The 55,558-nt window shown below is 67.8% G+C and carries 54 protein-coding genes (2 of these 54 running past the window's edge); 20 read left to right on the top strand and 34 right to left on the bottom strand.

The features are described from left to right. Positions 1-490, top strand: the 3' portion of a protein-coding gene (locus MHA02_RS01025) for a flavin reductase family protein (protein WP_147076108.1). Its footprint begins 35 nt before the window's first position; only the last 490 of its 525 coding nucleotides appear in the window; its start codon lies off the left edge, out of view; the stop codon is at positions 488-490. On the opposite strand, the gene MHA02_RS01020 is transcribed toward MHA02_RS01025, so the two are convergent. Beyond that, complete coding sequence (locus MHA02_RS01020) at positions 451-1,518, bottom strand: glycosyltransferase family 4 protein (protein ID WP_238180171.1); 1,068 nt, start codon at positions 1,516-1,518, stop codon at positions 451-453. The genes MHA02_RS01025 and MHA02_RS01020 overlap by 40 nt on opposite strands. A 299-nt stretch (positions 1,519-1,817) precedes the next feature. Here MHA02_RS01020 and MHA02_RS01015 point away from each other — a divergent pair, with 299 nt between their 5' ends. Beyond that, entirely contained in the window at positions 1,818-3,020 is a 1,203-nt protein-coding gene (locus MHA02_RS01015; protein WP_147076106.1) for a DUF1972 domain-containing protein, read from the top strand. Beyond that, entirely contained in the window at positions 3,020-4,294 is a 1,275-nt protein-coding gene (locus MHA02_RS01010; protein ID WP_147076105.1) for a glycoside hydrolase family 5 protein, read from the top strand. The genes MHA02_RS01015 and MHA02_RS01010 overlap by 1 nt, the downstream gene beginning before the upstream one ends. On the opposite strand, the gene MHA02_RS01005 is transcribed toward MHA02_RS01010, so the two are convergent. After that, the gene (locus MHA02_RS01005) at positions 4,295-5,578 is read right to left on the bottom strand and encodes a VpsF family polysaccharide biosynthesis protein (protein WP_210245043.1); all 1,284 of its coding nucleotides are present in this window, start codon (positions 5,576-5,578) and stop codon (positions 4,295-4,297) included. After that, complete coding sequence (locus MHA02_RS01000) at positions 5,575-7,689, bottom strand: GumC family protein (RefSeq protein ID WP_238180170.1); 2,115 nt, start codon at positions 7,687-7,689, stop codon at positions 5,575-5,577. Before MHA02_RS01000 ends, MHA02_RS01005 begins: the two co-directional genes overlap by 4 nt. 409 nt (positions 7,690-8,098) lie before the next feature. Between MHA02_RS01000 and MHA02_RS00995 the strand changes: the two genes are divergently transcribed. Continuing rightward, positions 8,099-9,625 carry a glucosamine inositolphosphorylceramide transferase family protein gene (locus tag MHA02_RS00995; RefSeq protein ID WP_147076104.1) on the top strand — a complete coding sequence of 509 codons (1,527 nt, stop codon included), beginning with the start codon at positions 8,099-8,101 and terminating at the stop codon, positions 9,623-9,625. Between the two features lie 3 nt (positions 9,626-9,628). Here MHA02_RS00995 and MHA02_RS00990 read toward each other — a convergent pair whose 3' ends face one another. The 6 genes from MHA02_RS00990 to MHA02_RS00965 are packed head-to-tail and all read right to left on the bottom strand — an operon-like array spanning position 9,629 to position 15,161. After that, positions 9,629-10,363, bottom strand: a complete 735-nt coding sequence (locus tag MHA02_RS00990) for an SDR family NAD(P)-dependent oxidoreductase (RefSeq protein WP_147076103.1) — start codon at positions 10,361-10,363, stop codon at positions 9,629-9,631. Further along, positions 10,360-11,730, bottom strand: a complete 1,371-nt coding sequence (locus MHA02_RS00985; protein WP_147076102.1) for an ANL family adenylate-forming protein — start codon at positions 11,728-11,730, stop codon at positions 10,360-10,362. The genes MHA02_RS00990 and MHA02_RS00985 overlap by 4 nt, the downstream gene beginning before the upstream one ends. A 4-nt stretch (positions 11,731-11,734) precedes the next feature. Next, entirely contained in the window at positions 11,735-11,992 is a 258-nt protein-coding gene (locus tag MHA02_RS00980; RefSeq protein WP_147076101.1) for an acyl carrier protein, read from the bottom strand. Beyond that, positions 11,989-12,963 carry an alpha/beta hydrolase gene (locus tag MHA02_RS00975; protein WP_147076100.1) on the bottom strand — a complete coding sequence of 325 codons (975 nt, stop codon included), beginning with the start codon at positions 12,961-12,963 and terminating at the stop codon, positions 11,989-11,991. The genes MHA02_RS00980 and MHA02_RS00975 overlap by 4 nt, the downstream gene beginning before the upstream one ends. A gap of 37 nt (positions 12,964-13,000) precedes the next feature. Beyond that, positions 13,001-13,933: an amino acid--[acyl-carrier-protein] ligase gene (locus tag MHA02_RS00970; protein WP_147076099.1), complete on the bottom strand. Its 933-nt coding sequence runs from the start codon at positions 13,931-13,933 to the stop codon at positions 13,001-13,003. A 25-nt stretch (positions 13,934-13,958) separates the two neighbouring features. Then, positions 13,959-15,161 carry an acyl-CoA dehydrogenase family protein gene (locus tag MHA02_RS00965; RefSeq protein WP_147076098.1) on the bottom strand — a complete coding sequence of 401 codons (1,203 nt, stop codon included), beginning with the start codon at positions 15,159-15,161 and terminating at the stop codon, positions 13,959-13,961. 280 nt (positions 15,162-15,441) lie between these two features. On the opposite strand from MHA02_RS00965, the gene MHA02_RS00960 reads away from it, so the two are divergent. Beyond that, on the top strand, positions 15,442-15,765 hold the full coding sequence (locus MHA02_RS00960) for a phosphopantetheine-binding protein (RefSeq protein ID WP_147076097.1): 324 nt from the start codon (positions 15,442-15,444) through the stop codon (positions 15,763-15,765). Between the two features lie 72 nt (positions 15,766-15,837). Here MHA02_RS00960 and MHA02_RS00955 read toward each other — a convergent pair whose 3' ends face one another. The 5 genes from MHA02_RS00955 to MHA02_RS00935 all read right to left on the bottom strand — a co-directional run bounded on the left by MHA02_RS00955 (position 15,838) and on the right by MHA02_RS00935 (position 20,821). Next, positions 15,838-16,566 (bottom strand): amino acid ABC transporter ATP-binding protein, encoded by a 729-nt coding sequence (locus tag MHA02_RS00955; RefSeq protein WP_147076149.1) that lies wholly within the window; start codon positions 16,564-16,566, stop codon positions 15,838-15,840. A gap of 139 nt (positions 16,567-16,705) precedes the next feature. After that, positions 16,706-17,398, bottom strand: coding sequence for an amino acid ABC transporter permease (locus MHA02_RS00950; RefSeq protein WP_147076096.1), 693 nt, complete (start codon positions 17,396-17,398; stop codon positions 16,706-16,708). Continuing rightward, on the bottom strand, positions 17,398-18,120 hold the full coding sequence (locus tag MHA02_RS00945; RefSeq protein ID WP_147076095.1) for an amino acid ABC transporter permease: 723 nt from the start codon (positions 18,118-18,120) through the stop codon (positions 17,398-17,400). Before MHA02_RS00945 ends, MHA02_RS00950 begins: the two co-directional genes overlap by 1 nt. Before the next feature lie 10 nt (positions 18,121-18,130). Beyond that, positions 18,131-19,042 (bottom strand): amino acid ABC transporter substrate-binding protein, encoded by a 912-nt coding sequence (locus MHA02_RS00940; RefSeq protein WP_147076094.1) that lies wholly within the window; start codon positions 19,040-19,042, stop codon positions 18,131-18,133. A gap of 132 nt (positions 19,043-19,174) precedes the next feature. Beyond that, the gene (locus MHA02_RS00935; protein ID WP_147076093.1) at positions 19,175-20,821 is read right to left on the bottom strand and encodes a porin; all 1,647 of its coding nucleotides are present in this window, start codon (positions 20,819-20,821) and stop codon (positions 19,175-19,177) included. A 528-nt stretch (positions 20,822-21,349) separates the two neighbouring features. Here MHA02_RS00935 and MHA02_RS00930 point away from each other — a divergent pair. Continuing rightward, positions 21,350-22,630 (top strand): dicarboxylate/amino acid:cation symporter, encoded by a 1,281-nt coding sequence (locus MHA02_RS00930; protein ID WP_147076092.1) that lies wholly within the window; start codon positions 21,350-21,352, stop codon positions 22,628-22,630. 5 nt (positions 22,631-22,635) lie between these two features. Beyond that, entirely contained in the window at positions 22,636-23,568 is a 933-nt protein-coding gene (locus tag MHA02_RS00925) for an amino acid ABC transporter substrate-binding protein (protein ID WP_373318335.1), read from the top strand. A 22-nt stretch (positions 23,569-23,590) separates the two neighbouring features. Here MHA02_RS00925 and MHA02_RS00920 read toward each other — a convergent pair whose 3' ends face one another. The 4 genes from MHA02_RS00920 to MHA02_RS00905 form a co-directional block, all read right to left on the bottom strand. Then, positions 23,591-24,322, bottom strand: a complete 732-nt coding sequence (locus MHA02_RS00920; RefSeq protein WP_147076091.1) for an MIP/aquaporin family protein — start codon at positions 24,320-24,322, stop codon at positions 23,591-23,593. 187 nt (positions 24,323-24,509) lie between these two features. Further along, positions 24,510-26,015 carry a glycerol kinase GlpK gene (gene glpK / locus MHA02_RS00915; RefSeq protein WP_147076090.1) on the bottom strand — a complete coding sequence of 502 codons (1,506 nt, stop codon included), beginning with the start codon at positions 26,013-26,015 and terminating at the stop codon, positions 24,510-24,512. Between the two features lie 77 nt (positions 26,016-26,092). Then, positions 26,093-27,601 carry a glycerol-3-phosphate dehydrogenase gene (gene glpD, locus MHA02_RS00910; protein WP_147076089.1) on the bottom strand — a complete coding sequence of 503 codons (1,509 nt, stop codon included), beginning with the start codon at positions 27,599-27,601 and terminating at the stop codon, positions 26,093-26,095. A 93-nt stretch (positions 27,602-27,694) separates the two neighbouring features. Next, positions 27,695-28,504: a DeoR/GlpR family DNA-binding transcription regulator gene (locus MHA02_RS00905; protein ID WP_147076088.1), complete on the bottom strand. Its 810-nt coding sequence runs from the start codon at positions 28,502-28,504 to the stop codon at positions 27,695-27,697. A gap of 380 nt (positions 28,505-28,884) precedes the next feature. Here MHA02_RS00905 and MHA02_RS00900 point away from each other — a divergent pair, with 380 nt between their 5' ends. Continuing rightward, positions 28,885-29,139 (top strand): hypothetical protein, encoded by a 255-nt coding sequence (locus tag MHA02_RS00900; protein WP_147076087.1) that lies wholly within the window; start codon positions 28,885-28,887, stop codon positions 29,137-29,139. 42 nt (positions 29,140-29,181) lie between these two features. Here MHA02_RS00900 and MHA02_RS00895 read toward each other — a convergent pair whose 3' ends face one another. Then, positions 29,182-30,048: a S49 family peptidase gene (locus MHA02_RS00895; RefSeq protein WP_147076086.1), complete on the bottom strand. Its 867-nt coding sequence runs from the start codon at positions 30,046-30,048 to the stop codon at positions 29,182-29,184. Between the two features lie 246 nt (positions 30,049-30,294). Between MHA02_RS00895 and MHA02_RS00890 the strand changes: the two genes are divergently transcribed. Both MHA02_RS00890 and MHA02_RS00885 read left to right on the top strand, forming a co-directional pair. After that, complete coding sequence (locus MHA02_RS00890) at positions 30,295-30,531, top strand: hypothetical protein (RefSeq protein ID WP_176599791.1); 237 nt, start codon at positions 30,295-30,297, stop codon at positions 30,529-30,531. A 394-nt stretch (positions 30,532-30,925) separates the two neighbouring features. Then, positions 30,926-31,195: a hypothetical protein gene (locus MHA02_RS00885; RefSeq protein ID WP_147076147.1), complete on the top strand. Its 270-nt coding sequence runs from the start codon at positions 30,926-30,928 to the stop codon at positions 31,193-31,195. 42 nt (positions 31,196-31,237) lie between these two features. Here the strand turns inward: MHA02_RS00885 and MHA02_RS00880 are convergent, their stop codons facing one another. Together MHA02_RS00880 and MHA02_RS00875 are read right to left on the bottom strand one after the other, a co-directional pair. Beyond that, on the bottom strand, positions 31,238-31,993 hold the full coding sequence (locus tag MHA02_RS00880; protein WP_147076084.1) for a tRNA1(Val) (adenine(37)-N6)-methyltransferase: 756 nt from the start codon (positions 31,991-31,993) through the stop codon (positions 31,238-31,240). Further along, complete coding sequence (locus tag MHA02_RS00875; RefSeq protein WP_147076146.1) at positions 31,977-32,210, bottom strand: putative signal transducing protein; 234 nt, start codon at positions 32,208-32,210, stop codon at positions 31,977-31,979. The genes MHA02_RS00880 and MHA02_RS00875 overlap by 17 nt, the downstream gene beginning before the upstream one ends. A 181-nt stretch (positions 32,211-32,391) precedes the next feature. On the opposite strand from MHA02_RS00875, the gene MHA02_RS00870 reads away from it, so the two are divergent. Beyond that, positions 32,392-33,414: a polyprenyl synthetase family protein gene (locus MHA02_RS00870; protein ID WP_170248952.1), complete on the top strand. Its 1,023-nt coding sequence runs from the start codon at positions 32,392-32,394 to the stop codon at positions 33,412-33,414. A 9-nt stretch (positions 33,415-33,423) separates the two neighbouring features. Here MHA02_RS00870 and MHA02_RS00865 read toward each other — a convergent pair whose 3' ends face one another. The 3 genes from MHA02_RS00865 to MHA02_RS00855 form a co-directional block, all read right to left on the bottom strand. After that, positions 33,424-34,299, bottom strand: coding sequence for a 4-(cytidine 5'-diphospho)-2-C-methyl-D-erythritol kinase (locus tag MHA02_RS00865; protein WP_147076082.1), 876 nt, complete (start codon positions 34,297-34,299; stop codon positions 33,424-33,426). Positions 34,300-34,380: 81 nt separating this feature from the next. Continuing rightward, entirely contained in the window at positions 34,381-36,273 is a 1,893-nt protein-coding gene (locus MHA02_RS00860; protein WP_147076145.1) for a tetratricopeptide repeat protein, read from the bottom strand. Between the two features lie 151 nt (positions 36,274-36,424). Beyond that, positions 36,425-38,098: an electron transfer flavoprotein-ubiquinone oxidoreductase gene (locus MHA02_RS00855; RefSeq protein WP_147076081.1), complete on the bottom strand. Its 1,674-nt coding sequence runs from the start codon at positions 38,096-38,098 to the stop codon at positions 36,425-36,427. Positions 38,099-38,323: 225 nt separating this feature from the next. On the opposite strand from MHA02_RS00855, the gene MHA02_RS00850 reads away from it, so the two are divergent. After that, positions 38,324-39,211, top strand: a complete 888-nt coding sequence (locus MHA02_RS00850; RefSeq protein WP_147076080.1) for a uracil-DNA glycosylase — start codon at positions 38,324-38,326, stop codon at positions 39,209-39,211. A 100-nt stretch (positions 39,212-39,311) separates the two neighbouring features. Beyond that, on the top strand, positions 39,312-40,223 hold the full coding sequence (ypfJ, locus tag MHA02_RS00845) for a KPN_02809 family neutral zinc metallopeptidase (RefSeq protein WP_147076079.1): 912 nt from the start codon (positions 39,312-39,314) through the stop codon (positions 40,221-40,223). Positions 40,224-40,459: 236 nt separating this feature from the next. On the opposite strand, the gene MHA02_RS00840 is transcribed toward ypfJ, so the two are convergent. The 4 genes from MHA02_RS00840 to hemB form a co-directional block, all read right to left on the bottom strand. Further along, positions 40,460-41,206 (bottom strand): arginyltransferase, encoded by a 747-nt coding sequence (locus MHA02_RS00840; RefSeq protein WP_147076078.1) that lies wholly within the window; start codon positions 41,204-41,206, stop codon positions 40,460-40,462. Between the two features lie 133 nt (positions 41,207-41,339). Next, a complete protein-coding gene (locus MHA02_RS00835; RefSeq protein ID WP_147076077.1) occupies positions 41,340-41,828 on the bottom strand; it encodes an RDD family protein in 489 nt (162 codons plus the stop codon). Positions 41,829-41,901: 73 nt separating this feature from the next. Further along, positions 41,902-42,264, bottom strand: coding sequence for a hypothetical protein (locus MHA02_RS00830; RefSeq protein ID WP_147076076.1), 363 nt, complete (start codon positions 42,262-42,264; stop codon positions 41,902-41,904). 19 nt (positions 42,265-42,283) lie between these two features. Then, a complete protein-coding gene (gene hemB / locus MHA02_RS00825) occupies positions 42,284-43,336 on the bottom strand; it encodes a porphobilinogen synthase (protein WP_147076075.1) in 1,053 nt (350 codons plus the stop codon). Between the two features lie 170 nt (positions 43,337-43,506). Here hemB and MHA02_RS00820 point away from each other — a divergent pair, with 170 nt between their 5' ends. The 3 genes from MHA02_RS00820 (at position 43,507) to MHA02_RS00810 (ending at position 45,752) form a co-directional block, all read left to right on the top strand. Further along, complete coding sequence (locus MHA02_RS00820) at positions 43,507-44,166, top strand: glutathione S-transferase family protein (protein ID WP_147076074.1); 660 nt, start codon at positions 43,507-43,509, stop codon at positions 44,164-44,166. Positions 44,167-44,354: 188 nt separating this feature from the next. After that, the gene (gene rpmB, locus MHA02_RS00815) at positions 44,355-44,666 is read left to right on the top strand and encodes a 50S ribosomal protein L28 (protein WP_147076073.1); all 312 of its coding nucleotides are present in this window, start codon (positions 44,355-44,357) and stop codon (positions 44,664-44,666) included. A 156-nt stretch (positions 44,667-44,822) separates the two neighbouring features. Then, the gene (locus tag MHA02_RS00810; protein WP_147076072.1) at positions 44,823-45,752 is read left to right on the top strand and encodes an AEC family transporter; all 930 of its coding nucleotides are present in this window, start codon (positions 44,823-44,825) and stop codon (positions 45,750-45,752) included. A 3-nt stretch (positions 45,753-45,755) separates the two neighbouring features. On the opposite strand, the gene cobT is transcribed toward MHA02_RS00810, so the two are convergent. The 4 genes from cobT to MHA02_RS00790 all read right to left on the bottom strand — a co-directional run bounded on the left by cobT (position 45,756) and on the right by MHA02_RS00790 (position 50,094). Continuing rightward, on the bottom strand, positions 45,756-47,669 hold the full coding sequence (gene cobT / locus MHA02_RS00805; protein WP_147076071.1) for a cobaltochelatase subunit CobT: 1,914 nt from the start codon (positions 47,667-47,669) through the stop codon (positions 45,756-45,758). 6 nt (positions 47,670-47,675) lie between these two features. Then, positions 47,676-48,173, bottom strand: coding sequence for a DUF29 domain-containing protein (locus MHA02_RS00800; RefSeq protein WP_147076070.1), 498 nt, complete (start codon positions 48,171-48,173; stop codon positions 47,676-47,678). A gap of 18 nt (positions 48,174-48,191) precedes the next feature. Continuing rightward, entirely contained in the window at positions 48,192-49,175 is a 984-nt protein-coding gene (cobS, locus tag MHA02_RS00795; protein WP_147076069.1) for a cobaltochelatase subunit CobS, read from the bottom strand. A gap of 241 nt (positions 49,176-49,416) precedes the next feature. Beyond that, on the bottom strand, positions 49,417-50,094 hold the full coding sequence (locus tag MHA02_RS00790) for a J domain-containing protein (protein WP_147076144.1): 678 nt from the start codon (positions 50,092-50,094) through the stop codon (positions 49,417-49,419). Between the two features lie 123 nt (positions 50,095-50,217). Here MHA02_RS00790 and MHA02_RS00785 point away from each other — a divergent pair, with 123 nt between their 5' ends. Both MHA02_RS00785 and arfB read left to right on the top strand, forming a co-directional pair. Next, the gene (locus MHA02_RS00785; protein ID WP_147076068.1) at positions 50,218-50,502 is read left to right on the top strand and encodes a BolA family protein; all 285 of its coding nucleotides are present in this window, start codon (positions 50,218-50,220) and stop codon (positions 50,500-50,502) included. Between the two features lie 9 nt (positions 50,503-50,511). Continuing rightward, positions 50,512-50,934 (top strand): alternative ribosome rescue aminoacyl-tRNA hydrolase ArfB, encoded by a 423-nt coding sequence (arfB, locus tag MHA02_RS00780; RefSeq protein ID WP_147076067.1) that lies wholly within the window; start codon positions 50,512-50,514, stop codon positions 50,932-50,934. Between the two features lie 4 nt (positions 50,935-50,938). Here arfB and MHA02_RS00775 read toward each other — a convergent pair whose 3' ends face one another. Beyond that, positions 50,939-51,679, bottom strand: coding sequence for a YoaK family protein (locus MHA02_RS00775; RefSeq protein WP_147076066.1), 741 nt, complete (start codon positions 51,677-51,679; stop codon positions 50,939-50,941). 136 nt (positions 51,680-51,815) lie between these two features. Further along, a complete protein-coding gene (locus MHA02_RS00770) occupies positions 51,816-52,754 on the bottom strand; it encodes a class I SAM-dependent DNA methyltransferase (protein WP_147076065.1) in 939 nt (312 codons plus the stop codon). Between the two features lie 50 nt (positions 52,755-52,804). Here MHA02_RS00770 and MHA02_RS00765 point away from each other — a divergent pair, with 50 nt between their 5' ends. Further along, positions 52,805-53,863, top strand: a complete 1,059-nt coding sequence (locus tag MHA02_RS00765; protein WP_147076064.1) for a ligase-associated DNA damage response exonuclease — start codon at positions 52,805-52,807, stop codon at positions 53,861-53,863. Next, positions 53,860-55,558 carry the 5' portion of a cisplatin damage response ATP-dependent DNA ligase gene (locus tag MHA02_RS00760; RefSeq protein ID WP_147076063.1) on the top strand. It continues 146 nt past the right edge of the window, so only the first 1,699 of its 1,845 coding nucleotides appear in the window; the start codon lies at positions 53,860-53,862; the stop codon falls past the right edge of the window. Before MHA02_RS00765 ends, MHA02_RS00760 begins: the two co-directional genes overlap by 4 nt.

Here is a 55,558-nt window from a genome sequence, read left to right as displayed (position 1 = left end):
TACGAGCGCCGCCCTGCTGAAGATGGCCATGCGCCGGCTCACCGGGGGAGTCGTCGTCGTCACAGCCGGCTCGGGAGACGAACGCGTCGGCCTCACGGCGACCTCGGCGGTCTCGCTCTCCGTCGATCCGCCGACCATGCTCGTCTGCGTGAACCGCGCCTCGTCGACCTGGCCGGTGATCGCCCGGCGGCGGCACTTCTGCGTGAGCATCCTCGGCGCGGAGCATCAGGCCGTGGCCGAGCGCTTCGCCGGCATCGGATCTCTGCGTGGGGCCGAGCGCTACCAGGGCGCAGACTGGATCGTCATGAGATCCGGCGCCTCCGGGCTCGCCGGGGCGCAGGCCATCGTCGATTGCGAGATCGACGAGGTCATCGAGCGCCACAGCCACGCGATCCTGCTCGGCGCGGTCCGCGAGGTCCGGGTAGCTCACCAGGAATCGGGCTCCCTCGTCTACCGGCTCGGCTGCTTCGGAAGCGTGCCGCTGGCCTGATCCTTCGGAGCGCCAACTCGCCGTCCGTCCAGGACCTCGCGGAAGCAGGCCACCATGCCGGCGGCCGAGGCCTCCTCGGCGAAGATCGCGCAATAGCGTTGCCGGGCCGCAGCGGGAAATCCGGCCCAACGCGCCGGGTCCGTCACCAGCGCCGTCAGCCGCTGTGCCAGCGCCGCGGAATCGCCGGGCGGGACCAGCCAGCCGGTGACGCCATCTTCCACCACCTCTGGCAGGCCGCCAATCTCCGAGACGACGGGCGGAATGCCGTAGGCCATCGCCTCGATCGCGACGCGACCGAGGGATTCGGGTAGCCGGGAGGGCACCACCGCGATGTCCGCCCAGCGGAAATGCTCGGACGGGTCCGGCGTAAACGGCAGCCGTTCGATCGACCGGTCCAGTTCGGCCTCGGTGATGGCGTCTGCCAACGCCCGCTCGCGCTCCGCATCCTCGAAGGCGCTGCCGACGATCCGCAGGGCGATCCGGTCACGGATCGCGGCGGGCAGGCTGCCCATCGCCTCGACCATTGCGTCCTGGCCCTTGATGCGGCTGATCCGGCCCAGCATCAGCAGTCGCAGAGGCCGGTCGCCGCGATACGCCATCCCCTTCGGCCGGCCCGGATCGGCGATGCCGTTATAGACGACCCGTCCGGCCCTTGCGGGGTTCGGCGCGAAGGCCCGCTGCGTCGCCCGCGAGTTGAAGATGATGCCGCAGCCGCTCCAGCGCGTCAGCGCCCGCAGCACGGTCCTGACGAAGCCTTCGGGGATCTCGTGGATATGCACCACGCAGCGGCGGCGGAAGAATCGCGCGGCCACGAGATAGTCGGCCACCACCGAAGTGTTCACGTAGACGAGATCGCTGCGCGCCATCCGCACGACCGCCCGTCCGACGGCGACCGGCAGGGTCAGCAGCCCCAAGGTCGCAAGCCGCGGCAGGTCGCGGCGGCGCAGGATCCACAGCGGCTCGACGAGGATGCGGGTGGCCAGCAGCTCCAGTGGCGCGACGATCGGGCCATGGCGCGGGAGAATCACATCGATCGACGCTTCAGGCCACGTCTCGCGGATCACGCGAACGGTTTCGATGAAGCTTCTATCGGACCCGTACAGTTCGTAGCCCTGATGAACGCATGTGATACGCATATTCTACCTACATCTTGCGGGTGAATTAACTTTAATAGCAAATTCACCGCTTGGCATTGTCTGTAGAGACTGTCGAACAGAGGTCACGGTCTATAGGTCGATCCTTAAATATTGGCGCAGCACGATCGCGTCGCGGGTGATTGGCCGGGTCAGCGATCTCGCCGCCAACATCCCAGGAATCGATGGCCAGAATGACGACCCAGCCGACACCTTCACTCCTGATTCTCGGAACGCGCGGATTGCCCGCCGATCACGGAGGCTTCGAGACCTTCGCGGAGCGGCTCGCCCTTTTCCTGGTGGAGCGCGGCTGGTCCGTCGGCGTCTATTGCCAGGACGAGGTCGGGCGGGTCGACACCCGGTTCCGCTCCGAGACGTGGCGCGGGATCGAGCTCATCCACGTGCAGGTGTCGTCCCGCGGCCCGCGGGCGACCCTTGAATTCGACTATCACTGCGTGCGGCACGCCGCACAACGCGAGGCGGTGAGCCTCGTCCTCGGCTATAACGGCGCGGTATTCCTGCCGCTGCTGCGCCTCGCCGGCCGCAAGATCGTGACGAACATGGACGGCATCGAGTGGCGCCGGCCGAAATGGTCGATGCCCGTGCGGGCGTGGTTCTGGGTCAACGAATGGATCGCGGCGTGGTCGTCGCACCACCTCGTCGCCGATCATCCGGCCATCGCCGATCACGTCGCCACGCGCCGGCCGCGCCGGGCCATCAGCATGATCCCCTATGGCGGAGACCCGGTTCTGACGGCGCCGAGCGAGCCGCTCGTGCCCCTCGGCCTGGAGCCCGGACGCTACATGGTCTCGATCTGCCGGATCGAGCCGGACAACAATATCCTCACCATCGTCGAGGCTTTTTCGCGGATGAAGCGCGGAGCGAAGCTGGTGGTGCTCGGCGAGCTGCGCGAGGGGAACGACTACCATCGGCGTGTCCGCGCGGCGGCGAGCGACGAGGTGATCTTTCCCGGCGCCATCTACGATGCGGCGACCGTCGGTGCGCTGCGTTTCCACGCCAGGGCCTACCTGCACGGCCACACCGTGGGCGGGACCAACCCGTCGCTGGTCGAAGCCCTCTGGGCCGGGAGTGCCGTCATCGCCCACGACAATCCCTACAACCGGCTGACGGCCGGCGAGGACCAGAACTACTTTACCGATATTGGCAGCTGCGAGACGCTGATCGCCCGCCTGCTCACCGACGATGCGGCGCTTGGAAAGGCGCGCGAGAGCGCCCGGCTCGAGTCGCTGCGATTCGACTGGACGGACATCCTGCAGGCCTACGAGATGATGATCGTCACGGTGGCGGACAGCCGCGCCAAGGCAAGCCAGGGCTACGTGCCGGCGCCGGACACCGCGAACGGCCTGACCATCGACGGACCCACCGCGACCCGGTGATGGCGTACGACGGCGCCACGCGGCGCGGTGTGATCGGGGGCGGGCTCGCCAGCGTGCTCGCCCCGCGTACCGCCGCGGCGGCGCGCACCGGGCCGGAGCCGATCGCGATCCGCCGCGGGATCAACCTCTGGCCGTGGTTCTCGCTCACCCGCGAGTTTCCGGCGCCGCGCACGGATTACGGCTGGCCGGCCTTTCAGGAGCGGCGCCCTGTCCCGACCCGCTCCGACCTGTCGCGCCTCGCCCGGGTGGGCTTCGACTTCGTCCGTCTTCCCGTCGATCCCGGCCCCTTCCTGGCCTTCGACGGCGCGCAGCGCGCGGCGCTTTTCGCCGACCTGCATTCCGCGATCGCCGCGATCCTGGCCGAGGGCCTCACCCTCGTCCTCAACCTCCACGCCAATGCGGCGACGCACCACTACAATCCGGGCAACCTCTACGGCGAACCCCGCGCCCCGCTGCTGCCGGCCTATCGTGCGCTGGTGGCGGAGCTGGCCCGGGACCTGACACGGTACTCGCCCGAGCGGGTCGCGTTCGAGCCGGTGAACGAGCCGACGCAGGATTGCGCGTCCGCCTCCTGGACGCTGGTGCAAACCGATCTGCTCGCGGCGGCACGGGTCGCCGCGCCCCGACTGACGCTTGTTGCGACGGGGGCCTGCGGCAGCATGATCCGCGGCCTGACGGCGCTCGATCCGGCCCCGCTGCGGCTCTACGGGCCGCTGCTCTACACCTTCCACTTCTACGAGCCGTACCTGTTCACCCATCAGGGCGCGCCCTGGATGCGGGAGCCCGTCTATCGCTCGCTGAACGCGGTGCCGTGGCCGGCCTCCACCGGGCGCCTCGACGCGACGCTCGCAGCCGTCCGTGCCCGGATGGCGCAGGACGATGAGAGGCCGGAGGCGGACAAGGCGGACGCCTACCGGCTGACCGAAGCGAAGCTCGCGGAGTACTTCGCCGCGCGTCCGGACCGCGGCTTCGTCGACCGCTATCTCGGGCAGGTCCGCGACTGGTCGGTGCGCAACGCGATCCCGACCGGGCAGATCCTGATGGGCGAGTTCGGCGCCTTGCGCAGCGACCATCGCTACGTCGCCTCGGGTGCAGCCGACCGCGCCCGCTACGTCGCCGACGTGCGCCGCAGCGCGGAGACCTACGGCTTCCCCTGGGCGTTCTGGAACCTGTTCGACGGCATGGGAATCATGGACGACACTGCCCGCGAGCTCGATACGGACATGCTCGGCGCCCTCGGCCTGCGCCTGCCCACCCTCGGTCTACGGCCCTGATCAGGCCATGTCCGTCTCTTCCTCCGGTGCGGGAGCCCGGTACAGCGCCAGAAGCAGGATCACGAACTTCGCCACCAGCGTCGTTTTGCTGCCGACGCTCTCGTAGGTGTTGGCGAGGACGGCGAAGGTGATCATCGGCATGGCGATGCCGGGGCGGCAGCGCTGTCCGATCTCGTACAGGAACAACGCCAGGGCGACGGTGAGCAGGGCCGTCATCGCGGCGCCCTGGTAGAGCAGGAGCCGGACGATCGGGTTCTCCAGACCCATCGCCAAACCGTTGATGCGGCGCATGCTGTCGATGACGGTCGGGTCCGGGCCGATGACGAGTTCGCGCAGCGACAGCCGGCCGAACAGGTCCAGCACCACGACTCGCGCATTGGCGCTGCCGCCATCGTCGACGAAGCGGCCGAGCAGGGCGTCGAAGAAGCCGAAGCCGGCGAGCCCGGCAAGCGTCAGCCCGAGCAGGGGCAGGGCGAAGGCGGCGCCCGCCACCGCGAGCAGCGGGATCTGCCCCCGCATGACGGCCCGGACCATTCCGATGAGTCCGAGGCCGCCGCCGAGGACGAGGGTGACGACGATTCCCGAACGGCCGCCGAAGGCGACGAGGGCGGCGATCTGCAATCCGATGACGACGAGCCGCCGCATTGCGCCGAGCGATCCGCCGCCCGCCGCGAGGGCGACGACGTAACAGGCCGTCAGGGTCGCATTCGTGAGCGGATGACCCTGCAGGGCGACCGAGCGCGTGTCGTATTCGAGCAGCGCGCCGTCGAGCCGGTAGGGGAAGAAGCGCTGGCCCGAGACGAATTCGAGGAGGCCCAGGGCCGCGTTCACGGCCATGACGACATGGATCGTGGTCTCGATCCGCTTCATCGTTCGCCCGTCGCAGCCGATGAAGAGGATGGCGACGATGGCGGGCAGCAGGAACGTATCGATCGCGCCCGCGATGCCTGCGCCGCCGCGCACGACGATCTGGACGGCGAGGCCGATCCCCATCACACCGAGCAGGAGGCCGGCGGGCCGGCGTTCGAGCGCCGTGACCGCGTTGGCCACGGGATTGCCGACGCGGGCCATCGTCCAGGCAAGGAGCACGATGGACAGGTAGGTGGCGGGGTGGATCTTCTGGGCCGCCGAACCGGTCAGCCCGTCGTAGTTGATGCCGACGAGCCAGAGCATGCCGCCCGACACGCCGAAGACGAGGACCGTCAGCACGATGAGCGCGAGATCCGGTGGTGGCGTCAGGCTCGCCCGCTCCGGCGCCCAGAGACGCGCCTCGGCCTGGATCATCGCGTCCTGACCCGATCGTCCACGAGCACGGCGCCGAACGCCGCCCGTCCCATCGCCGAGGCGACGCGGTCGAGATCGGTGAGATCGGCCTGCAGGGTCCGGCCGGCCCGCGCCACGACGAGCAGGCGGTCGGCTGAACCGACCACGGAGGCGATCCGTGTGTTCGCCGGCAGGATCCCGCCATTGACCAGGACAAGATCGAACCGGCCGCCGACATGGTCGAAAAACTGTTCGACATTGGCCCGGTCGAAGGCGCCGCTTACCGGCTTGTCGCCGTTGCCGATCCCGAGCCAGCGGGCGCCAGTGGCCGGGTTCGTCGTGATGGCCGCGTAGAGGCTCATCTCGCCGCGCAGGACTTCGAGCAGCCCACCCTTTCCGAGATCGTCGGCGTTGAGGTCGGCTTCGACGACGAGGACCCTGTCGCCCCGCGCCGCAGCGGTGCCGGACAGGACGTCGATGACCGATCGCTGCTCGCCGGCATCGCCGATCGAGGCCACGACCACGACGACGAGGGCTCGCTCGACCCCGTTCGGCGGCCTGAACTGGCTGCGCAGGGTGTCGAGGGCGACGATCGCCTCCTTCTGACAGGCGGGATCATGAGGGTTCAAGGAGCGAGGCAAGGTCGCCAGGACCGGCGCCCCGAGCAGCCGCTCGCATTGCCGGCGGGAGAGCAAAGCTGGCCGCGCGTATTCGCGCACCATCGCGAGCCCGACGCCGATGCCGAGGCCCGCCATGAGGCCGGCGGACAGGATCAGCCCGCGCAGCGGCCAGCTGCGTTCCTCGGGCGGCTGCGCCCAGGTGATCACCCGGGTGTTGGCCGTGTCGATATTGGCCTGCTCGGCGATTTCCCGCGAGCGCACGAGATAGGTGTCGTAGATGGAACGGCTCGCCTGGACGCTGCTCTCGAGCTCGCGCAGCTGGACGGTGGCCTTGCTCGTCTGCACCGACTCGGTGCGCAGTTCGGTGAGGTTCGCCTTGAGCAGCTTCTCGGCGGCCTGCGCGCGCTGAAGCTCGATCTCTGCCGCCTTGGTGATGCGCACGAGCTCGGTGTCGATCAGGCGCTTCACGTCCGACATCTGCGTGCGGATGGCGGCCATGTAGGGATGGCGGGCGCCCATCTGGGTGCGCAGGTCGCCTTCCTTGCTGGCAAGCTCCGAATATTGCGAGCGCAGACGCTCGATCGTCGGCGATTGGATCGCCTCCGGCAGCGCGCTCGTGTCGAAGGCGGCGCCGCGGACGCCCTGGAGATCCTGGAGCTTGCTCTTCGTCTCGGCGATGCGGTTGCGGGCCGCGATCAGGCGGGCGTTGCTGTCGGTCAGTTGCTGCTCGCTGACGAGGCGGCCGCTCGACGCGATCAACCCGTTCGCCGCCTTGAAGGCTTCGAGCCGCGTCTCCGCCGCATTGACGTCCGTGCGCAGGCTGTCGAGACGACCGCGCAGCTCCCCGGAGGCGCGGTTCGCGGCGTTCGACCGAGCCTCGGCCTGATCGGCGAGATAGGCCTTGGCGATGGCGTTGACGATGCGGGCGGCCTTGTCGGGATCGGACACCGTCACGATCACGTCCACCACGAAGACCTTGTCGGCCCGCTTGACGGCGAGCTTCCGCCGCAGCTTCAGCAGCGCCAGCGTCCTTCGGTTCCGCTCGACCTCGCGGCTGCCGAACAGCGCCGTTTGGAGACCCTGCACGGTCTCCTGGACGAGGCCCCGGGTCGGAGCACCGAATTCGGGATCGTCTTCCAGTCCGGTCTCGGCAATGGCCCGCAGGAGGACCGAGTCCGACTCGATGACCTTGACCTGGCTCTCGACGACGGTGACCCCGCCATCCGGCGCGACGGCGCTATCGTTGAGGTCGCGGCTCACGACCTGGCGGTTGCGCGGGTCGATCAGGAGCTGCGACGTAGCGGAAAACAGGGGAGCGGCGAGGAGGCTGTAGAGCAGCGCGCCGAGGAGAAAGATCGCAGTCGTGAACAGCACGGTCCCGCGGCGGCGCACGATGATGCGCCACAGGTCGCCGACATCGGCCGCCGTGTCCTTTGCCGCATGGTTCGGCCGGATCGGGACATAGGGCAGCAGCATGTTCGGCTGCGCCGAAACACGTTCGCCCTGTCTCACGCTTGGCCATTGTTGGTTCAAGGCGGAGCTCCGTCCTCTCGTCCGCGGTCCGGTCTGCAAAATCTGCGCGACGGCTCGGCCGCGTCCGAAGGCTCGGCCCGGGGCCGGTCCGGTCGAAACGTTAAGTGATCAATACCTAATCGACCGTAGCGCCCATCTGCTCATTCTCGTGTTTTTCCGAGGCTGTGCCTCCAGGTCTGTGGCATCAAGAAATATTTTACTGAAAAAACTTAGTATACGATCACGCAGATGGAGATGCGCGGGTCGCCCGATCCGGGAAATCTTCCGGCGTGGTTAAGCCTTCCTTGCAGGATCAACTTGTCAGACCTGTCGAGGCGTAGGGACAAGTGCCCTGCAGATGTGGGGCACGACCGATGACGCGGAACCCGACAGCCATGCAGGAAGCCCGGTGCTCGTAAGACTTCGCCTCGACGGTCGCCGCCCCAGGCGCTGGCACGCGGCGCTGATCGAGCGCCTCGGTGAACGCCGGGACTGTCGGGTCGAGGTCGACGATCGTGCGGGCTCCGCCGTATGGCCGCGCAACGCGGACATGCTGCTTCGGATCGAAGCCCTGTTCCATGGCTTGCCGCATAACGGGCCGGCCGCGTCGCCGGCCGCCGCCGTGGTCGCGGGCTGGACGCGGCCGAGGGGCGAGACCCCCGATCTCGTGATCGACCTGTACGGCGATGCGGACCCGGCCGACGGCGTTCGGGTCTGGCGGCTCGGTTATGACGGACGCCCCGGCGAAGCGGCCCTGCTCGCGACCCTGCTCGCCGGCCGGCTGCCGGTTGCGAGCCTCGTCGAGGACGGTCGGGTGGTCAGCGAAGGCCGCCTCGGAACCGAGGTGCGCGGTGTCGTGCAGACCATGTTCGAGGACGGTCTCGCTCGCACGGCGATGCTGATCGCAGCCGCCTTCGACGGCGGAGCTCCCGCTTTTGTCCCTCCGCCGAAGGAGCCTGCCCCCGCTGCGGAAATGACGATGTCCGATTTCGCCCGGCGCGCCGTCCGGATCGCGGCCCGCACCACGCTGCAGCACATCTACCGCATCGGCTACCGCTCACCGCACTGGCGCACGGGGTGGCGCCGGCTCGACGGGCCGGATCTCGTGGCGCTGGGGCGGCACCCCGAGTCCGGATGGCACGAACTGCCCGACGATGGGCGGCGGTTCTACGCCGACCCGTTTCCGATCGTGCACGAGGGACGCTGCTGGCTCTTCGTCGAGGAGTTTCCACACGCGACGGCCAAGGGGGTGATCTCGGCGGTCGCGTTCGATGACACCGGGCCGGTCGGCATCCCGGTGCCGGTGCTGGAGACGCCCCATCACCTGTCCTACCCGTTCGTGTTCGCGCGGGACGGCGCGGTCTGGATGGTACCCGAGTCCTGCGCCGCCGGAACGATCGACCTCTACCGAGCCACGGACTTCCCCGGCGGCTGGGTCAAGCACGCGACCCTCGTCTTCGGGATCGCGGCAAGCGATCCGACGCTGTTCGAGCACGAGGGCCGCTGGTGGCTCTTCGCCACCGTGCGCGGAGCCCCGACGACGGCTCCGCTCGGCCATGGCTCCTACTCTGACGCACTCTACCTGTGGAGCGCACCGGATTTTCGCGGGCCCTGGACGCCGCACAGGGCCAATCCGGTCCTGATCGACATCGCCACGGCCCGGCCGGCCGGCCGCGTGATGGTTCGCGACGGCAGGATCATCCGTCCGGTCCAGGATTGCAGCCGTGGCTACGGTGCGGCGCTCGGGTTGATGATCGTCGACCGTCTCGATGATGCCGGCTTTACGCAGAGCCTCCTTGCGCGGATCGAGGCCGGCCCGCTCTGGCCCGGCTCCCGGCTTCACTCGCTGAACACGGCCGGTGGGTTCGAATTCATCGACGGGTCCGCCCGCGTGCCGCGGTTCCCGGCCCTGGGGTTTCCGCCGCGCAGGACCTAACGGTCAGGCCGTGCTGCCGGCATCCACGGTCAGGACGGTACCTGTGACGTTGCGGGCCTTGTCCGAGAACAGATAGGCGACGGCGTTGGCCACGTCGTCCGGATCCGCGAGGCGGCGGAGCGCGCTGCGCTTCGCGATACGCTCGCGTTCGGCCTCGTCCATGCCCTCGGTCAGCGCGGTCTCGATGAAGCCCGGCGCCACCGCGTTGACCGTCACCCCGAGACGGCCGACCTCACGCGAGAGCGAACGCGTGAAGCCGATCATCGAGGCCTTCGTCGCAGCATAGACCGAGAGCGCGTTGTAGCCGGTGAAGGCGATGATCGAGCTCACGCTCACGATGCGCCCGCTGCCCGAGGCCATCATGCCGCGCACGACGTATTTGGTCAGCAGCATCGGCGCGAGGGTGTTGAGGTGCACGAGGTCCGCCACCGCGTGGTCGGGCATCGTCGCGAGGAGTCCCGGCGTGCCGATCGCTGCATTGTTCACCAGACCGTAGATCGGGCCGTGCTCGGCCCGGATGCCCCGCACCAGCGGCTGCAGCGCCTCGGTCTTTCCAAGGTCGCAGGCCGTGAAATGCATCGATCCGTCGGGAGCCGCCGCCGCCGCCGCCTCGAACGCCTCCGAGGAACGCCGCGCTACGGCAACCACGCGAAAGCCTTCGGCCGCGAGCGTGCTCGCTATGGCGAGCCCGATGCCGCGGCTCGCCCCTGTCACGATGACGGTGCGTAGTGCGGTCATGGCGCCCTCCGCAGAAGCTTGCCGCCGGCGGTGAGCGGCAGGTCGGGAACGAACTTCACGCTCACGGGGACCTTGTGCTTGGCGAGGTGCGGGCGGCAGTGGGCGATGATCGCCGTCTTGAGCGCAGCCGGGTCGGCCTCCTCGGCGGCATCGCTCCGCAGGACGATCTCCGCCTCGACGACGGCACCGAGAATCGGGTTCGGCCGGGCGCGGACGCGGGACATCGACACGCGCGGATGGCCGTTGATGACGGTCTCGACCTCTTCGGGCTGCACCTTGGCGCCGCCGACATTGATCATGCCGCTGCGGCGTCCGAGGAAGAAGAAGCGGTCGCTGCGCCGCTCGACGAGATCGCCGGTATCGACGAACGCCTCCTCATCGGCCAGCGCCGCGGCGCCCTCGCCGAGATACCGCCGCCCGGTGCGGTTCGAGCGGATGTGGAGCGTGTCGTCGCGCACCACGATCTCGATGCCGGTGCGCGCGCCGACGAGACCCGCGGGAAAGCCCTCACGTCCGTCCTCGACGGTGAAGCCGACGCCGCCCTCGGTGGAGGCATAGGCATGGGCGATCCGCGCTTCGGGGAAGGCGCCGCGGAGCAGGTCGAGAATCGCCTGGTCGGCGATTTCTCCCGAAAGCCGCAGGTAGCGGGCTTTCAAGTGCGGAAGCGCGGTGCTCATCAGCGCCAGCCGCCAATGCGAGGGCGTTCCGAGGATATGGGTGACGCCGGCCTCCGCCGCCCGCAGGATGTACTCGCGCACTGGTTCGTCGGGATCGGACAGCACCAGCGGCGACGGGCCGAGGATCGCCCTCAGGAAAACCTGCAGGCCGCCATAGCGGCGGATGTCGTAGAACGTGCTCCAGACCGTGCCGGGATCGGGCGCCGCCGCCGTGTTGATCCCACCCGCGAGGCCTTCGAGGGTATGCGCGACGAGTTTCGGCGCGCCGGTGGTGCCCGAGGTGGTCAGCACCCACTCTGTCGGCTGCTGCACATCCGGCGCGGCGGCCAGGGCAGCGTCGGCGGCCTCGATGCAGGGCAGGCCGTCGAGCGCGGCCCGGAACGGGCAACCGGCATCGGTCACGCAGAGGTCGATCTCGGCATCAGCCAGGACGCCCGGCACCTGCTCGGCGGTCATGCCGGGTGGCGCGAGCACCATCCGGCGGACCAGCCCGTCGAGGGCGATCATTGCGAGCGCGGCGGCCATCTGGCCGCCCGTGGCGACCAGAACCGAACGCCCGGCGAGCCGCTCGGCGACATCGACGCGGGCCGCCGCATCGAGGCTGTCGCGTAGAGCCCGGCGGCTGGACCTGTCCGCGAGGAACAGATTTTGGGGCGTGCCCGCGCGGCTCAGGCGGTCGCGGAGGTTCATCGGCTCAGGCCGCTTCCGTCACGGCGGCGCGGTCGTAGAGCGCGACGAGGTCACCGAGCGTCACCGGCAGGTCGGCGACCTCCATGGTGCCGAACGGATCCACGCCGAGGTGATCCTCCATGCGGGCGACGAACAGGGCGAAGCACAGCGAATCGAACTCGGTGTCCATCAGCACCATGTCGTCGGTGAGCGGCGGCATGGTCTTGTCGTGATCGCGGGTAATGGCCTTGATCTCGGCGATGACGGTCGAACGCAGGGTCATGATGCTCTCCGCAACGGTTCGGGGTGGACGATGTCGGGCTGCTCGGCAGGTGCGCCGCGCAGGAGGGCGCCGAACGCGGCGCCGATCTCGGTGAGGATCGGCTGCGCTGCCGGGATCAGGCGGCCGAGCCCGTAAAAAAAGTGGATCATGCCGGCATGGCACGTGTACGCGACCGGTATGCCGGCTTGCCGGAGGCGTTCGGCATAGGCCGCGCCGTCATCCCGGACGATGTCGAAGGCGGCGGTGTGGATCTGGGCTGGGGGCAAGCCGGCAAGATCCGGTTCGAGGAGTGGGGAGACCCTCGGCTCGTCGACCATGTGCGCTACGCCGTTCGCGGCGATGTCGTGGCGCATGGTCTGCCCGTCGAGGAAGTAACCCGTCGCGAACGCGTCCTGCGCGGCGCTCCCGCAGCGGAGGTCGAGCACCGGGCAGAGCAGCAGCTGCGCCGCGATGGCCAGGCCGTTTCCGCGCAACTCCTGGCAGACTCGGGCCGCAAGGCCAGCGCCGGCCGAATCGCCGCCGATGGCGAGACGGCTGGGATCGATGCCGAACGCGGCGGCGTCGCCCGCGACGTGGACGAAGGCCGCGACCGCATCCTCGATCGCCGCCGGGTAAGGGTGCTCGGGCGCGAGCCGGTAGGCGACGGATACGAGCCGGCACCCCACCGCGACCGCCAGGCGGCGGCAGAGGGTGTCGTGCGTATCAAGGTCGCCGGCGATGAGCCCGCCGCCGTGGAAGAAGACGAGTCCGGGACCCGGCTCAGCCGCATCCGGCGGCGTGTAGAGCCGTGCCGCGCACGGGCCGGACCAGAGCGGCAGCGTCAGCTCCCGCACGGAGATCGGGGCCGACTCGACGCCGGCGAGCCGGGCCAGCACCCGCTGGCCCTGGCGGCGTCCGGCGACGCTCGGCGCGCCGGCTCCGCCCATGGCGAGCGTGTCCAGAAACCGCCTGACATACGGGTCGAGGGACATCACGGATCCTGCGATCGAGCGGCCTTGTCGCGTCGTGTTAGAGCGACAGCGCGGTGCGGACGCCCTGCGGCCAGTCGGCGACGCTGGCGCCGTGGGTAGCGAACATCGCCACCGCGAGGCGGTCCATGCCGAAGGCGACACAGCCGGTATGGGCCGGCTCGCCGTCGGCGTGGCGCAGATCCCAGGTCGTGCCGAAATGCTCGCGGTGGTAGTTGAAGCTCATGCAGGCCGTGCCGGCCGCCTCGCCCCGCAGGGGGATCAGCAGCTCGAACTTCAGCGCGGCCTCGAGCTGGCTGAAGGCCTTGATCTGGCCGAGCCGGCCGAAGAATGGGTCGCTGGCCTGCTCGACGGTGTAGGGGAGGCCGAGTTCGTCGGCGAGCGCCGTGGCACGAACGATCCAGCGCTCGCGGAACTCGGCGACCTGCTCGGGCGTGCCGATCGTGACGTATTCGCGCATCCGGAAGGATTGCAGGCGATCGAGATGCGGCGACGGCTCGCGGCGGAAACAGTCGCAGGCGACGTCGAAGCGATAGCCGGCCGCGGGGACGGGGCCGCGCGCGGCTGCGATCGGATAGACCGGGTAGCAGGCGGCGGGCGTCAGCACGAGGTCGGCGGTCTCCAGGCCGCTCGTCCAGTCGCCGCCCTTCTCGTGGAGACCGGCCTGGGCCAGGATCTCCTGTTCGCTGCCTTCGAGGCAGGAGACGCAGCCGAGCAGGTTCGGGAAGCTCTTGAGATAGCCGTGCCGTTCGAGATGCGCCCGGCTCATCACCGGCGGGAAGCGGAACACCTCGGTATCCGCCTCGCGCTTCGAGGTGATCAGCGCGACAAGTGCCTCCACCACCGACTCGTAGGCGCCGGTCCGCGCGTAGACGCCCTGCGCATCCATCGGGCGGAACATCGTGTCGAAGAGCGCGTCGAGCGGGTCCGTCGCGGTGGGGGCCGCCGGAGCGATTTTGACGTTCATGTTCATCGTCGTCGATCCTTGCGTGAGGGGGTTAGTCGCGCAGCGATGCGGCGACGGGGGCCATGAGGGTTGCGGTGACGAGGTTGGCGACGATCCGGTCGTTGTGGATCATGATCGGCGCGGAGAGGACGTCGCGCAGGTGGCGGCCGACGGTGAAGGCGCCGTCCTGCCGGTAGCCGGCGAGGCCGTTGGCGCGCATCGCGCTCATCACCGTGGTGACGGCGAGTTCCGAAACCTCGACCTTGAGCATCGTGATGGCCGTCTGAAAATCCATCGCCGACAGGGCGGCGGGATCGCCGGAGGCGGCCTCGTACCGGTCGAGGCTCTGGCCGATCAGCGCGCGTGCCTGCTTCAGGCCGGAAACGGCCCGGCCGTAATGAACGGCGCCGGGTGGGGCGACGCCGCCTGCCCCGCGCATGGCGGTGCGGGTGAAGGCCTGGGCCTTTTCCACCGCCGCCGCGGCGATACCGGTCCAGGCGCTCGACCACAGGATGTGCGAGACCGGCGTCATGGTCTGGCCGTGGATCTCGGCGTAGCGGGCCTTCAACACCTGCTCGCCGCCGCCATGGGCGAGGAGGCGGAAGCCGCTGCTGCAGGTGCCGCGCATGCCGAGCGTCTCCCAGCCGCTCAGACGCTCCAGGGTGTAGTCTTCCTTGAGGAACACGCAGAGCACCTGGTCGGACGAAGCCGCGTCGACGGCCCGGCGTGCGACCGTGACGACGCCGTCGGCTTCGGCGCCGTAGGAGATCACCGTGGCGGCGCGGTCGAGCCGCACGCCCGCGTCATCCACCTCGACGGCCGCTACCGACGCGCGAACGTTACCGCCGTTGTTGCCCTCCGTCGTGGAGGAGGCCATCAGCAGTTGGTCGTGGGCGATGCGGCGCATGACGCCATCCTGCCAGGGCTCGCCGCGGCCGTGGCGCACGAGGCAGGCGACCTTGGTCTGGTGCATCGCGAAGATCATCGCGGTCGAGGCGCAGGCCCGGCCCAGCGTGTAGCAGACGTCGGCGAGCGCCCGGATCGAGGCGCCTTCACCGCCGAGTTCGATCGGGATGGCCGCGCCGAGGAGACGGTGCGTGCGCATCGCCTCGCGCGCCTCGGACGGGAAGCGCCCTTCGCTGTCGACCGAATCGGCATGGGCAGCGGCGATGGCGGCCACGGCCTGCGCCCGCATCTGCAGGTCGGCGGCCGTGGTCACCGGCCCGATCGTCGTCGCCCCTTGCTGGATCGTCATGGTCATCCTCGAAAGCGCCTCGGCACGGTCAAGACCCGGCCATCGAGCCTGGACGTTCAGATCGGCTCTGATTTAGACCTATAGGCTATAGGGCTTAAAACTGGATTTCGCTCATTCGCGAAAAATACGCACAGTCAGTATGCTTAAAATTAACGATGTATACAGGCATAGCCGTCGACTTCATTGACCATCGACGGTGCGGCATCGCAATGAAAACCGAACAATTTTCCGCAAAATGGTGCCCGCGTTCATAGCGGCGTGCCGAGCTGGATGACGTGACATGAGCACCGAGACGGCCCTCGCCAACTACACCGACCGGACCATGAGTCTCGCCAAGGCAATCCTTGCGCAGGAGGGGCAGGTTCGGGACTTCGCGGCGGAGGACGCCCTGGTCGATGTCGGCCTGTCGTCCCTCGATCTCGTGAATCTTATGGTGGCTGTGGAAGCCGAGTTCGACATCATGATCCCGGCCGCGCAGCTGAACCCGAAGAACTTTTACTCGATCGGCTCGATCGCCCGGATGGTTCGCGCAGTCAGCTCGCCGGCGGATCATCTCGCGGGATCGCTGCAGGGACATGCTGCGGTAGGCCCGGTCGCCGCCTGATCGAGGCGGCATCGGCGCCAAATCGCTGCTCTCGCAACGATGCAAGCGTGCCCGCGCTTCGGCCGAAACGCTTCAGTGCTGCAGGATCTTCGAGAGGAAGTGCTGGGCGCGCTCGCTTCGCGGCTTGCCGAAGAAGTCGTCCTTCTTCGCGTCCTCGACGATCTCGCCCTTGTCCATGAAGATCACCCGGTCGGCGACCTTGCGGGCGAACCCCATCTCGTGGGTGACGACCATCATGGTCATGCCGTCGCGGGCGAGTTCGACCATCACGTCGAGCACCTCGCCGACCATCTCCGGGTCGAGGGCCGAGGTTGGCTCGTCGAACAGCATCACCACCGGGTTCATGGCGAGCGCCCGGGCGATCGCCACGCGCTGTTGCTGGCCGCCCGAGAGCTGCCCCGGATACTTTTCGGAATGGGCGGAGAGGCCAACCCGCGCGAGGAGGTCGCGGCCGCGCGTCTTGGCGTCGTCCGACGAGCGGCCGAGCACCTTGCGCTGGGCGAGCGTCAGATTCTCGATGATCGACAGGTGCGGAAACAGCTCGAAGTGCTGAAACACCATGCCGACGCGCGAGCGGAGCTTCGGCAGGTTCGTGGCCTTGTCCTTCACCCGGGTGCCGTCGACCGTGATCTGGCCGGATTGAAACGGCTCGAGCGCATTCACACATTTGATCAGCGTTGACTTGCCCGAGCCCGAGGGGCCGCAGACCACCACGACCTCGCCCTTGGCGATTTGCGTCGTGCAATCGGTCAGGACCTGGAAGCTGCCGTACCATTTGCTGATCGCATCAATCGCGATCATCGGAACGCCCGCTGCCGTCGCCGGCGGCGGCGTGACCAGCGGCCCCGTCTGCAAGCCCTCATCCTCGGGAGCCTGGACGGCCGTAGCGACAGGCTTTGCGGCTCCTGGAGCCGGCATCGGCGTGGAGGTCATGTCGCCCTCATCGGATGATCGCCACGCGGCTGTGCAGGCGCCGCACCAGGAACGAGGCCGCGAAGCACACCGCGAAGTAGACGACGGCTGCGAAGAGATACATCTCGACGAGCCGCCCGTCGCGTTGCGCCACCTTCGACGCGGCGCCGAGGAAGTCGGTGAGCGAGAGCACGTAGACCAGAGATGTGTCCTGGAAGAGAACGATCGTCTGGGTCAGCAGCAGCGGCAGCATGTTGCGGAACGCCTGGGGCAGGACGATGCTGCCCATGGTCTGCCAGTAGGTCAGCCCGAGCGCCTGCGCCGCCGCCGTCTGTCCCTTCGCGATGGACTGGATGCCGGCCCGCATGATCTCGGCGAAGAAGGCCGCCTCGAACAGCGTGAAGGTGATCAGTGCCGACGGAAACGCGCCGACCTGCATCGGCGTCGAGGAGCGCGTGGCCCAGGCGCCGATATACGGCACCAGGAAGTAGAACCAGAAGATCACCAGCACGAGCGGCAGCGAGCGCATCAGCTCGACATAGCCCTTGGCGAGATGCGTCACGCCGGGGATCCCGGAGAGTCGCATGAGCGCGATCAGGGTCCCGAGCACCACGCCCATGCCGGCGGCGAGTGCGGTCAAGGTCACGGTGAAGACCATGCCCTGCCCGAAAAGGTAGGGCAGGGACGAGGCGATGACCCCGAAATCGAAGTTCGCAAACATCAGCGTGTCCCCGGCACGGCGACGGTGCGTTCGAGCCACGTCGCCAGCACGATCACGACGACATTGATCAGCACGTAGAGGATCGTGGCGGCGGTGAACGCCTCGAAGACCTGGAACGAGAATTCCTGCATGGCGCGGGCGCGGGCCGTGAGCTCGAGCAGGCCGATGGTGAGCGCGACCGACGTGTTCTTGAGGTTGTTCAGGAACTCCGATGTCAGCGGTGGCAGGATGATGCGATAGGCGTTCGGCAGCAGCACGTGGCGGTAGGTCTGGGCGACGGTCAGCCCGAGGGCGGTGCCGGCCATGCCCTGGCCGCGCGGCAGGGCCTGGATGCCGGCGCGGACCTGCTCTGCGACGCGGGAGGCGGTGAACAGGCCGAGGCACACCACCGCCGTCACGAAAGGCGCATTCGGCAGTTGCTTGAGCCGCGTGCCGAGCGATTCCGGCAACAATTCCGGCACTACGAAGTACCAGAGGAACATCTGCACCAGGAGCGGGATGTTGCGGAACAGCTCGACATAGGCCGTACCGAATGCCTGCGCGGCCTTCGAGGGCAGGGTCCGCATCACGCCGATCAGCGAGCCGAGAAAGAAAGCGATCACCCAGGAGGAGAGGGCGGTCGCTACGGTCCATTGCAGCCCGGAGAGCAGCATGTCCGCGTAGGTGCCGACGCCCTCGGGCGACGGCTCGAAGTAGATGCCCCAGTTCCAGTTGTAGTTCATTGCCGCGCGGTCAGTACGCGGCCGGATCGGCGCTGTCGCTCGGCGAGGCGAACGCCTTCTGCATCGACTCGCTCATCGGCAGCTTCAAGTTGATGCCGCGCGGCGGAATCGCCTGCGTGAACCACTTCTCATAGAGCGCCTTGCCTTCGGGGCTCTTGTAGAGGGCGCTGGTGGCGGCATCGACAACCGCCTTGAACGGGGCGTCGTCCTTGCGCAGCATGATGCCGTAGGGCTCGGGTTTCGACAACGCCTCGCCCGAGATCACGTAGGCGTCGGGCGTCTTCGAGCCGGCCACCAGGGAGGCGAGCAGCACGTCGTCCATCACGAAAGCGTCGGCCCGGCCGGTCTCGACCATCAGGAAGGCCTCGGCATGGTCCTTGGCCGGAAGGATTGTCAGGCCCATCGATCGGGCGGTGTTGGCCTCGTTGATCTGGCGGATGTTGGTGGTGCCGGAGGTCGAGACGACCGTGCGGCCCTTCAGGTCGTCGATTCTGTCGAGCTTCTTGTCCTTCTTCGCGACGTAGCGCGTCGCGGTGAGAAAGTGGGTGTTGGTGAAGCTCGCCTGCTTCTGGCGGTCGGCGTTGTTGGTGGTCGAGCCGCATTCGAGGTCGATCGTGCCGTTGGCGATGAGCGGGATGCGGGTCGCCGAGGTGACCGGGTTGAGCTTCACCTCCAGCTTGTCGAGCTTGAGATGCGCCTTCACCGCGGCGGCGACCTTGCGGCAGATCTCGTAGGCGTAGCCGACCGGCTTCTGGTCGCCGTCGAGATAGGAGAACGGCACCGACGAATCGCGGTAGCCGATGGTGATGGCGCCGGACTCCTTCACCTTCTTAAGCGTGCCGGTCAGATCGTCCGCCTGAGCGGCAACACTCCCCGTCGTCGCCGTGAGGCCGGCCAGGAGAAGCGCGTGTGAGAGGCGCATGCGGCGTCTTTCCTGCGTGAGTGCCGGCGTCGAGGTTCGGCCAGGCAAAAAATGAGATCGCCGGATTCGGCACCATAGTGCGGCCGGCGCACGAACTTGTCATCCGGCCGAGGGGGCAAGTGGCATGCCGCGTCAGAAGTCGCGTTGGACGCGCATCCGGATCTGCGTCGCGTCGTAGCGTTTCGTCGTGTAGAGCGGCAGGCCGCCGACCGTGACCGGCCGGGTGATGTCGGCGACGCGGCCGTCGAGCACGCTCGTGCCGATATACGTGCCCTCGATTCCGATATCGAGATCCTTGACCGGCGACCAGATCAGGCTGGCGCCGGCGATGATCTGGCCGTTGTCGCGCAGCACCGGGCTCACGGCGAAGCCGGCTGGGTTGGTGTAGGCGTTCGGCGGCACCGCGCCGCCGACGAGATTGTTCAGGAGGCTGAACGCCTCGCGCGTGCCCCGCTTGAAGGCGACCTCGCCGTAGCTGCCGAAGAAGGCCGAGCGCCATTCGGGCGCCCAGTAATGCAGGAACGAGCCGACGATCGTGAAGCTCGTGGACAGGTCGAGTTTGCCGGTGAGCGGGTTGATGACCCCGTCGGAGAGGAACTGCTGGAAGGCGCCGCCCTGAACGGGGGTGATGTTGCTGGCGTAGCTGCCGGTCAGATAGGTGTAGCCGGTATAGAGCATCGCGCCTTCGGCGTAGGAGCCCTGCAGGTAGAAGCCGTCGCCGGGCGCGATCATCGGCAGGTTGATCTTCACGCCGCCCTGGACGGCCCAGCCATAGGCACTCTGCGAGCCGGATTCGATGCCGCGGGCTGCGAGCAGGGCCGCGGCGGTGTTGGCGGAGGGCAGCGGCGTCCCGGCCGAACTGACGGTCGAGCCGGCGATGAAGCCGCCGACATTGGTCTCATGGAAAGCGCCGGAGAGCTGCGCCGAGCCCCATGGCTGGTCGTAGCGCAGCGCGCCCACGAAATCGGGCGTACGCTGGCGCTGCACGGCGTCGAGGAAGGCGGCACTGGTGGCGTTGAAGCCGCCATCGGTGGTCAGGATCAGGGCTGTGGGCGCCGTCGTCGGCACGCCGAACAGCGAAGGCACGCCGCCGGGATTCGTCGTGCTCGCGAAGGCTGCGGAATAGACGGGCTGGCGGCGATAAGCCGGGTCTTCCATCGACAGGGTCGCCGACAGGCCGCCGTCGAAGACCTTGGTGTAGGCCATCAGGTTGGTGGCCGAGATGTCGGAGCCGCCGGTCGAGCCGATCAGCTCGTAATCATGCGCGTAGAAGTCGAAGAACGACGAGGCGCGGCCGGCGGTGAGCCCCGCGAACTGAACGAAGGCCTTCTCGACGATCGCGAAGTTCTGGACGCGCGAGAAGGTGTCCTGGCCCGTCGCCGGGAAGGCGTTGGCGATGCGCAGCTGCGTGGCGGAGGAGAGCAGCGTGCCGGTGCGGCTGGCATATTCGCCGCGCACGAAGGCGCGGAGGGTGCCGTAATCCGTCTGCGTGCGTGCATCGACGCTGAGGCGCATCAGGCCGCGCATCTGCAGCGCGTCACCCTGGCTCTGGTTGCGATTCGGATCGGGGATGGTGCCGGCCTCGAAGCGGGCGCGGCCCGAGATGCGCAGACAGGTGTCGGTGCCGGGGATGTAGAAGAAGCCGGCGCCGTAGGCGCCGCAGACGCGGACATACTCGATCGGCGCGGCCTTCTGGAGCGGCAGGTCCGCGGCCTCGGCCGTCGACATTCCAGCGAGCGCTGCCGTACTGCAAAGTAGTACCGACCTCATTCCATTCATCTTGCCAGCCCCCGGCCCGATTCCCGGCGCCCATCGATTGTTCGACATCGCGCAGGATCTCTTGTTCTTCGTCTTGGATGTGCGGGAGTTCGAACCCGATCGGGCGCGTCATCCGCGTGTCTGGTGTTCCCGATGCGGCATACGGTCTCCCGGCCGACGCACTTTCGAAGTCAATGCACAGTTCTTGCGCTGCGATGTTCTTTTCCCGAGCAGCGGCTGTTCGCCCGACCTGTGATGAATTCCATAGATGTATTCACTCCGGCACAAGGCCATTTCGGCCTCACGGGAGGGATTAAGGGCGGGGGCTCGGCGTGTGTGTCCTTTTGTACACAGATGGGCTTCGGGACGCCGACGTTGCCGGGGAGATCGTGCCGAGCACGCCCACCGTTGATCCGGCCTGTCGGCACGCTCGGAAAGTTGGACTTCGGCGATTTCCGGGCACGGCGCGACTTGCCACTTGCGCATGGCGTGCTTCGTGCTTCAAATCTCGGGGCAATCAAGAACAACGCCACGGGTCGAGGATCCATCATGAGCGGCAATCGGCTGACGACGATGATCTTCATCGGCATGGTGCTCGGTATCCTCGTTGGGTACCTGTGCAGCATCACTTGGCCGGATCCGCAGACCGCCAAGGAAATCTCGGGCTACATCGCTCTGATCAGCGATGTCTTCCTGCGATTGATCAAGATGATCATCGCGCCGCTGGTGTTCTCGACCCTCGTCGTCGGCATCGCGCATATGGGCGACACGGCTTCCGTCGGCCGGGTCGGCGGCAAGGCTCTGCTCTGGTTCGTCGGCGCTTCGTTCTGCTCGCTGATGCTGGGGCTGATCCTCGTCAACCTGCTCCAGCCCGGCCACAACCTGAACCTGCCGCTGCCCGATGTCGGTGCTGGCACGGGCCTCAAGGCGGCCTCGCTCTCCCTGAAAGAGTTCGTCACACACCTCGTACCGAAGAGCGCGGTCGAGGCGATGGCGAACAACGAGATCCTGCAGATTGTCGTGTTCTCGATCTTCTTCGGCGTTGGCCTCGCCGCGATCGGCGAGAAGGGTCACGCCCTGGCGCAGGGCATCGAGCAACTCGCCGAGGTGATGCTGAAGGTCACCGGCTACGTGATGATGTTCGCCCCCGTCGCCGTCTTCGCGGCGATCGCGGCGACGATCACCACGCAGGGCATCGGCGTCCTCGCGACCTACGGCAAATTCCTGGTCGAGTTCTACCTCAGCCTCGGCGTCCTGTGGTGCGCGCTGGCCCTCGCAGGCTTCCTGCTGCTCGGCGGCCCCAGCCTCATGCGCCTCCTGAACCTGATCAAGGAGCCGTTCGTGCTCGCCTTCTCGACCGCGTCGAGCGAGGCGGCCTATCCGAAGACCCTGTCGAACCTCGAGAAGTTCGGCGTGCCGAACCGGATCACGTCCTTCGTGCTGCCGATGGGCTACTCGTTCAACCTCGACGGTTCGATGATGTATTGCACCTTCGCGGTGATGTTCATCGCTCAGGCCTACAACATCCCCCTGACCTGGGGTCAGCAGCTCACCATGCTGTTCCTGTTGATGGTGACCTCGAAGGGCATGGCGGGCGTGCCGCGCGCATCGCTGGTGGTGATCTCGGCGACGCTGTCGCAGTTCAACATCCCCGAGGCCGGCCTGCTGCTGATCATCGGCATCGACCAGTTCCTCGACATGGGCCGCTCGGCCACCAACGTGCTCGGCAACAGCATCGCCACCGTCGCCGTCGCCAAGTGGGAGGGACAGCTCTCGACGACCGAGCAGGGGCTCGAAGGCGCCGCCCCCCTGCCGTCGCCGGCCGAGTAGCCGGAATGTCCGAGAGCCACGTCATGTCGATCGCAGGCCTGCGAGCCTTCGCCCTGTCCGTCGCAGCCCTGCTTGCGGGCGCGGCGACGCCGGCGGCGGCGATCGAGCTCCTCACCGGTACGATCAAGAAGGCGGCGGAATCGGGCGAAGTCGTCGTCGGCTTTCGCCAGAGCTCGGTGCCGTTCTCCTTCATCGAGAAGGTCGGCCAGACAGAGCGCCCCGTCGGCTACGCCATCGACATCTGCCAGGAGATCGTCGACGACATCGGCAGGGCGAGCGGCCGCGAGGGCCTCAAGATCCGCTACGAGCCGGTCACCTCCGAGTCCCGTTTTCCTGCCGTAGCCTCCGGCAAGGTCGACCTCGAATGCGGTTCGACCACCACCAATGCCGAGCGCCGCAAGATCGTCGGCTTCTCGCCCGTCACCTTCATCAGCGCGACGAAGCTGCTGGTGAAGCGCGATGCCGGCATCGCCTCCTATCGCGACCTCGGCGGCAAGAAGGTCGTGGTGACGGCCGGCACGACCAACGAGGGCGCCGTCCGCGAGATGCTCGCACGCTCGAAGATCCAGGCGGAGATCCTGACGGCCAGGGATCACGCGGAATCTTTCGCCATGGTCAAGGACGGCCGCGCCGACGCCTTCGCCACCGACGATGTGCTGCTCTACGGCCTCAAGGCCGCCGACGGATCCGACGGCGCGAAATATACGGTCCTGCCCGAAAAGCTGTCCTTCGAGCCCTACGCGATCGGCTTCCGCAAGGACGACCCGGCCTTGGCCGCGCTCGTGACCGGCACCTTCCAGCGGCTCGCGGAATCGCGGGAGTTGCGCTGGACCTACGAGAAGTGGTTCCTCAAGCGGTTGCCGAACGGCGAACGCCTCGACATCCCGATGTCCGAGGAGCTGAAGACCGGATTTTCGGTGATGGGACTGCGCGACTGATGACCCGGCACCGAAACCGTCGTCAGATCCCCACCATGCCGACGAACACGGCGGCGATGGCCGCACCGATCACCGGCCCGACCACCGGAATCCAGGCATAATCCCAATCCGAGCCGCCCTTGCCGGCGATCGGCAACACCGCATGGGCGATACGCGGGCCGAGATCGCGGGCCGGGTTGATGGCGTAGCCGGTCGGGCCGCCGAGGGAGAGGCCGATGCCCCAGACGATCACGCCGATGATGTAGGGGGCGATGCCGGTCGGGAACGGACCTGCCGCACCGACGGCCTTCGAGACGATCGCGTCGATCACCAGGATGAGCACGAAGGTCGCGATGATCTCCGAGAGCAGGTTCGCCTTGTTGTCCCGGATCGCCGGGCCGGTGCAGAAGCAGGCGAGCTTTAGGCTCTTATCCTCCGTCGCTGCCCAGTGCGGCAGGTAATGCAGCCAGACGATCGCCGCCCCGATGAAGGCACCGATCATCTGTGCGGGGATGTAGACGCCGAGCTTGCTGAGATCGCCTGTCGCGATCGCGGCGGCCACCGTCACCGACGGGTTGATGTGTCCGTCCGGACTGCCGGTCGCCGTGGCGACGAAGATCCCGGCGATGGTGCCGAAGCACCAACTCGCGGTGATCCCGACCCACCCCATGGCCTCGCCCTTCGACTTCGCCAGCAACGCGCCGGCCACGACGCCATTGCCGAAGATGATCAGGGTCATCGTGCCCAAGAGTTCGCCCAGGAACGGCGAGGTCATCGTGTGTCCTCCTGCTTTTCGAGAGCTTGGACCAGCCCATCAGCGTTAGCCTGGGGCGCCGAAGGCGACCCCGGGATCGGGAGCCGCCGACGGTGCAGACTGGAGCGAGAGCTGTTTTTCCGGATCCCGGGTTCCGCTTCGCGGCCCCGGGATGACGGGGTCTGGACGGAGGCGCCGGTCGCGCCCGTCAATCCGCGTCGGTCTTCCAGTCGAACGAGCGCTTCACCGCCCGCCCCCAGGCCGCGTAGATCTTCTTGCGCTGAGCCGCATCCATCTTCGGCTCCCAACGGTGGTCGACGCTCCAGTTCTGCTTGAGATCGTCGAGGTCCCGCCAGTACCCGGTGGCCAGTCCGGCCGCGTAGGCGGCGCCGAGCGCCGTCGTCTCGGCCACCTTCGGGCGAACAACCGGCACGTCCAGAATGTCGGCCTGGAATTGCATCAGCGTGTCGTTGGCGACCATGCCGCCGTCCGAGCGCAGCTCCTTCACGGCAATCCCGGAATCCTTCTCCATCGCCTCCAGCACCTCCTTGGTCTGGAAGGCCGTGGCTTCGAGCACCGAGCGAGCGATGTGGCCCTTGTTGATGTAGCGGGTCAGCCCGATGATCAGGCCGCGCGCGGCGTCGTTCCAGTGCGGCGCGTAGAGGCCCGAGAACGCCGGCACGAAGTAGACGCCGCCATTGTCCTCGACGGTGCCCGCCAATGTCTCGACCTCGGCGCTCTCCTTGATCATCCCGAGATTGTCGCGCAGCCACTGCACCAGCGATCCGGTGACCGCGATCGACCCTTCGAGCGCATAGACCGGCTTGCCGCCGTCGAGCCGGTAGGCGAGCGTGGTGACGAGGCCGGCTTTCGAGGCGACCGGCTTCTCGCCGGTGTTCATCAGCGCGAAGCAGCCGGTGCCGTAGGTGTTCTTGGCCTCACCCGGCGTGAAGCAGGTCTGCCCGAAGAGCGCGGCTTGCTGGTCGCCCAAAATGCCGGCGATCGGTACGCCCTCGAACGGCGCCTTGGTCTCCCCATAGACCTCGCTCGACGAGACGATCTTCGGGAGCATAGCCCGCGGGATCTCGAAGGCTTTCAGCATGCCCTCGTCCCAGTCGAGGGTCTCCAGAGACATCAGCTGCGTGCGGCTGGCATTGGTGACGTCGGTGATATGAAGGCCGCCGTCGACGCCGCCGGTGAGGTTCCAGACGAGCCAGGTGTCGATGTTGCCGAACAGCACCTCGCCGGCGTCGGCCTTCTTGCGAGCGCCCTTCACGTTGTCGAGCAGCCAGCGCAGCTTCAGACCCGAGAAGTAGCTCGCCAGCGGCAGGCCGGTGACGTCGCGGAACCGGTTGGTGCCGCCGTCCTTGGCGTACTCGGCGACGAGCCGGTCGTTGCGGGTGTCCTGCCAGACGAGCGCGTTGTGCAGCGGCTCGCCGGTGGTCCTGTCCCAGATCAGCGTCGTCTCGCGCTGGTTGGTGATGCCGATCGCGACGAGGTCCTTGGGCTTGAGATCGGCTTTCTCGAGCGCTTTCTTCATGACCTTGCGGGTCTTCTTCCAGATCTCCTTCGGGTCGTGCTCGACCTGGCCCGGGCGCGGAAAGATCTGCTCGTGCTCCTCCTGCGCCACCGACACGACATGGCCCTTGCGGTCGAACACGATGAAGCGGCTCGAAGTGGTGCCCTGGTCGATGGCACCGACGTAACGGCTCATGGCTCATCCCTCCCTGGGATTCTTTTGCGAGTTTTGGCGTTGCCGATCTTGTGCCGGCCGGCGCCCCGGGAATCAGATCATGCGGCTTGTTCTCTCTTGCCGTCGAGGTAGGCCTGCAGGCGGGCTTCGCTCTTGGCGCTGGTGCGCAGTCCCAGCTTCGAGCGCCGCCAGAGGATGTCGTGGGCGGTGACGACCCATTCCCGGTCGCGCAGGTAATCGACCTCCCGAGCCGTCAGGCCGCCGTCGAAGCCCTCACCGAGATCGGCGAGTGAACGGGCATCCTTCAGGATGTCGCGCGCCCGGGTGCCGTAGGCCCGCGCAAGACGCCGCGCAGTCTCCGCCGACAGGAACGGCTTCTCGGCTCGGAGGGCGGCCAGGAAGGAATCGAAATCAGCGTCGGCCATGTCGCCGCCCGGCAGGATCGCATCGGCGGTCCAGGCCGGCTTCAGCTCCGGAAAGAACGGCTCGAGCTTTTCGATCGCGTGCTCGGCCAGCCGCCGATAGGTCGTGATCTTGCCGCCGAACACCGAGAGCACCGGCAGCGTGCCGCCCTGGTCGGAGACGTCGAGCACGTAGTCGCGGGTGACGGCGGAGGCGTTGGCGGCGGCATCGTCGTAGAGCGGGCGCACGCCCGAATAGCTCCAGACCACGTCCGTCGGGCCGATGTTCTTCGCGAACGAACGGTTGATGCAGTCGCAGAGGTAGCGCGTCTCTTCAGGCGAGATCGTCACCGCGCCGGGCTCGTTCTCGTAGGGCACGTCGGTGGTGCCGATGAGCGTGAAATCGCGCTCGTAGGGAATCGCGAAGACGATGCGCTGGTCGGGCTGCTGCAGGATGTAGGCCTGATCGCCATCGAACAGCCGCTTCACGACGATGTGGCTGCCCTTGATCAGGCGCACCGCCGAGCGGCTGTTGATGCCGAGCGTCTCGCCGAGCGTCTCGCTCACCCAGGGGCCGGCCGCGTTGACGATGGCCTTGGCCCGCACCGTCTCGGCCTTGCCCGTACGCCCGTCGTGGAGCGTCGCGACCCAGGCCTCGCTCTCGCGCCGGGCCGAGGCGACGCCGGTGCGGGTGCGGATCTCGGCGCCACGCGCCTGCGCATCCATGGCGTTGAGCACCACGAGCCGGCTGTCCTCGACCCAGCAGTCGGAATAGACGAAGCCCCTGGTCAGCCGCTCCTGCAGCGGCTCGCCCATCGGCGATGTTCGCAAGCGAACCGACTCCGAGCCCGGCAGCGTCCGCAGCCGCGCCAGATGATCGTAGAGGAACAGGCCGATCCGCAGCATCCAGGCCGGCCGCAGCCCCTCGTCGTGCGGCAGCACGAAGCGTAGCGGCCAGATGATGTGCGGGGCGAGTTTGAGGAGCCGCTCGCGCTCGGCCAGCGCCTCCCGCACGAGCCGGAACTCGTAATATTCGAGGTAGCGAAGGCCGCCGTGAATGAGCTTCGTGCTCGACGAAGACGTGAACTCGGCCAAGTCACCGCGCTCGCAAAGCAGCACCTTCAGCCCGCGCCCGGCCGCGTCGCGCGCGATACCGGCACCGTTGATGCCGCCGCCGATGACGAGCAGATCGTAGACAGGCTGCAAGGCTTCCTCCGTGATCGGCCGCGACGCCGATCCGGCAACATATTGCGCCACCGCTCGATGTTCGCAAGCGAAAATTTCAGGGTTCGCTAGCGATCAGTCATCGTCTGACGCCACCGCGACCGTCACGCCAATCCGCTCGATCAGCCCCCCGATCCCGGCAGGCGGCGGCCGGTCGGTGAACAGCGTGTCGACCTGTTCCAGGCTCCCGACCCGCACCATCGGCCGGCGCGAAAACTTGCTGTGGTCGGCGACGAGGAACGTCGTCTTGGCATGCGCCAGGATCGCCTGCGTGGCCCGCACCTCTTCGTAATCGAAATCGAGCAGCGTCCCGTCCTCGTCGATGCCGCTGCAGCCGATGACGGCGTAGTCGACGCGGAACTGGCTCAGTGTGTCGAGGGTGAGCTGGCCGAGCACCGCGCCGTCGCGACGTACGGTGCCGCCGGCGACAACGATGCGGAACGCCGTCGCCTCCGCCAGCGAGAGGGCGACGTGCAGGTTGTTGGTGATGATCGAGAGATCGTCGTGCCGGGCCAGTTCGCGGGCCACCGCCTCGGTGGTCGTGCCGATATTGATGAAGACCGAGCAATGCGAGGGGATGCGGCTCGCAGCCAGGCGCCCGATCCGCGTCTTCTCGGCCGAGAGCGTGACCCGGCGGTCGGCGTAGTCGACATTCTCGACGGAGGAGGGCAGGCCGCCGCCGCCCCGGTAGCGTTCGAGCCGACCCTCGGCCGAGAGTTCGTTGAGATCGCGCCGGATCGTCTGGACGGTGACGCCGTGGCTCGCCGCCAGCGCCTCGATCGTCACGAAGCCGCGCTGCCGCACGGCCGCAACGATGGCCGCGCGACGTGCCTCGACCGCGGAGCTCTCCTGCCGTGCGTCGTTTCGTTCGGTGGGGCGTGACACCGTATTCGGATCTCCGGACGGTTGTGCCCCATCCCGTCATTGCGAGCGCAGCTAAGCAATCCAGGGCCAACCCGCTGACGTTCGAGCGTGTGGCCCTGGATTGCTTCGCTGCGCTCGCAATGAGGGGAGCGGAGTCGGACGCGTCTCTTCTCTCTCAGGGCAAGATACAACGTGCGGGCGGCGCTGGCACCAAATGCAGCCGGGTTTTTCCCGCCCAACGATCAGGTGAATGCGGCGCTCCCCGGCACCTCCGTGCAGTCCTGCATCTCCGTAACGACGAATCCGATCGAGCCGGAACCGGACGCAAGCTGCCAAGTTTAAGCAGCAATCGAACGGTCAAGCTCCACCCGAGGGTGGACGAACACTCAGGCAACCGCGTCATGCGCAACGGTTTCACTATCTTCGCCGCCCTCGTCGCCACCGCCCTCGTCGCCACGCCGATGGCCATCGGCGCGACCCAGGCCTTCGCCACGGCCGAACCGGCCGAGGCCGTCAGCCAGACCGTCGCCGTGACGCCGGTCCAGGTCGCTCTGGTGGCAACTGCCGCCGCCCCGGAGACCTGCGCGAAGAAGGTGCGGGTGGTCTATAGCGGCTATGCGGCCCCGCCGGCTGGCTGTCTCGCCGCTGCGCGCTGATCCGCAGCGCACGCCAACGAAGAAGATGGCGGTTCGTCGGCTCTACAGACCGAAGCGCGCCCAGGCGGCGCGCTCCTCGACCGCCGCGATCCAGGCGTCGGGGACCCCGCCCGCGGTGCTGCCGGGGCCGGCCCGGCGCAGAAGCCGGGCGACGAGCGAGCCCTTGGCCTCGGCGACGAGTTTGAGTTCGACCTTGTCGCCGAAGCGCGCCCGCATCGTAGTTCGAAGGTCGCCGACGGCATCGACGAGCCCCAGCGCCAGGGCCTGACGGCCGCTCCAGACCGCACCCGTGAACAGATTCTGGCCGGCCCCGAGCTTCGGGCGGCGCTCGGTGACGAGGGTCGTGAACAAATTCTGGATGTCGGCTTGGATCGCCTTGAGCCGCTCGACATCGGCCGGATCCTCCGGCCGGAACGGGTCGAGCATCGCCTTGGCCTCGCCCTGCGTATGGACGCGCCGCTCGACGCCGATCCGCTCGATCAGCTTGTCGAAACCGAAGCCGGCCGAGACCACCCCGATCGAGCCGACGAGAGAAGCCGGGTCGGCGATGATTTCATCGGCCGCGCAGGCGATCATGTAGCCGCCGCTGGCCGCTGCATCCTCGACGAAGGCGAAGACCGGAAGCTTTTTCTCTGCGGCCAGCGCCCGGATGCGCCGGTAGATCAGGTGCGATTGCGCCGCCGAACCGCCCGGCGAGTTGACGATCAGCGCCACCGCACTGATCCGCTTCATGGTGAAGGCCCGCTCCAGACTCGCTGCGAGCGAGCCGATCGAGAGCCCCGGCCGGATCGGTGAGACCGCCCCGATCGCCCCGTTGAGGCGCAGCACGGCCACGCGCGGGGGCGTGTCGCGCCAGGACGCAGGCAGAAACCGGCGCAAGCTATCGGTGATCGCAGTTGTGCTTGGCATCGTCGCTGGCGTCCGGGAAGCGGGCTGGAAGCATCCTGCCTAAAGGGCACGACGCGATCACGCCATTGCGAACCATCGTCGCCGAACCGTTTCGGCTTCGTCGCCGTTTCTCCGCCCCGGACCCGCGTTCCGTCATCGCGGCCGGGCAGGTGTGGTGTAGGCGGACAGCAGCGGCAGGAGTTGGTGCGAATGCGCATGTTTCGATGGATGATCGTCGCGTTTGCGATGATCGGCGGAGCGGTCGGAATGTCGACCGCCGCCAACGCGGCACCGTTGCCAGCGACGGAGATCGTTGGCGGCAGCGTCGATGGCGCGACGGTGTCGAAGGCTTACTACTACGGACGGCGGGGGTTCTACGGGCCGCGCTTCGGCTACGGGCGCCCTGTCTATCGCCGCCCGTTCTACGGGTATCGTCGGCCGTACTACCGTAGGCCGTTCTACGGCTACCGCCGTCCCTATTACGGCCGTCGGTTCTTCTACTGAGCGATCGCCTCGATCGGCCTTAGCCTTAGCAGACAGGATTTGGAGGGCGCCGCTATTGGCGCCCTCCATTTTTGTGGCTTCCGCCGCGAGACCATTTTTGGACGACGTGGCAGAAGGTTAGATCGGAGCCACTTTACGCTACTCTAAACCCGATCACCTTTGGAACAGCTGCTTCACCAAGCGCACGCCGTCCGACGTCAGAGGCTCGAAAACGGCGACTACGTGCTTCAACCACGATTAAAACAAAAGTTCATACAAATCGCCGATTTCCCTTGATCGTTGTTTGTGGATCATACGCGAGTGTCGAGTCGCGATCCGTCCACGCGCTGCGACCGTTCACCCGGACGGCAAGAACCAACGGAGGAAACGAGGCGTCATGCGTGTCTTACGTTTGATGATTCTGATCATCGGGATGCTCGGAGGCACCATCGGCCTCGGTGCGACCGCCAACGCGGCGCCGATGCCGGTCTCTGGAATCGTCGCCGAGACGAGCCAGGCCCCGCTCGTTGCCAAGGCCTACTACTACTTCGTCCGCCGTCGCTACTATCGTCCGCGCTACTATTATCGCCCGCGTTACTACCGCCCGCGCTACTATTATCGCCCCCGTTATTATCGGCGCCACTATTACCGTCCGCGTTACTATCGCCGGCGATTCTTCTTCTGAAAGCGGATCGGATAACGAGAGGGCGCCCGCGGGCGCCCTCTTTCATGGCCGGAAGGCCTCGCCCCGATGCATCGCCTCGACCTCAGCCGTGAACCGGCCGGCGGCATCTTGCAGAACCAGGGGCGCCAGCAGCGAGAATGGAGCCCGGCTGCCCTTCACCGCGCTGACCAGCACACGGATCGCAGGGCGCTCGGCCATGGCCTGAACGGGGCGGACCGTGATGTTGCCGAACCGGTTGCCCATGGCCGCGAGACAGTCGGGCAGCGTGTCGGCCCGGTGGATCAGGCCTAGGCGGCCACCAGAACGGAGCAGACCGGCTGAAGTGCGCAGCCAGGCATCCAGTCCGTCGCCGGCGAAGGTATGTGCGGCGGCTTTCGACGCGTTCGGGGAGGGGCGGTGGCGGGTCCCGTCGAAGAAGGGCGGGTTCGTCACCAGAATGTCGGCGAAGTTCGCAGGAAGACCGGCCGCGCGCCTGTGTGCCTCCGGCGCCAGCACATCGGCTTCGACGACGGTGACGCGCTCCTCGAAACTGTTGGCCTGGGCGTTCCGGCGAGCCAGTTGCGCCAGCGCTTCATCGCGTTCGACCAGAACGGCGCGGCAGCTCGGATGCAGGCTCGCATAGGCGAGACCGATAGCACCGGTCCCGGCTCCAAGGTCGCAGACGACGGCGTCCGGCTCCGGCTCGAACAGCCGAGCGAGCAGCACGGCGTCGGTGCCGGCCCGGTGCGCGCCCCGCGGCGGCTGCCGCAGCCTCAGGCGGCCCCCAAGCCACAGGTCGGGTTCAGCGACCTCCGTCATCGCGGAGTTCCGCGGCGAGGCCGGCGTCGGTGAGGATGCGGCGCGCCTGCCGCCCGAGGTCGTCCGGGACGAGCAGCCGGCGCCCGAACGCGCCGATAGACCCCTCCATCAGGCTCATATGCTCGTCGGCGACCAGAACCGGAATGTCGGCCCCTTCCAGCACCGAGCGCGCGAAGCCGATCAGGACGATTTCGTTTGTGCGGATCAGCTCGATCACAGGTGTGCGGCCATCCCTGAGGTTCTCGCTCGCTCTATCACTCCGCGCGCAACCGTGCACGGTCAGGCCGCCCGCCATGCGACGGCGCGCGTGTTGCGAGGCCGCACGTCGCGTGCGAAGGGGTCGCATCCATCCGTGCGCGGGCTCGCACCGCGCGGACATGCTGGCAGGCAGGTGCGCATTGGGCGTCGTCGTTTCCCTCGATGAGAGTCGCTCCGATCCGGAAAGCGCACTGAACGATCTCGTCGCCCTCGTCGCGGGCGGCATGGAGCGGGTCAACACCCAGATCTTGTCGCGGACGGGATCGGCCGTCACGATGATCCCGGAAGTCGCGCAGCACCTGATCGCCTCGGGCGGCAAGCGCTTGCGGCCGATCCTGACGCTGGCGAGCGCCGATCTCTGCGGCTATGCAGGCGGCGACGGTGCCGTGAAGCTCGCGGCCAGCGTCGAGTTCATGCACACGGCGACATTGCTGCACGACGACGTCGTCGACGAGAGCGACATGCGCCGCGGCCGGGTCGCCGCCCGCATCAAGTGGGGCAACGAGGCCAGCGTCCTCGTCGGCGATTTCCTGCTGGGGCAGGCCTTCCGGATGATGGTGGAGGTCGGCTCGCTCCGTGCCCTCGACATCCTGTCATGTGCCGCCACGGTGATCGCCGAAGGCGAGGTGATGCAGCTCACCGCCGCCAAGAACACCGAGACGAGCGAGGACGAGTATCTTGCGGTGATCCGTGCCAAGACCGCCGAGCTCTTCGCCGCCGCCTGCGAAGTCGGCCCGGTTCTGGCCGATCGCCCGCGTGCCGAGCAGGCCGCCTGCCGCTCCTACGGCATGAACCTCGGCATCGCCTTCCAGCTCGTCGACGACGTACTCGATTACGGCGGTACCAGCGCCAGCCTCGGCAAGAACGTCGGCGACGATTTTCGCGAGGGCAAGATCACCCTTCCGATCGTGCTCGCCTTCCGGCGCGGATCCGACGAGGAGCGTGTGTTCTGGCGCCGCACGCTGCAGGACGGCGACGTCAACGAGGGCGACCTCGAAACGGCCCTCGCCATTCTGCGCCGCCACCGCGCGTTGGAAGATACCACCGAGCGCGCCCGCCATTACGGGGCCATGGCGCGCGATGCCTTGGCGCTGTTTCCGAATGGTCCGGTGAAGTCGGCGCTGCTGCAGGTCGTCGATTTCTGCATCGCGCGCGCGCACTGACGGGCGGGATCAGCTTAACGTCGTCGGCTCGACCCACCAGCTTGGCCGGGCCGAGCGGACCTTGTCTGCCGCCCGAGTCGCCGCCGCCTCATCCGAAAAGATCGCGAACACCGTCGCGCCCGAGCCCGACATCCGCGCGAGCCGGCAGCCCGGCTGATCGCGCAACGCGGCGAGCGCATCGCCGATCATCGGCGCGACGGTAAGGGCAGGAGCCTCAAGATCGTTGCGGGCCGGCGTGATCGCGGCGAGGACTCCCTCGGCGTCGAGGCCGCGCGCGATCACCGGATGCTTGGCACCCGGCAGCGTTTCGCCGACTGCCAGCCCGAGCGCCTTGAAGACCGGCGGCGTCGCCACGGCGACACCGGGATTGATCAGCAGGGCCGGCAGCGGGGCGAGACCAAGCGCCGTCCCGATCTCCTCGCCGGCACCCCGCATCATCCGCGCCCGCGGATCGAGACAGACCGGTACGTCGGCGCCGGCCGAGCGTGAAGCCGCGACGATCGCCGGATGATCGAGGGGCAGATCGTTGAGCTCCGCGAGCAGGCGCAGGGCCGCCGCCGCATCCGACGAGCCCCCGCCGATGCCTGCGGCCACCGGCAGGCGCTTGTCGAGGCTGAAAGCACCGACCCGCAGCGACGGCACGCCCGCAGCCAGGTGCCGGGCGGCGCGCAGCACGAGATTGTCGTCGGTGGGGCCGGCCGTGCCGGCCGTCGGACCGGAGACGTCCAGGGTCAGACGCTCGGCCGGCTCCAGCACCAGCGTGTCCCCGACGCCGGCGAATGCCACGAGGCTTTCGAGCGCGTGATAACCGTCACCCGCACGTCGACCGAGGACATGGAGCGTCAGGTTGATCTTGGCCGGGGCGAGGGTGGTGAGGGCGGTCACGGATTGCTACTGCAGCGTCTCGATACGAAGCGCGGCCATAGGCGACTGCGCTGGAGGCTGCAAGCGAACGGCAGCGCGCGACTAGCCGCCCGGCTTCTTATCCGCCGAACCCGGAGGCTCGCTCGGGGCCGGTGCGCCCTTCGGCAGTTCCGGGTTCTCCGCATTGTGCGGAGCGGCAACCGGGGCCGGGGTCTGCTCGGCCGGGTTGGGCGGGTTTTCGGCGGTGACCGCCGGCTTCTCCGGTTCGGGCAGTCCGTCCTTGAGCTTGACGTTGATCTTGGCGAGGTCGTCCGGCTCGGGGTTCAGGTCCTTGGCGTGCTGCCATTGGAACTTGCCTTCGAGGCGGCGGCCGGTACGCCAATAGGCGTCGCCGAGATGGTCGTTGATGGTCGGATCGCCGGGCTTCAGCTCGACGGCTTTCTCCAACTCGCGCACCGCGTCGTCCCAACGGCCGAGGCGGAAATAGGCCCAGCCGAGGCTGTCGATGATCATGCCATCGCGGGGCGACAGGTCGACGGCCTGCTTCAGCATCTTGAAGCTGTCGTCGATGTTCATGTTCCGGTCGACCCAGGAATAGGCGAGGTAGTTCAGCACCTGAGCGCGGGCGTTCGGCTGCGTCGGCGGCAGCAGCGACAGCGCCTTCTGGAGGTCCGCCTCGGCCTTCTGCCACTCGCCGGCGCGCTCGTAGGCGGTGCCGCGGAAGTAGAACAGCGTCCAGTAGCTGCCCTCCTGCTCGGGGCCGATCAGCTTGATCGCGCGGCTGTAGGTTTCGGCGGCTTCCGCGAACTTCTTTCGCGAGCGCTGCACGTTGCCAAGCGCCGAGATCACGTCGACGTTGTCGGGATGAGCCTTCTGGACGGCGTCGAGATGCTGGATCGCCTCCTCGCCCTTGCCCATCTGCTCGAGGTTCAACCCGATCTGGATGTCGGCGTTGAGCTTGAGCGGGGACGTGGCCGGAATCTGCGCGTAAGCCTCGTTCGAACGCTCGGCCTGCTTCATCCGGTCGAGGGTGTCGGCCAATGTCAGGCGGGCGACGCCGTGCTCGGGATTCAGGTAGAGGGCGAGCCGCAGGTAGACCACGGCCGGCAGTTCGTCGCCTTGCGTCGAGCCGGCGGAGCCGAGCCCGTAGAGGACCTCCGAAGCACCTTCCTGGGCGGTGACGATGAGTTGGCCGAGGGGCTTGCCCGCCTTCAGCTTGTCGAGGGCGTCGGTCACGATCGGGTGGCGCGGCAGCACCTTCTCGAAGTCGGAATAGGCCTGGATGGCGAGATCGGTGCGTCCGGCGGCGGCCTCGAAACGGGCATAGCCGTCGACGATGCGGAGCGTGTTGTGGTCGGCATCGTAAGCGGCCTTGAGGCGACGCTCGGCCTCGGCCTTGTCCCCGACGAGGTTGGCGATCAGCCCGGCATGGTAGTCGCGGAAAACGTTGAAGTAGCGCTCGCCGCGCAGCTTGTTCACGGTGTCGAGCGCCCGCTTGCCGTCGTTGGCGCCGGCATAGGCCCAGGCAGTGAGCAACGTCGCGGTCAGGTCGGCGGCGGCGCCCTTGCCGCTGCGGCCGAAGCTCTGGCGCGCGGCGGCGTATTGTCCGGCCTTGAGCTGGCGCACACCGAGCGAAAGCTGCGCGAGCCCGCTCGCCCCATCGCGGGTCGAAAGCCGCTCGGCAGCCCGGAACGCATCGGTCATCGAGCCGTCGGCGAGCAGCGACACGAAGGCGCGTTCGAGCAGCTCGGCGTTGCGCGGATCACCCTTCACCGCCTCGCGGTAATAGCTCGCGGCGGCCGTCGTGTCCTTGGAAGCGCCGGCGATGTAGGCCGAGAGGAAGTTGCCTTCCAGGGACTCGGCCGGCTCGTACTCGGAGAGTGGCGCGGATTCGCGCGGCTGCGCCGCCATCGCCGGCATGCCGAGCGTTGCCGAGGAGACGAGGAGGAGGGCGAGCGCCGGACGGGTCCGGCGGTGGGCGGCGTTTCCGTTCATGGTCACCAGTCACGGCTCCTTCGCGCCCGGCCGAGCGGCCGGCGCCGATGTGGCGGGGGACACTAATCCCTTCCGCCGTCACCGCAAGCCATGCGCGAGCGGCGAAAGGATGGCGCGGGAGCCCCCGCGCCGATCCCGCCCGCGCTCCTTCTCAGAGGTTCGTGTAGTTCGGCCCGCCCGGCCCCTCCGGGGTCTCCCAGTTGATGTTCTGGTTCGGGTCCTTGATGTCGCAGGTCTTGCAGTGGACGCAGTTCTGGGCGTTGATCTGGAAGCGCACGCCGTCGCTGGCTGAGGCGTCCTGCACCCACTCGTAGACGCCGGCCGGGCAGTAACAGCCCGAAGGCCCACCGTACACGTCGTGCTCGGACGTCTTCTGAAGCGTCATGTCCTTGACCTTGAGATGGACCGGCTGATCCTCCTCGTGGTTCGTGTTGGACAGGTACACCGACGAGAGCCGATCGAAGGTGATCTTGCCGTCGGGCTTCGGGTACTTGATCGGCTCGACCTCGGAGATCGGCTTGAGGCAGGCATGATCCGGCTTGCCGTGCTTCAGCGTGCCGAAGACCGAGGCGTTCAGCAGTGAGTTCGTCCAGAGGTCGAGACCGCCGAGGCCGACCCCGATCATGGTCCCGTAGCGCGACCAGAGGGGCTTCATGTTGCGCACCGGCTTGAGATCGCGCCCGATCTCGCTGTCGCGCCAGCCCTGGTCGTAGACCGTGAGTTCGTCGCCCTGGCGACCGGCCTGGAGCGCGGCGGCGATGGCCTCCGCCGCCTGGATGCCGGAATGGATCGCGTTGTGCGAGCCCTTGATGCGCGGCACGTTCACGAAGCCGGCGGAATCGCCGACGAGGCAGCCGCCGGGAAAAACGAGCTTCGGCACCGACTGCCAGCCGCCTTCCATGATCGCGCGGGCGCCGTAGCCGATGCGCTTGGCGCCCTCGAACACGTCGCGGATCATCGGGTGCGTCTTGAAGCGCTGGAATTCCTCGAACGGCGAGAGCGTGGGGTTCTCGTAGTTCAGATGCGTGACGAAGCCGACCGAGAGCAGGTTGTCGTCGAAATGATAGAGCCAGGAGCCGCCGCCGGCCTTGTTCGGCAGCGGCCAGCCCATGGTGTGCTGCACCAGGCCCGGCTCGAATTTTTCGGGTTTGAGCTGCCAGAGCTCTTTGACCCCCAATCCGTACTTCTGGTGGTCGCTGTCCGCGTTCAGCTTGAACCGGTCGATCAGCGTCTTGGTGAGCGAACCCCGCGCGCCCTCGCCGAACACGACGTATTTGCCCGCCAGCTCCATGCCGCGGGTGAAGTCGTCGCGCGGCTCGCCGCTGCGGGCAATGCCGAGATCGCCCGTGGCGACGCCGGTGACCGCGCCCCTGTCGTCGTAGAGTACCTCCGAGGCCGGGAAGCCCGGATAGATCTCGACGCCCAGCGCCTCGGCCTGGACGCCCAGATACTTCGTGAGGTTCGAGAGCGAGCCGACGAAGTTGCCGTGGTTCGACATCATCTTCGGGAAGAAGGCGTTCGGCATCTTGAGGCCGCTATGGGCCGTCAGGAACATGAACTCGTCGCGCTGGACCGCGGTCTTCAGCGGCCGCTCGGGGTCGTCGCGCCACTCGGGCAGCAGTTGATCGAGACCGGTCGGGTCGATCACGGCTCCGGACAGGATATGCGCGCCGACCTCGGAGCCCTTCTCCACGACGACGACGTTGATCTCTTCGCCCTTCTCGGCGGAGATCTGCTTCAGGCGGATCGCGGTGGCGAGGCCGGCCGGCCCCGCGCCGACGACCACGACGTCGAAGTCCATGCCCTCGCGTTCCGGCAACGCCATCCTGTTTCCTCCAAGGCCTCGTTGAGCGCCCACGGACCCTGGCGGCAAAGCCGGGGGCGGGCGCATATGCTCAAGATGTCTCTCAACCCATTCCAAACTAGGAACGCAAGTCGGCTCTGGTAGAAGAGGCATCTCCGTGGCCGGGACGGTGCACGGCAAAAGGTCTCGGTAGGCGATGGATCAGTCACCGTTGTCCACAGCCCTCGATCGCGCCACATCACCGGAATGACGTTTCCCGCCACCGGCCAAGACGATCTGATCGCGTTGCTCGACTTCCATGTGGAGTCGGGCGTCGACATCGCGCTGGACGAAGCGCCGCATGACCGTTTTTCGGAGATCGACGCGCCGCCGCCGGCCCGCGAGATGCCGATCGAACCGAGGCGGGCGGCTCCTGCCGACGACAGGTCCGAGCCTCGGCGCGAGCCGTTGCGCGGACGGGAGCCGCCGCCGGAGCCGAGGTCGGCGGCACCGCGCACCTTCGGCGGCTCGGCCTCCGCCAAGCCCGGAGAAGCTGCGGGTGATGCGCGCGCCAAGGCGGCGGAGACGGCCTCGCTCGACGAGCTCGAAGCGCTGCTGCGCGATTTCGAGGGCTGCGGCCTGCGCTTCACCGCGAAGAATCTCGTCTTCGCCGACGGCAATCCGCAGGCGCGGGTGATGTTCGTGGGCGAGGCTCCGGGCGCCGACGAGGACCGCATCGGCAAGCCGTTCATGGGCCGCTCCGGCCAGTTGCTCGACCGGATGATGGCGGCGATCGGGCTCGACCGGTCGAGCGCCTACATCGCCAACATCGTGCCCTGGCGGCCGCCGGGAAACCGCAACCCGACCCCGCAGGAAGTGGCGATCTGTCGGCCGTTCGTCGAACGCCAGATCGCGTTGGTCGATCCGGAGATCCTCGTGTGTCTCGGCGCGCCCTCGACGCAAACGCTGACGGGTACGAAGGACGGCATTCTGAAAGCGCGCGGTCGCTTCTATCCCTATCGCTTGCCGGACGGCCGCGAGATCAGGGCTCTCGCGACGTTGCACCCGGCCTATCTACTGCGGCAGCCGGTGCAGAAGCGGCTTGCCTGGCGCGATTTCCGGGCGCTGAAGACGGCGCTCGACGGGGTGAAATGATACGCTGCCGGTATTGAAGCGGAACCGTATTTTTCCGCCGATCATTCTGTAGGGCAGACGCCGGCCTCGCCCCGGCGCACAGGCACGGGACGAGACCGCGATGCGTTGGGAAGACTTTCGGAGCTCGGACAACGTCGAGGACCGTCGCGGCGAAGGCGGTGGCGGCATGGGCTTTCCAGGCGGCGGGGCCGGCGGCCTCGGCATCGGCACCATCGTGATTCTGTGCATCATCGGCTGGGTCACGGGCATCAACCCGGCCGTCCTGATCGGCGGCTACTCGCAGGTCACCGGTGGCGGCGGCAGCCAGCGCGAAGAGCGGGCAGACCCGGACACGCAGGCGAAGCGCCGTCAGGCCCCGACCGATCAATCTGGCAAGTTCGCCGCCGCGATCCTCGGCAACACCGAGGACGTCTGGAAGGAGATTCTGCCGAACCAGACCGGCAAGCAGTACACCACCACGACGATGGTGCTGTACCAGGGCGGCACCCGCTCGGGCTGCGGCGATGCGCGCGCGGCCATGGGGCCGTTCTACTGCCCGATCGACAAGAAGGTCTATCTCGACACGGGCTTCTTCAAGGAGATGGAGCAGAAGTTCAAGGTGAAGGGCGACTTCGCCTACGCCTACGTCATCGCCCACGAGGTTGGACATCACGTCCAGGACGTGCTCGGCATCCTCGGCAAGGTTCAGGGCCGCCAGCAGGCCGCGGGCGGTAACACGCCGGAGGCCAACAAGCTGTCTGTGCGCGTCGAGCTGATGGCCGATTGCCTCGCCGGCGTCTGGGCCAAGAACTCGAACGACAAGTGGAATGCTCTCGAACCGGGCGACATCCAGGAAGCCATGAACGCCGCCAGCGCCATCGGCGACGACAAGCTGCAGGAGCAGGCCCAGGGCTACGCCGTGCCCGACAGCTTCACCCACGGCTCGTCGGAGCAGCGCATGCGCTGGTTCATGACCGGCTACAAGAGCGGACAGACGAAGAGCTGCGATACGTTCCGGGCGGCGCGGGGGTGAAACTCGGCCCCGGAGCTCGAGCCATGAAGCTTGTCTGCAGTTCGCCGACGTCCCCATATGGCACGGGCTAAGTCAGACCCTTCCGAAAGCGGGGGCTCAGGCGCGGGCCTGTGGCGGACTTACCGACCGTCACCGCCGAAAGGCCGGGCAAGTTCGTGCGAAGGGAGGTACCTCAGTGTGATCGGGATACCGATCTTGACGATCACGGTGAGCACAAACGCCAGAGCTGCCGCAAGCTACTCCACACGCGCCCACCCCTGCGGCATCAGCCGCTCCTGCGGCCTGAACCGGGCCTTGTAGTCCATCTTCCGCGAGCCCTCGACCCAGTAGCCGAGGTAGAGGTATGGCAGCCCCATCTCCTGCGCGCGGCGGATGTGGTCGAGGATCATGAAGGTACCGAGGGAGCGCGCGGCTTCGTCCGGCTCGTAGAACGAGTAGACCATCGACAGGCCGTCGGCGAGCACGTCGGTCAGGCAGACCGCGACCGGCGCGCCGCGTCCACGGCCGTGGATGGCGCTATCCGGACCGCGGCGCTTGTAGACCACGAGATGCGTGTCGACGTGGCTGTCCTCGATCATCATGGCGTAATCGAGCACGGTCATGTCGACCATGCCGCCGTCGCCATGGCGGGCGTCGAGGTAGCGGCGAAACAGGGCGTATTGCTCGGACGCCGGCCGGTTCGATTCCGGCGTGCCGATGAGATCGGCGTTGCGCTGCAGGATCCGCTTCTGGCTGCCGGTCGGCTGGAAGGCGTCGACGATCACACGCACCGAGATGCAGGCGCGGCAGGTCTCGCAGGCCGGGCGGTAGGCGATGGTCTGCGAGCGGCGAAAGCCGCCCTGGGTCAAAATCTCGTTCAGGTCCCGTGCCCGCCGCCCGACGAGATGCGTGAACACCTTCCGCTCCTCCTGGCCCTCGAGATAGGGGCAGGGGGAGGGGGCCGTGAGGTAGAATTGCGGTGTGTCGCGCGGATGACTCGTCACGCCGATCGTTGCCTGGGGTCAGCCGGAGCGGGGCCTTCTAGCGCTCTCGGCGGAGTGTAACGGCATCCCCGCGCCGCTCAATGGGCTTCGTGACGCGCCCTGCGTTTTGAATGCACAAATCGCTGGCTATCCTTCAGGCCCGCACCACCGCGAGCCCGAGGATCACGTCGTGGCCGAGGCGGCGGTCCGGCCGCAGCAGGCCGAACACGACGTCGACGCACCAGAGCAGGAAGGTCGAGATCGCCACGTAGAACAGGAGCGCGTGGATCGCCGCCGTCAGCATGTCCACCCGCGTCCCGCTCTCCGGCGCCACCACCCGCAGGCCGAGCATCCGCATGCCCCAGGTGCTCTGCCGCGATCCGCCGACGGTGATCGCGCTGTAGAGGATGCCGCTGGCCGGCAGCACCGCGAACAGCGTCCAGCCGAAGCCGAAGGTCAGGACGCCGATCACCGCGATGACCGTGGCGAGGATCGCCGTGAACAGGAAGATGAAGGCGATGTCGAACAGATAGGCGACGCAGCGCCCGCCGAGGCTCGCCCGCACATAGGGAACGGGCGGCAGCGCGCCGGGATAGCCCGTGTTGTCGTAGCGTTCCGCGTAACCGGGCTGGGGGTTCGACATGGCCTTGGCTCCGGGATCAAACTGCCCATTGGAAATGGTGTGCAGTGCCGATGGCGCCAAGGGCCTTCGTTGCTCAGCGGCTTCCCGGGTCCGCTGCAGCCGCCTCCGGCGTATCGAGGTAGTAGTGCCGGAGCAGGTAGACCGAAGCGCCGTTGAGCGGACCGGACTCGGTCGCAATCGCGTCGAGGCTCGACCCGGGGCCGAAGCTGCAGACGATCCAGCGGGCCTTCGACGATGTGTCCGGGCTGCCGGCGAGGCGGTAATCGACGCGGATGCTGTCGGGTGCCGAGGCGCTGCCGATGCGCAGCAGCGACACCACTGCATCCTTCGGCACGAGTGCCGGCACGGCACGGCGGCAGACCGTCGCCCTGCGTTCGTCGAGGCTGCTGCCGCAACTCGTCAGGGCGGACAGCAGGACGACGGCGAGGCCTGCCATCGGCCCAACCCGAAAAGTATCACGCACCGGCGCGCAGGCGCTCCGCGATGCGCACGGCGTAGTAGGTCAGCACGCCGTCGGCGCCGGCGCGCTTGAAGGCGAGGAGGCTCTCGGTCATGGCGCGTTCGCCGTCCAGCCAGCCGTTGCGGGCGGCCGCCTCGATCATCGCGTACTCGCCGGAGACCTGGTAGGCGAAGGTCGGTACCCCGAAGGCGTCCTTCACCCGGCGTATGATGTCGAGATAGGGCATTCCGGGCTTCACCATCACCGAGTCGGCGCCCTCGGCAAGATCCAGTGCCACTTCGCGCAGGGCCTCGAGGCCGTTGCCGGGGTCCATCTGATAGGTGCGCTTGTCGCCGACCAGGGCGGCCTTGGTGCCGATGGCGTCCCGGAACGGACCGTAGAAGGCGCTGGCGTACTTCGCGGCGTAGGCCATGATCTGGACGTCGCGAAAGCCCGCCTTGTCGAGGCCGGTGCGGATGGCGCCGACGCGGCCGTCCATCATGTCGGAGGGCGCGATGATGTCGGTCCCGGCCTCGGCCTGAATCAGGCTCTGCTCGACCAGCAGCGCCACGGTCTCGTCGTTGAGGATCGCCCCGTCCTGGATGAGCCCGTCATGGCCGTGACTCGTATAGGGGTCGAGCGCCACGTCGGTCATGATGCCGATTTCCGGCACCGCCTTCTTCACCGCCCGCACTGCACGGCAGACGAGGTTTTCGCGATTCAGGGCCTCCGAGCCGGTCGGATCCCGAAGCGCCGGGTCGGTATAGGGAAACAGCGAGATCGCGGGGATGCCGAGGCGGGCGGCCATCTCGGCGTCGCGCACGACCTCGTCGACGCTGCGGCGCTCGACGCCGGGCATCGAGGCGATCGGTTCGCGCCGGCCCTGACCCTCGATCACGAAGAGCGGCCAGATCAGGTCGTCCACGCCGACCGTGTGCTCGCGCACCAGCCTGCGCGACCAGTCGGCCTTGCGGTTGCGGCGCGGACGCTGGGTGAGGCTCAGCGCGCTCGCTCCCGGTGCCGCATCGCGCGCGGACTCGACGGCGAGCGGGCGCGGTTCGTTCGACATCGACGACGGCTCCGGGGACGGGCGCTTCATGCGAGCTCTAGGCTCGGAGGAGCGCCCTAGCACATCCGAAATCCGTCTAAAAACCGGGCGTCGATCATTTCGCCGTGTCGGATCCGCGCCGGCCCGCCCGTCCTGGGATCATACAAGGCCGCCGGAGACTGGAGCCCGCCATGACGCTGACCCTCCACGCACACCCGTTCTCGTCCTATTGCTGGAAGGCGATGATCGCCCTCTACGAAGCCGGGACGCCGTTCGAGACGGTGCTGCTCGACCAGTCCACCTTCGGCGCCCTGAAGGCGATCTGGCCGCTCGGAAAATTTCCGGTGCTCGTCGATGCGGCGCGTGGTGCGACCATTCCGGAGGCCAGCATCATCATCGAGTATCTCGACCGGCATTACCCCGGTCGGGCGAGGATGCTGCCGGACGATCCGGATGCCCGGCTCGACGTGCGCCTCCTCGATCGCTTCTTCGACAACTACGTCTCGACGCCGCAGCAGAAGATCGTGGCGGATCGCATGCGTCCCGAGGGCGAGCGGGACCCGAGAGGGGTCGCCGATGCCCATGAGCTGCTCGGCACCGCCTATCGCTGGCTCGACGCGCGGATGGCGCAGCGCGAATGGGCGTCGGGCGACGCCTTCAGCCTGGCCGATTGCGGAGCCGGACCCTTCCTGTTCTACGCCGACTGGGTCCGCCCGATCGACACGGACCATCCGCATCTCGTGGCGTATCTCGCCCGTCTGCGCGCGCGGCCTTCCGTTAAGCGGACTGTGGACGGGGCGCGGCCCTACCGCCATCTGTTTCCGGGCGGCGTCCCGGATCACGCGGATTAGGCCCGCCGAAGCCGCGGTTCACCTTGACGGAGCGGGGGCCGGTCCCCTATAGCCTCGCGCCTTCAACTGGACTCCGCTGGACTTCATCGAATTCACGCGCGGGTTTTTCGGATGGTCGGCTCACGCCGATCGTTCCGTGAAACGAGCCGGCGCTTTTCATGTTCGCGGAACGATACGGGATACACGTCATGTCGCGCCGCTGCGAACTCACGGGCAAAGCCGTGCAGGTCGGCCACCTCGTCAGCCACTCGAATCACAAGACCAAGTGCCGGTTCCTGCCGAACCTGTGCAACGTCACGCTCACGTCGGACGCTCTCAACCGCCGCGTCCGCCTGCGCGTCACCGCCCACGCGCTCCGCTCGGTCGAGCACCGCGGCGGCCTGGACGCCTTTCTCGTGAAGGCCCGCGAGATCGAGCTGTCGCAGACCGCGAAGCTCCTCAAGCGCGAGATCCAGAAGAAGCTCGGCGAGACCGCTGCCGCAGAGCCCGCCGCGGCCTGACCGCACCGTGCCGCGGCTACGCCGCCGGCACTCCTGCTTCGTCCCGACCTCGACAGCCGCCGGGCACCCCGCGCATCGGCGGTTTCGTCATGTCTTCCCTATGCCGCATCGCTTTTGCCGCGAGCCGCGCCGGACTTCGCGGAATGACGCCCGGCCATGACCGCGCTCACGCTCGTCATTCCGATCTTCGGCCTCGTGGTGATCGGCTGGCTCGCTGCGATCACCGGACTGCTCTCCGAGCGTGTCAGCGAGGGCCTCTCGGAGTACGTCTTCGCCATCGCGGTGCCGGCGCTGATCGTCGCGACGTTGACCCGGCCAGGGATGAACGGCGAGATCGCCTGGGGCTACTGGTTCAGCTATTTCGGCGGCGCGGCCATCGCCTGGGCGGCCGGTTCGCTCATCGGCATCCGGCGCGAGGGTGTCGAGCGGAGGGGGGCGATCCTGCACGGCTTCGCGGCCAGCCAATCGAACACGATCTTCGTCGGCGTGCCGATGATCCTGCAGGCCTATGGCGAGGCCGGCGCCTTCCCCCTCTTCATGCTGCTCGCCGTCCACCTGCCGCTGATGATGGGTGCAGCGACCTTCCTGATCGAGTCGGACGGCGAACGCTCACTCGGGACCCGGCTCAAGGGCCTCGGCCTCGTGCTCGTGAAGAACCCGATCTTTCTGGCGCTGGCCGCCGGCATGGCCCTGAAGGTGTTCGGCCTCGCTCCCACCGGCATGGCCAAGACGCTGATCGACGACCTCGGCAGCACCGCCTCGACCTGTGCCCTCATCGCCCTCGGCGCCGGCCTGACCCGCTACCGCGTGCTTCATGATCTCCCCGGCGCGAGTATCGTCGCTGCATTGAAGCTCGGACTGCACCCGCTCGCGGTTTGGCTATTGGCCTTCCACGTCTTCTCGATGCCGCCGGCTTATGCCGGCGTCGCGGTGCTGTTCGCGGCGATGCCCGTCGGGATCAACGCGTATCTGCTCGCGGCCCGCTACCGGACCGAGCAGGGGCTCGTGGCGGCCTCGGTGCTCGTCTCGACGCTGGCGGCGGCCGGAACGACGATCGGGTGGCTGATGGTGCTCGGGAAAGGCTGACGCCTAACGCCGCCCTCCGGCAACCCTCGCAGGCCGCCGCGGCGACGGTGCCCCTACGGCATCCTCTTCGAACAGCTCCGCGAGCTTCTCCGTCATCGCCCCACCGAGCTCTTCCGCGTCGATGATCGTCACAGCGCGGCGATAATACCGCGTCACGTCGTGGCCGATACCGATTGCCAGCAACTCGACCGGTGAGCGTGTCTCGATCTCCTCGATCATCCAGCGCAGGTGGCGCTCCAGATAGTTGCCGGGGTTCACCGACAGCGTCGAATCGTCGACCGGGGCACCGTCCGAGATCACCATCAGGATCTTGCGCTGCTCGGGGCGTCCGAGCAGGCGGCGGTGCGCCCAGTCGAGGGCCTCGCCGTCGATATTCTCCTTCAGCAGCCCCTCGCGCATCATCAGCCCGAGATTCTTGCGGGCGCGGCGCCAGGGAGCATCTGCGGATTTGTAGATGATGTGGCGCAGGTCGTTCAGCCGGCCGGGGGAGGGTGGCTTGCCACCGGCGAGCCAGGCCTCGCGCGATTGCCCGCCCTTCCAGGCACGCGTGGTGAAGCCTAGAATCTCGACCTTGACGCCGCAGCGCTCCAGCGTGCGGGCGAGGATGTCGGCGCAGGTCGCGGCCACCGTGATCGGCCGGCCTCGCATCGAACCCGAATTGTCGAGGAGCAGCGTCACCACCGTATCGCGAAAATTCGTGTCCTTCTCCTGCTTGAAGGAGAGAGGCTGAAACGGGTCGATCACCACGCGAACGAGCCGGGCCGGGTCGAGCTGGCCCTCTTCGAGATCGAAGTCCCAGGCGCGGTTCTGCTGGGCGAGCAGACGGCGCTGCAGACGGTTGGCGAGCCGCCCTACGACGCCCTGGAGATGGGCGAGCTGCTTGTCGAGATAGGTGCGCAGGCGCGAAAGCTCGTCGGCGTCGCAGAGGTCCTCGGCGTCGATCTCCTCGTCGAAACGCGGATTGTAGACCTTGTACTCGGGACCGCGCGGCTCGCTGGCGCGCGGGCTCGGCGGACGCATGGATTCGGAGGCCTGCTCCGATTCGGAATCCTCGGCCTCGTCCGGCAGCTCGCCCGAGGGCGCGTCGGCGTCCTCGGTGGCGCCGTCCTCCATGTCGTCGGAGGAGTCGTCGGTGATCTCGATTTCGGCGCGGTCGCCCTGCGACTGCTCCTCGGCCTCGCCCTCGCTCGGCTGCTGCTCGTCGTCCTGAGCTTCGGATTCATCCTCGTTGTCGTCATCCTCGGGATCGAACGGCGTCTCGTCCGCCATGTCGAGGGAGGTGAGCAGGTCGCGCACGGAGCGGGCGAAGGCGCGCTGGTTCTCCAGCGAACCCATCAACCCGTCGAGATCCTTGCCGGCTCGCTCCTCGATGTGCTCCCGCCAGAGGTCGACGATCTTGCGAGCCGCGACCGGGGGGCGCTGGCCTGTCAGGCGCTCACGCACCATCAGCGCGACGGCATCCTCCATCGGTGCGTCGGCCCGGTCGGTGATGTCCTCGTACTTGCCGCCGCGGTGGTAGCGGTCCTCCAGCATCGCCGTGATGTTCGAGGCGACGCCGGCCATGCGGCGCGAGCCGATCGCCTCGACTCGAGCCTGCTCGACGGCATCGAAGACAGCGCGGGCGGAGGCGTTCTCGGGCGCCAGACGGCGGTGGACGCCGACATCGTGGCAGCCGAGCCGGAGCGCCATCGAATCCGAATGGCCACGCAGGATCGCCACGTCTTCGGCCGACAGCTTGCGGGCCGGCTCCGGTAGGCGGGCCTTGTCGCCGAGGAGCGCCGGACGGTCGCTGGCGTAGGTGACCTCGATCTCGGAACGCCGCGCGATCGCCCGCAGGCATCCGGCCACGGAGCGCTTCAGCGGCTCCGCGACGGGCTCGCGACGGTCGGCGGCCTTGCCGCGGTTGGGAATGGCCATGGGTTGTTAGCGTTTCACCGAGTCGAGGTCGAAGGGCCGCCCGAGGATGTCGTCCCAATCATAGGGGCAAGTCGGCGGAAACTCGTCGGGCGTCAGATGGGTCTCATCGGAAGCCCAGTCGCGGGCGTTGGGATAGGCCGCGTCGCGCGCCTCGCTCAAACGCGACTTGAGGCCCGGATTGAGCGCAAGGATACGCTCGTAGCGTCGGCGCTGTTCCCGGATCGCGTAGATCCAGCTCGGCGTGCGATGCTCGGGCTGCCGGTCCCATTTTAGCATGTGCATCAAGAGGACGCGCAGTGCGCTTTCGAGCTGATTGTACTGGGCCCGGCCCACGTCGCTGAGCTCCTCCGCGATGTTGTGCAGGTCGAGCGCCCCGACGTTACCGGCTTGCAGAAGAGCAACCTGCTCCTGCACCCACGTGTAGAGGTCGGCGTCATAGGCGGTACGGTTGTGTCCCGTCGCCGCCACACCCTGTCCCTCGTCCCTGCGAGCCGGTTCGGCCATGGCCGCCTCCGTGTCTCCTCAGCTCAGCGCCACGTTCACCGCGCTCTCCGGCAACTCCTTGCCGAACGCGCGCTGGTAGAATTCGGCGACCAGCGGACGCTCCAGCTCGTCGCACTTGTTCAGGAACGTGACGCGGAAGGCGAAGCCGATATCCTTGAAGATGTCGGCGTTCTCGGCCCAGGTGATCACCGTACGCGGGCTCATCACCGTCGAGAGATCGCCGTTGACGAAGGCGTTGCGGGTCAGGTCGGCCACGCGCACCATCCGGTTGACGAGATCCTTGCCCTGCTCGTTGCGGTAATGGACCGCCTTCGAAAGCACGATGTCGACCTCGCGGTCGTGCGGCAGGTAGTTCAGCGTCGTCACGATCGACCAGCGGTCCATCTGGCCCTGATTGATCTGCTGGGTGCCGTGATAGAGGCCGGAAGTATCGCCGAGGCCGACCGTGTTGGCCGTGGCGAACAGGCGGAAGGCCGGGTGCGGGCGGATCACGCGCTTCTGGTCGAGGAGCGTCAGCCGGCCCGAGACTTCGAGCACGCGCTGGATCACGAACATCACGTCGGGTCGCCCGGCATCGTACTCGTCGAACACGAGGGCGACGTTGTTCTGCAGCGCCCAGGGCAGGATGCCGTCCTGGAAGGCGGTGACCTGCTTGCCGTCCTGCAGGACGATGGCGTCCTTGCCGACGAGGTCGATGCGCGAGATGTGGCTGTCGAGGTTCACCCGCACGCAGGGCCAGTTCAGGCGCGAGGCGACCTGCTCGATATGCGTCGACTTGCCGGTGCCGTGATAGCCGGTGACCATGACGCGGCGGTTGCGCGCGAAGCCGGCCAGGATCGAGAGCGTGGTTTCGCGGTCGAAGATGTAATCCTCGTCGCGGTCCGGCACATGCTCCTCGGCCTCGGCGAAGGCCGGCACCTTCAGGTCGAGGTCGATGCCGAAGGCCTCGCGGACGGAGACTTCCCGGTCGGGAAGCGAGGCATAGGTGTCGTCAGAAAGCATGAAGGGCCTCTTCGGAACGCGGGCGCCGGCGAGATCTCGACGGTGCACGCATTCGCATGTGTTCGTTGGCATCCGCTCGGCTCTGGAAGGAGCCGCTGGATGGACGGGCTGCAGGCGTCATCCTTAGTCGCCGCGTCCGGCGAACGCCAAGGGGTCGAGCAGGATATAGTTCCCCGCCGGCCGATTGCCGCCCCTGTGCGGTCGCATCCTTCATGCCGTCAACGCGTAGGTTTTGCGCAACTCAGCAGAGGTTGGCGGCGCGCAGCACGTCGTGCGCGCGGATGATGTCGCGCAGGCGGTCCTCGAAGGAGCGGTCGCCGCCGTTGGCGTCGGGGTGGAAGCGTTTCACCAGGGTCTTGTACTGCGTCTTGATCGCTGCGGTATCCGCGGTCTCGTCGAGGCCGAGCACGTCGAGCGCCTTGCGGGCGGCGGGCGAGAGGCGCGGCCGCATCGGCTCGGGCGGCGCATGGCGCTCCTTGCCGGCGACGCCGGCCGCGCGCAGCACCCCGAGGGGATCGGCATAGGCCCAGTCGCGCTCGGTCTCGGGCTTCTTGCCGTCGGTGGGACGACCGCCGGCGCCCATCGCCCAAGTCGGACGATGGCCGATCACCGCGTCCTTCTGGAAGGCCTGGACGGCATCGTCATTCATGCCGTCGAAGTAGTTGTAGGAGGCGTTGTAGGCCCGCACGTGGTCGATACAGAAGCGGTGATACTCCCCCTCGTGCTTCCGGCCCTTGGGAGCACGATACAGGCCCGCATGGGTGCAGCCGGGTACCTCGCACAGCGCATCGCCCGTCGCGGTCTGGCCGGCCCCGGCCTTACCCGACGCTCTGCCCTTCGCCTTCGCAGAGCCCGGCTTCGGCTCGTCGCAGGTCGGCTTGATGCGGATGCTGTCGAACAGCGGCGAGTTGAGATCCATGACGACGCGATTATGAGGGGGCGTACCGGAGACACAAGCCCGGCGGGCCTGATGACGCATGCAGGGTTTCGGGGTTGACGCTCCAACCCGCCGGTCGGCCCCGAAACAGGTGGAGACAAAGCGATGAGCGGGCAGGGCACGCTGAAGGACTGGATCGGGCAGACGCTGCAGGCGGAGCTCACGCCGAGCTTCCTCGACGTGGTCGACGAGTCCCACCTCCACGCCGGCCATTCCGGTGCACGGCCGGAAGGCGAAACGCATTTCCGTCTTGATGTCGTTTCGTCGGTCTTCGAGGGCAAGAGCCGGATCGAGCGCCACCGCATCGTCAACGGCGCCCTCGCGCCGGCCTTCGCCCGCGGCCTGCATGCGCTGGCGCTGAAGGCCCGCACGCCGGCCGAAGCGGCCTGACCCCTTTCGATGGCGCTCCAGTGCACGCCTCAGATCGCCATCGACGAGGGTGAGCTCGAAGAGAACTTCGTGCGCGCCTCCGGGCCGGGCGGCCAGAACGTCAACAAGGTCGCGAGCGCCGTGCAGCTCCGGTTCGACGTGCGGCGCTCGCCCTCGCTGCCGAATGCGGTCGCCCTACGGCTGATGAAGCTCGCCGGCCGTCGCCTCACCGACGACGGCGTGATCGTGATCGACGCGCGCCAGCACCGGACCCAGGAGCGCAACCGGGCCGATGCCCGCGAGCGCCTCGCGGCGCTCGTCGCCGAGGCGTCGGTCCCTCCGAAGCCCCGTCGCCCGACGCAGCCGACGTTGGCTTCGAAGACGCGCCGGCTCGAAACCAAGAGCCGGCGCGGTGCCGTCAAGCGCCTGCGCGGGGACGCGGGCGGCGACTAATGGCCTATGCCCGTTGGGTGCTGGGCGGCGCGTCGGGATGCGCGTCGGGCTGCGGTGCGGTCTCGCTCGACACGTATTTGCTGCCGGGCAAAGCCAACGTCAGGCCGAGCGAAACGATCGCGAGGAAGGCGGCGAAGCCGGCGGGAAACAGGAAGGCCGTCTCCCCGTAGAGATGATGCAGGAAACCGCCGCCGATCGCCCCGCCGGTGAGTCCCGCCCAAAGCGGCGCCTGCAGCCAGAACGAGGGCGCCGGCTCGTGCAGCAGCATGTTGGCGAGGCCCGCACCGAAGCGAACCACCGTACCCGTGACGTAGGTCAGCGCGAGGCTTCGGCCGGCCTCGTCCTGCAGGGTCGCGTTCTGGATGCCGAGAGCCAGCACGATCGGGTAGGCATGGAGGGGGAAGGCATCGGAGCCCAGCGGTGCCAGCAGGCCGACCGCGAACAGTCCCGCCTGGATGATGAGCAACGTCGAGAGCCGCCAGCGGCCGGCCCAGGCCGCGATTAGCGTGCCGAGGAAGGCCCCGAAGCAGAACATCGCGATGACGCTGCCGAACCGCGTGGTTCCGGTCCAATCGAAGCTGCTCACCGAGACACCGAAGCGGGTGGTGTTGCCGCTCATGAACGACATGAAGAGCTGTGAGAATTCGAGGAAGCCGATCGAATCCGCGGCACCCGCCAGGGTTGCGAGTGCAACGGCGAACGGCACCCGTGTCGTCGCACTGGCAGGAAAGGCCTTCTCCGACATTCAACTCCTCCGATGAACTCTGCTCGAACTGGCTGCGGCCAAGCCTGCAAACGGCAGACGACGGCTATGGTTTCCCCGCCGAAAATAAAACTTCTGCGGGATTACGCAGCCAGGATTGATCGTGGGAAGCCGCGCGCTACCAGGGTTTGCGCAACACGGCGATCCGTCCGGGAACATCCTGGCCCCGCTCCTGCCGCACGGCCGCCGGCGGCATCGCGGCCAGGGTGAGGCCCGACTTGCTCGCCGCCGCGCGCAGATGGACGTCGCCATGGGCATAGCGCCCATCCGATCCGAGCACCACGTCCGGGCCGTCCTGCGATTGCACCGACACGAGGGCCAGCGCCCCGGGCCGCAGGACGCGACCGATCCCGGTGAAGACGGGGCGTAGATCCGGCAGGTAGATCATGACGTCGGCCGCGACGACAAGGTCGGTGCTCACCGGCGGCTCGTCGGCGAGGAACGCCGTCAACTCGCCTTCGCAGAGCCGCGCGTAGGATCCGCTGCGCCGCGCCAGCGCGAGCATGGCGGGCGAGAGGTCGATGCCGGTGAGATGCGCCACGCGGCCGGCGAGCGCCTTGCCCATCAGCCCCGTGCCGCAGCCGAGATCGAGCCCGGTCGCGAAGCGGGCAGGCGCGTCGGGCAACGCATCGAGTGCGGCGACGATCAGGTCCGGACCGCGGTAGCCGAGGCCGTCGACGAGATGGCGCTCGAACCGTGGGGCGTAGCCGTCGAATAGTGCCCGCACATAGGCCGGCGTGATCGCCGCCAGCACGTCACCCATGCCCAGCCCGGCGAGGTGGAGGCGCGCCCCGAGCGTGTCGTCGGGATCGATATCGAGCGCACAGGCATAGGCCGAACGGGCCGCCTGTTCGTCGCCGGCCTCGCCGGATGTCGCGAACCGGGCTTCCCGCGCCCGTCCGAGCAGGAACCAGGCGGGCGCATAATGCGGCGCGAGCTCCAGGGCCTGCTCGGCCATCTCGACGGCCGCCTGCGCGTCGCCTTCGGCGAGACAATCCTGCGCATAGGCGAAGCGGCGGTCGGCCAGTAGTTCGCCGGACGAATGGTGGCGGGACATGATGACCGGGACGGGGTGCTGCGTGGGTTGCGCCCCCTATATCCGCCTCGATGCCGATCAGCGCCTCCGAATTGCTCACCCTCACGCGGGAGGGCCTGTATTGCCCGCTGGGGCGCTTTCACGTCGATCCGACTTGGCCGGTGGAGCGCGCGCTGATCACGCACGGCCATGCAGACCACGCCCGCTCGGGTCACGGCCACGTCCTCGCTACGCCTGAGACCCTGCGGATCATGGCCGTGCGTTACGGCGCGGACTTCTGCCGGACGCGGCAGGAGGCGCGGCTCGGCGATGAAATGCGGGTCGGCGACGTGACGCTCCGCTTCGCGCCGGCGGGCCACGTGCTGGGTTCGGCTCAGGTGGCTATCGAGAAGGATGGCAAGCGCATCGTGGTGTCGGGCGACTACAAGCGCGCGTCCGATCCGACCTGCCTGCCGTTCGAGGTGGTGCCCTGCGACGTCTTCATCACGGAGGCGACCTTCGGGCTGCCGGTGTTCACGCATCCCGATACACGGGGCGAAGTCCGCAAGCTGATCGACTCCGTGAAACTGTTTCCCGAGCGCGCCCACATCGTCGGCGCCTACGCGCTGGGCAAGGCGCAGCGGGTCATGGCGCTCCTGCGGGAGGAGGGCTGGGACCGGCCGATCCACCTGCATGGCGCGATGGAGAAGCTCACCGAGCTCTACAAGCAGGAGGGTATCGCTCTCGGCGACACGCCGAAGGTCGCCGCCGCAGACCGCAAGGACCTGCACGGCGCCATCGTGATCTGCCCGCCCTCCTCCATTCAGGACGTCTGGTCCCGCAAGTTTCCCGATCCCGTCACCGCCTTCGCCTCGGGCTGGATGCGGGTGCGCGCCCGCGCCCGCCAGAAGGGCGTCGAGCTGCCGCTGGTGATCTCCGACCATTCCGACTGGCCCGACCTCTGCCGCACCATCCGCGACACCGGAGCCGAGGAGGTCTGGGTGACCCACGGCCAGGAGGACGCGCTGGTGCATTGGTGCGGGACGCAAGGCATCAAGGCGAAGCCGCTGCACTTGCTCGGGTATGGCGACGACGGCGAGGCGGAGCCCGATCCGGCGCAGGCCGCAGAGACGGCCGAGGCCTCGGCATGAACCGCTTCGCCCATCTCCTCGACCGCCTCGCCTACGAGCCGGGTCGCAACGCCAAGCTGCGCCTGCTGCAGGATTTCTTCGCGAGCACGCCGGACCCGGAACGTGGCTTCGCGCTCGCGGCGATGACCGGCGGGCTGACGTTTCGCGAGGCCAAGGCCGGCATGATCCGCGGGCTGGTGGAGGAGCGGATCGATCCGGTGCTGTTCCGGCTCTCGCACAACTACGTGGGTGATCTGGCGGAGACGGTGGCGTTGATCTGGCCCACCCCCACCGTCATTCCGGGGCGGCGCGAAGCGGCGAAGCCGGAATCCACGACTGGGGGCAACGTCTCCCATTCATCCGTCGCATCACGGGTGGATTCCGGGTTCTCGCCGTTGGCGAGCCCCGGAATGACGGGAGAGGGGAGCAGGTCGGGTGCTGGGATCGGCCACAACAACCCACCGCCCCACGTTCCGACCCTCTCCGAGGTCGTCGAAACCCTCGCCACCACCGCCAAAAAAGACCTGCCGAACCACCTCGCCGACTGGCTCGACGCCCTCGACGAGACCGGGCGCTGGGCGCTGCTGAAGCTCGTCACGGGCAATCTGCGCGTCGGCGTTTCGGCGCGGCTCGCCAAGACCGCCGTCGGGGCGCTGGGCGGGCACGAGGCGGATGCGATCGAGGAGGTCTGGCACGGGCTGGAGCCGCCCTATGCCGGGCTGTTCGCCTGGGTCGAGGGCCGGGCCGAGCAGCCGGAGACTCTGAATCCGGCGCCGTTCCGGCCGCCGATGCTCTCGCACCCGATCGAGGAGGAAGCGGACCTCCAAAAACTCGACCCGCAGGCCTTCTCGGCCGAGTGGAAGTGGGACGGCATCCGCGTGCAGCTCGCCGGTGGCCGCGACCGGGAGGGCGACCACGTCGCCAAGGTCTATTCGCGCACCGGCGAGGACATCACCGGCGCGTTCCCGGATCTCGCCGAGGCGGTCACCTTCGAGGGGGCGATCGACGGCGAATTGCTGATTCTCCGCGATGCGCGCGTGCAGAGCTTCAATATTTTGCAGCAGCGGCTCAACCGGAAGGCCGTCACGCCGAAACTTCTGGAAGAATTCCCGGCCCACGTCCGCGCCTACGATATCTTTGGCAAGGACGGCGAAGACCTGCGCTCGCTGCCCTTCGCCGAGCGGCGCCAAGCCTTGAAAAAACTCATCGAGCAGCTCGATCACGCGCGGATCGACCTCTCGCCGATCGTACCCTTCGCGACGTGGGATGAGCTCGCAGCAGCTCGGGCCGATCCGGCCTCGGCGGGGGCCGGCGCCGATGCCGACGCGATCGAGGGGGTGATGCTGAAGCGCATCGATAGCGCCTACCAGCCAGGCCGCCCCAAGGGCCCGTGGTGGAAGTGGAAGCGCGAGCCCTTCGTCGTCGATGCGGTGATGATGTACGCCCAGCGCGGACACGGAAAGCGCTCGTCCTTCTACTCGGACTACACGTTCGGATGCTGGCGCGAGGGGCCGGGTGGCGCGGACGAGCTGGTCCCGGTCGGAAAAGCCTATCACGGCTTCACCGACGCCGAACTGCAGAAGCTGGACCGCTACGTTCGCAACAACACGCAAAAGCGCTTCGGTCCGGTGCGCGAGGTCGCCCATGGCCGGGATGCCGGCCTCGTGCTGGAGATCGCCTTCGAGGGCGTGCAGCGCTCGACCCGGCACAAGTCGG

This window comes from Methylobacterium haplocladii (assembly GCF_007992175.1).
In the GTDB taxonomy this organism is placed as follows: domain Bacteria; phylum Pseudomonadota; class Alphaproteobacteria; order Rhizobiales; family Beijerinckiaceae; genus Methylobacterium; species Methylobacterium haplocladii.
This window is presented reverse-complemented; position numbering and strand designations above follow the sequence as displayed.

Coding starts and splice junctions, on each gene's coding strand:
- MHA02_RS00835 (WP_147076077.1), bottom strand. CDS start 41,828: ATGTCGAACCCCCAGCCCGGTTACGCGGAACGCTACGACAACACGGGC.
- MHA02_RS00885 (WP_147076147.1), top strand. CDS start 30,926: ATGATTCTGATCATCGGGATGCTCGGAGGCACCATCGGCCTCGGTGCG.
- rpmB (WP_147076073.1), top strand. CDS start 44,355: ATGTCGCGCCGCTGCGAACTCACGGGCAAAGCCGTGCAGGTCGGCCAC.
- MHA02_RS00850 (WP_147076080.1), top strand. CDS start 38,324: ATGACGTTTCCCGCCACCGGCCAAGACGATCTGATCGCGTTGCTCGAC.
- MHA02_RS00990 (WP_147076103.1), bottom strand. CDS start 10,363: ATGACCGCACTACGCACCGTCATCGTGACAGGGGCGAGCCGCGGCATC.
- MHA02_RS00965 (WP_147076098.1), bottom strand. CDS start 15,161: ATGACGATCCAGCAAGGGGCGACGACGATCGGGCCGGTGACCACGGCC.
- glpK (WP_147076090.1), bottom strand. CDS start 26,015: ATGAGCCGTTACGTCGGTGCCATCGACCAGGGCACCACTTCGAGCCGC.
- MHA02_RS00880 (WP_147076084.1), bottom strand. CDS start 31,993: ATGACGGAGGTCGCTGAACCCGACCTGTGGCTTGGGGGCCGCCTGAGG.
- MHA02_RS00960 (WP_147076097.1), top strand. CDS start 15,442: ATGAGCACCGAGACGGCCCTCGCCAACTACACCGACCGGACCATGAGT.
- MHA02_RS00800 (WP_147076070.1), bottom strand. CDS start 48,173: ATGGCCGAACCGGCTCGCAGGGACGAGGGACAGGGTGTGGCGGCGACG.
- MHA02_RS00925 (WP_373318335.1), top strand. CDS start 22,636: ATGTCCGAGAGCCACGTCATGTCGATCGCAGGCCTGCGAGCCTTCGCC.
- MHA02_RS01010 (WP_147076105.1), top strand. CDS start 3,020: ATGGCGTACGACGGCGCCACGCGGCGCGGTGTGATCGGGGGCGGGCTC.
- hemB (WP_147076075.1), bottom strand. CDS start 43,336: ATGTCGAACGAACCGCGCCCGCTCGCCGTCGAGTCCGCGCGCGATGCG.
- cobS (WP_147076069.1), bottom strand. CDS start 49,175: ATGCTTTCTGACGACACCTATGCCTCGCTTCCCGACCGGGAAGTCTCC.
- MHA02_RS00765 (WP_147076064.1), top strand. CDS start 52,805: ATGCCGATCAGCGCCTCCGAATTGCTCACCCTCACGCGGGAGGGCCTG.
- MHA02_RS00900 (WP_147076087.1), top strand. CDS start 28,885: ATGCGCAACGGTTTCACTATCTTCGCCGCCCTCGTCGCCACCGCCCTC.
- MHA02_RS01005 (WP_210245043.1), bottom strand. CDS start 5,578: ATGATCCAGGCCGAGGCGCGTCTCTGGGCGCCGGAGCGGGCGAGCCTG.
- MHA02_RS00775 (WP_147076066.1), bottom strand. CDS start 51,679: ATGTCGGAGAAGGCCTTTCCTGCCAGTGCGACGACACGGGTGCCGTTC.
- MHA02_RS00820 (WP_147076074.1), top strand. CDS start 43,507: ATGACGCTGACCCTCCACGCACACCCGTTCTCGTCCTATTGCTGGAAG.
- MHA02_RS00830 (WP_147076076.1), bottom strand. CDS start 42,264: ATGGCAGGCCTCGCCGTCGTCCTGCTGTCCGCCCTGACGAGTTGCGGC.
- MHA02_RS00890 (WP_176599791.1), top strand. CDS start 30,295: ATGTCGACCGCCGCCAACGCGGCACCGTTGCCAGCGACGGAGATCGTT.
- MHA02_RS00930 (WP_147076092.1), top strand. CDS start 21,350: ATGAGCGGCAATCGGCTGACGACGATGATCTTCATCGGCATGGTGCTC.
- MHA02_RS00950 (WP_147076096.1), bottom strand. CDS start 17,398: ATGTTTGCGAACTTCGATTTCGGGGTCATCGCCTCGTCCCTGCCCTAC.
- MHA02_RS00955 (WP_147076149.1), bottom strand. CDS start 16,566: ATGATCGCGATTGATGCGATCAGCAAATGGTACGGCAGCTTCCAGGTC.
- MHA02_RS00980 (WP_147076101.1), bottom strand. CDS start 11,992: ATGACCCTGCGTTCGACCGTCATCGCCGAGATCAAGGCCATTACCCGC.
- ypfJ (WP_147076079.1), top strand. CDS start 39,312: ATGCGTTGGGAAGACTTTCGGAGCTCGGACAACGTCGAGGACCGTCGC.
- MHA02_RS00935 (WP_147076093.1), bottom strand. CDS start 20,821: ATGAATGGAATGAGGTCGGTACTACTTTGCAGTACGGCAGCGCTCGCT.
- MHA02_RS00945 (WP_147076095.1), bottom strand. CDS start 18,120: ATGAACTACAACTGGAACTGGGGCATCTACTTCGAGCCGTCGCCCGAG.
- MHA02_RS00860 (WP_147076145.1), bottom strand. CDS start 36,273: ATGAACGGAAACGCCGCCCACCGCCGGACCCGTCCGGCGCTCGCCCTC.
- MHA02_RS00855 (WP_147076081.1), bottom strand. CDS start 38,098: ATGGCGTTGCCGGAACGCGAGGGCATGGACTTCGACGTCGTGGTCGTC.
- MHA02_RS00810 (WP_147076072.1), top strand. CDS start 44,823: ATGACCGCGCTCACGCTCGTCATTCCGATCTTCGGCCTCGTGGTGATC.
- MHA02_RS00770 (WP_147076065.1), bottom strand. CDS start 52,754: ATGTCCCGCCACCATTCGTCCGGCGAACTACTGGCCGACCGCCGCTTC.
- MHA02_RS01015 (WP_147076106.1), top strand. CDS start 1,818: ATGACGACCCAGCCGACACCTTCACTCCTGATTCTCGGAACGCGCGGA.
- MHA02_RS00790 (WP_147076144.1), bottom strand. CDS start 50,094: ATGGATCTCAACTCGCCGCTGTTCGACAGCATCCGCATCAAGCCGACC.
- arfB (WP_147076067.1), top strand. CDS start 50,512: ATGGCGCTCCAGTGCACGCCTCAGATCGCCATCGACGAGGGTGAGCTC.
- MHA02_RS00940 (WP_147076094.1), bottom strand. CDS start 19,042: ATGCGCCTCTCACACGCGCTTCTCCTGGCCGGCCTCACGGCGACGACG.
- MHA02_RS00970 (WP_147076099.1), bottom strand. CDS start 13,933: ATGAACATGAACGTCAAAATCGCTCCGGCGGCCCCCACCGCGACGGAC.
- MHA02_RS00895 (WP_147076086.1), bottom strand. CDS start 30,048: ATGCCAAGCACAACTGCGATCACCGATAGCTTGCGCCGGTTTCTGCCT.
- MHA02_RS00785 (WP_147076068.1), top strand. CDS start 50,218: ATGAGCGGGCAGGGCACGCTGAAGGACTGGATCGGGCAGACGCTGCAG.
- MHA02_RS00920 (WP_147076091.1), bottom strand. CDS start 24,322: ATGACCTCGCCGTTCCTGGGCGAACTCTTGGGCACGATGACCCTGATC.
- MHA02_RS00975 (WP_147076100.1), bottom strand. CDS start 12,963: ATGTCCCTCGACCCGTATGTCAGGCGGTTTCTGGACACGCTCGCCATG.
- cobT (WP_147076071.1), bottom strand. CDS start 47,669: ATGGCCATTCCCAACCGCGGCAAGGCCGCCGACCGTCGCGAGCCCGTC.
- MHA02_RS00985 (WP_147076102.1), bottom strand. CDS start 11,730: ATGAACCTCCGCGACCGCCTGAGCCGCGCGGGCACGCCCCAAAATCTG.